We start from the raw sequence: 57,030 nt of genomic DNA, 5'->3' as shown, positions 1-57,030 counted from the left end.
CCATCCCATTACCCGTTTGAATCCGGAGGGATTGTTGCACAGGGTCCAACAAATATTATCTCAGGATTCGTAAAAATGACTTGCACCGTTGTCCGTTTATTCAGGAATCACTGAAAAATATAATCGCCTCCGACTCATCTATATCCGAAAGGGAGAAAATCGTGCAGTCTCCGGCGACAAAAGGGACGCTCGCACTGGCGGTTCTTGCAGTCTCATTAATAATGGCCGGTTGCGCGAGCATGGGCGACAACAAAACCCAGTCCACTCGCATCGAAGCGAACGCGCTCGACGCCGGCGCGGCCATCCGCGCGGCCGACCGCGACGCGGGCTGGCCCGCCGCCGACTGGTGGCGCGCGTACCGCGACCCCCAGCTCGATGCATGGATCGCCGCCGCCCAGGCCGGCAACCCGACCCTCGCGGCCGCCGAGGCCCGCGTGCGCGAAGCGCAGGCGATGGCGCGCGTCGCCCGCTCGGCCGAACTGCCGCAGATCAACGGCAACCTGTCGCTGATGCGCCAGCACTGGCCGGACAACGTGTACTACGGCCCGGGGCCGCTCGCGAACGCCGACACCTGGAACAATACCGGCTCGCTCGGCCTGTCGTACCACCTCGATCTGTGGGGCAAGGACAAGAACGCGACCGAGCGGGCGCTCGACACCGCGCATGCGACCGCCGCCGACGCACGGGCGGCCAAGCTCGAACTCGAAGTCAACGTGGTGCGCGCGTATGTCGGCATGTCGATGAACTACGCGCTGCTGGACCTCGCGCACGAGACGTTCGAACGCCAGCGCTCGCTCGCCGATCTCGCACGCAAGCGGCTGCAGGCCGGCCTCGGCACGCAGCTCGACGTGAGCCAGGCGGAATCGACGCTGCCCGACTACGAGCGCCAGATCGACAGTTACGAAGAGGCGATCCAGCTCGCGCGCCACCAGCTCGCCGCACTGGCCGGCAAGGGCCCCGGCGCCGGCGACACCATCAAGCGGCCGCAGCTTGCGCTCGATGCGCCGGCCGGCCTGCCGTCGGCGATGCCGGCCGACCTGCTCGGCCGCCGCCCCGACGTCGTCGCGGCGCGCTGGACGGTCGACGCGCAGGCGCGCGGCATCGACGTCGCGAAGGCGTCGTTCTACCCGAACATCGACCTGCTCGCGACGGTCGGCGGCTTCGGCGTGACCGCGCCGTTCACCGACTTCCTGCGCGCGATGAACGGCGGCTGGACGGCCGGCCCCGCGCTGTCGCTGCCGATCTTCGAAGGCGGCCGGCTGCGGGCGCAGCTCGGCGCCGCGAACGCCGGCTACGACCAGGCGGTCGAGCGCTACAACCAGACGATCGTCGGCGCGCTCAAGGACATCGCCGACCAGGTCGTGCGAATCCGCTCGCTCGATACGCAGAAGAAGGACGCCGCGCGCTCGGTGGCGGCCAACGATCGCAGCTATCAACTGTCGCGTGAAGGCTTCCGCCGCGGGCTGACCGATTACGTGAACGTGCTGGTCGCGCAGCAGCAACTGCTGCGCGCGCAGGAGACGGCCGCCCGCATCGACGCGGAACGCCTCGCCGCGCACGCGCAGCTGATGGCCGCGCTCGGGGGTGGAGTCGAGACGGGCAGCGACGTGCCGAAGGACGAAGCCGCCGCCGCGGTTGCCGCGCCCACCGCCGCGTCGGGCACGAAGCCCGCGGCAGCCGTCGCCCGGCCTGCGGAAGTCGCCACCACCGGCGCGTCCGGCGTGCCGGCCGCACGGTAACGCGGAGCGTCGCCATGTCAGCCTCCTCCCCCGCTTCCACGCCCGCCGGCGGCCCGTTCGCGGCCTGGTATGCCGCATTCGGCGACTGGGCCCGCACCGACGGCGCCGCGTGGCTCTATCTGTTCAAGGCGCTGCTCGCCGCGTTCATCGCGACCGGCGTGTCAATGCGGCTCGACCTGCCCGCGCCGAAAACGGCGATGACGACGGTGTTCATCGTGATGCAGCCGCAAAGCGGCGCGGTGCTCGCGAAAAGCTTCTATCGCGTCGCCGGCACGATCTTCGGATTGATCGCGACGCTCACCTTCGTCGGGCTGTTCCCGCAGCAGCCGCAGCTGTTCCTGCTGGCGGTCGCGCTGTGGGTCGCCCTGTGCACGGCCGGCGCCGCGCGCAACCGCAACTTCCGCAGCTACGGCTTCCTGCTGGCCGGCTACACGACCGCGCTGATCGGGCTGCCCGCGTCGCAACACCCGGACGGTGCGTTCATGAGCGCGATGACGCGCGTGGCCGAAATCATGGTCGGGATCGTGTCGGCCGGCGTGGTCAGCGCCCTCGTGTTTCCGCGGACCACCGGCGAGCAGATGCGCACGACGGTGCGCAAGCGCTTCGGCAGTTTCGTCGACTACGTCGCGGCGGCGCTGTCGGGCCAGCTCGACCGCGCGCATATCGAAACCATCCATACGCGCTTCGTCGCCGACGTGGTCGGGTTCGAAGCCGCGCGCAGCATGGCCGTGTTCGAGGACCCGGACACGCGGATGCGCAGCGGCCGCCTTGCGCGGCTGAACAGCGAGTTCATGAGCGCGTCGAGCCGCTTCCATGCGCTGCACCAGTTGATGAACCGGCTGCATGCGGCCGGCGCGCAGGCCGCGATCGACGCGATCGAGCCGTACTTTCGCGAGATCGCCCCGCTGCTGCTGACGCCGGCCGGCGAACCGGTACGCACGTCGGCCGATGCCGGCCACGCGGCCACGCAACTGCTCGCGTGGCGCGACGCACTGCCGCGCCGCATCCGCGCGACGCGCGCGGCGCTCGAAACGCAACCGGACTTTCCGCTGCTCGACTTCGATACGGCCGCCGAACTGCTGTACCGCTTCATCACCGACCTGCACGAGTACGCGGCCACCTACGCGTCGCTGTCGAGCGCGACGCACGAACGCGAACGCTGGATCGAGCGCTACGAGCCGCGCACCAATGCGACGGCGATGGTGATCGCGGCGATTCGCACCGCGACCGTGATCCTCGTGCTCGGCTGGTTCTGGATCGAGACCGCGTGGCCGAGCGGCGTGACGATGACGCTGACTGCGGCAGCCACTTGCGCGCTCGCGTCGTCGACGCCGCGCCCCACCGCAATGTCCGCGCAGATGGGCATGGGCACGGCGCTCGCCGTCTGCACGGGCTTCCTGCTGACGTTCGGCATCTATCCGCACATCGACGGCTTCCCGCTGCTGTGCGTCGCACTGGCGCCGCTGCTCGCGATCGGCATCTTCATGACGCTGAAGCCGAAGCTCGCCGGCTACGGGATGGGCTACCTGATCTTCTTCAGCTTCCTCGCCGGCCCGGACAACATCACGCACTACGATCCGACCAGCTTCATGAACGATTCGCTCGCGCTCGTGCTGGCGATGCTGGCGTCGGCGATCGCGTTCGCGGTGCTGTTCCCGCCGACCGCGCCGTGGCACAAGAAGCGGCTGTTCGCGGATCTGCGCCACCAGGCCGTCGCAGCCGGCCACGCGCGGCTCGCGGGTTTGCGCACGCGCTTCGAAAGCGGCGCGCGCGACCTGATGTACCAGGCGCACACGCTGTCGGCCGACCAGCCCGACGTGCAGCGCGACGCGCTGCGCTGGATGTTCGCGGTGCTCGAAACCGGCAACGCGACGATCGACCTGCGTCACGAGCTCGCGACGCTGCCGGCCGACCCGCGCTATGCGCCGGCGATGCCGTGGCGGCGCGCGATCGACACGATGCGCACCGCGCTGTCGGCGTTGTTCACCCGGCCGAGCGCCGCGCGTTTCGACGCGACGCTCGCCGCGACCAATGCGGCGATCGACGCGACCCGGCAAACGCTCGATGCGGTCGAGCCGTCGCGCGACGAGCGCCACCGGCTGCAGCGCATCCTGAGCCACCTGCATTTCGTGCGGACCGCGCTGCTCGACCCGGAATCGCCGCTCGAGCCGCTCAACCGCAACCGCCCCGTGCATCCCCAACCAGGAGCCTCGTCATGATGCCGCGTGAAATCGCCATTCTCGATGCCTACATGCCGACGGTGGTGCTGATGTTCGTCCTCGGCGCGATCGCGACCTGGGCTGTCGACCGCCTGCTCGCCTATACGGGCCTCTACCGTCTCGTCTGGCACCCGTCGCTGTTCCGGGCCTGCCTTCTCGTCTGCATTTGCGGCGGACTGAGTCTTGCCGTTTACCGTTGATTCCGAACCATCATGATTCTCAGAAAACTCTTCGGCTTCGTCGCGACCGCCATCATCCTTCTCGTCGCGATCCTGATCGGGCGCTCGCTGTGGGTGCACTACATGGACGATCCGTGGACGCGCGACGGGCGCGTGCGCGCCGAGATCGTCAACGTCGCGCCGGACGTGTCGGGCGCGATCGTCGAGCTGCCCGTGCATGACAACCAGCTCGTGAAGAAAGGCGACCTGATCATGCAGATCGACCCGTCGCACTACCAGATCGCGGTCGAGCAGGCGCAGGCGGCAGTGGCCGCCCGCCGCGCGGAACTGCAGATGCGCCGCGACGACGCGGCCCGCCGCGCGGACCTCGATGCGCTCGTCGTGTCGAAGGAAAACCGCGAAAATGCCGCGCACAGCGCATCGAGCGCCGACGCGCAGTATCAGCAGGCGCTCGCCGCGCTCGACGCCGCGAAGCTCAACCTCGAGCGCACGCGCGTCGTCGCGCCGGTCGACGGCTACATCACGAACCTGCAGACTTTCAAGGGCAACTATGCGGTGGCCGGCCAGGCGAAGCTCGCGATCGTCGACAGCCACTCGTTCTGGGTCTACGGCTACTTCGAGGAAACCAAGCTGCCGCGCGTGAAGATCGGCGCACCGGCCGAAATGCGGCTGATGAGCGGCGGCGTGATGAAGGGCCACGTGGAAAGCATCTCGCGTGGTATCTACGATCGCGACAACCCGCAAAGCCGCGACCTCGTCGCCGACGTGAACCCGACCTTCAACTGGGTGCGCCTCGCGCAGCGCGTGCCGGTACGCATCAAGATCGACGAAGTGCCGGCCGACGTGGTGCTGTCGGCGGGCACGACCTGCACGGTCATCATCGATCCCGACAAGCAGAAGAAGTCGTAATCGCCGGGGCGTGCCGCACGCTCAGTGCGCGATGCGGAAACGCCCGACCAGCGCCTTCAGCGCCTGAGCCTGCTCGTCGAGCGCGTTCGCGGCAGCCGCCGCCTGTTCGACGAGCGCCGCGTTCTGCTGGGTGCCGGCATCCATCTGCGTGACCGCGCGGCCGATCTCGTCGATCCCCGCGCTTTGCTCGTCCGACGCCGCCGAAATCTCGCCGATGATGTCGGTCACGCGCTTGACCGCGCGCACCACGTCGCCCATCGTGCGGCCCGCGTCGTGCGCGAGCGCCGCGCCGTTGGCCACGCGCTCGACCGACGCGCCAATCAGTTCCCGAATCTCCTTGGCCGCGGTTGCCGAGCGCTGCGCGAGCAATCGCACCTCGCCGGCGACCACCGAGAAGCCGCGCCCCTGCTCGCCGGCGCGCGCGGCCTCGACCGCCGCGTTCAACGCGAGAATGTTGGTCTGGAACGCGATCCCCTCGATCGTGCCGATGATGTCGCGAATGTTCTTCGCGCTGTCGTCGATCTCGCTCATCGTCGCGACCACGCGACCGACGACTTCCCCGCCCATCTCCGCGACCGCCGATGCATTGGCCGCGAGCGTGCTCGCCTGTCGCGCGTTCTCGGCGTTCTGCCGCACGGTCGACGTAAGTTGCTCCATGCTGGCGGCGGTGCGCTCGAGGGCGACGGCCTGCTGCTCGGTGCGCCGCGACAGGTCGAGGTTGCCGGTCGAGATTTCGCCGGACGCGGCCGCGATGGCCTCGGCGCTCACCGCGATCTCGCCCACGGTGGCCGCGAGCCCCGTCTGCATCTCGGCCAGCGCGCGCACCATGCTGTCGCGGTCGTGGCGGGCGAGCGTGATCGGCCGCGTCAGGTCGCCGCGCGCGATGTCCGCGGCAATCTCCTTCGCGAGCGCGGGCTCGCCGCCGAGCTGCGACGCGAGGCGCCGCACGACGCGCTCGGCAATCACGACGGCCAGCACGATCAACGCGGCCGTCATCGCCGCAATCATCGCGAACGACGACGAAAAAATGGTGGCGGACGCATCGAGCGTCGCCTTGGACTTCTCGCCGCGCGTCTTCACGAGTTCGGCGACGAGTTTTTCGAGCTTGCCGGTTTCGACCAGCAGCGACACGTCCTGCGTGCCGACCTGCCAGTTCATCTGCGACAGGTCGAGCGGCTGCGCGCGCACCAGCGTGACGAAATCGCGCAGATGCGTGCTCCACGTGCCGACCGCCGTCGAGAAGGCGCGCAGCCGCGCCGAATCGCCGGCATCGGCCGGATCGGCATAGCGCTGCAGCGTGCCGAGCGCCTGGCCGATCGACGCGAGCCCCGCGCTCACCTCGGCGCCGAGTTCGTCGCGCTCCTTCGCGGTGGTCGCGGTCAGCAGCATTTTCTGCGCGCGGCTCGCGCGCAACACCTCGGCCCGCACTTCCGCCGCCGCGCGGCTCGCGACGTGGCCCTGCTCGTAGACCGACGCGATCGACGCGTTCAGCCGGCTGATCTGCCACAGCGAGAACACGCCGATCGCGAGCGTGCCGACCAGCAGGATCGCGAACGCGGCGCGCAACGTCGCCTTGACGGTCCACGGCCGGCGCGTACGACGCGCCGCGCGCGTGCGCCGAGCGGCGCGGCCGGCGGCAACGGCGGGTGCGGCGGCGGCCGCACCGGGCTGTGGATGCAAAGATGCTGCTTTCATCGAACTATCCCCGTATGGATCACGCTGCCGGAAAGGTCGGTCCCGGCGGTCCCGCGATGGCAGGCCATGCCGCGCGTCCTGCGCCCGCCCGGCGGGTAGCCGGTGCGGGGCGCGGCGCGCCTGTTGTCATTGGGTCGTTCTACGGCCGCCACCGCCGTTTCTTGAGTCCGGAAAAACACGCACCGGGCCCCGGCGCGGCCCGGCTGAAGGACGGACGCGCCGCCAGCGTTATACCTGTCCAAAAAAGGACGCACCGACCGATCCGTCACACGAATGTCCGATTCGCGATAAAACTTGGCCTGACATTCTCGATACGCCACATTACACTTCTTTGACGCATCAACGAATCGACAACGCGCCGATCCCCAACAGAGCGCGCCAGCCACCTCAACTCGTTCAGCTCACATGGAAACCAGCCTCGACTCCGGAGCCGCCGGCGCAGCCGCCGCCCAGCCGTCCGCACCGCCCGTCGCCCGCACCATCTACCCGGTGCTCGGCGCGATCAGCTTCTCGCACATGCTCAACGACATGATCCAGTCGTTGATCCTCGCGATCTATCCGATGCTCAAGAGCCAGTTCGCGCTGTCGTTCGCGCAGATCGGCCTGATCACGCTCACTTACCAGATCACCGCGTCGCTGCTGCAGCCGCTCGTGGGCCTCTATACCGACAAGCATCCGAAGCCGTATTCGCTGCCGGTCGGCATGGGCTTCACGCTCGCGGGGCTGCTGCTGATGTCGGTCGCGCCGAATTTCCCGATGCTGCTGGTGGCCGCCGCGCTCGTCGGCTGCGGCTCGTCGGTGTTCCACCCCGAATCGTCGCGGGTCGCGCGGATGGCGTCGGGCGGCCGGCACGGGCTCGCGCAGTCGGTATTCCAGGTAGGCGGCAATGCAGGCTCCGCGCTCGGGCCGCTGCTCGCCGCGCTCGTGATCATTCCGCACGGCCAGCACAGCATCGCGTGGTTCTCGGCGGCCGCGCTCGTCGCGATGATCGTGCTCACGCAGATCGGCCACTGGTACAAGAAACATCCGTCGATGAAGAAGAAGGCCGCCTCGGCCGGCCACCCGACGCTGTCGCGCGGCCGCGTGATGGCCGCGATCGGCGTGCTGGTGCTGCTCGTGTTCTCGAAGTACTTCTACCTCGCGAGCATCAACAGCTATTTCACGTTCTACCTGATCGACAAGTTCCACCTGTCGGTGCAGGCCGCGCAGATCCACCTGTTCGTGTTCCTCGCGGCGGTGGCGGCCGGCACGCTGATCGGCGGGCCCGTCGGCGACCGGATCGGCCGCAAGTACGTGATCTGGGTGTCGATCCTCGGCGTCGCGCCGTTCACGATGCTGCTGCCGTACGCGAACCTGTTCTGGACGAGCGTGCTGACCGTGATCATCGGCGTCGTGCTGGCGTCGGCGTTCGCCGCGATCCTCGTCTATGCGACCGAGCTGATGCCCGGCAAGGTCGGGATGGTCGCGGGCCTGTTCTTCGGCTTCGCGTTCGGCCTGGGCGGCGTCGGCGCGGCCGTGCTCGGCCAGCTCGCCGATGCGACGAGCATCCCGTTCGTCTACAAGGTGTGCTCGTTCCTGCCGCTGATCGGCGTGCTGACGGTGTTCCTGCCGAACCTCGAAAGCAGCCGGCGCAAAAAGGCGTGACGAACGACTGGCCGCGGCGTGCGCGCCGCGGCCAGTCAAATGGTTTGGACGGGAAAGTGCGAGACGGCGGCTTCAGGCCGCCGTCGTCGCATGCAGCGTCAGGAAGCGCTTGAGGATGCCGGACGAATAGCTGCTCGCGATCGCCGACAGGAAATGCGAGAACGACTGCGTCGCGTGATCGTCGGCCGTATCGGAGATCGTGCGCACGAGCGCGAACGGCACGTCGTGCTCCGCGCACACCTGCGCGATCGCCGCGCCTTCCATCTCGACCGCGAGCGCGTCCGGCAGCGCGTCGCGCAGCGCAACGACCTCCTGCTCGCTCGACACGAAACGGTCGCCGCTGATGACGAGCCCCGCGTGCAGCGCCGCGCCGGCGAGCCCGAAGCGCTCGGCGAACCGAGCGCCCTCTTCCTCGACGAACAGCGTGCACGCGGCCCGCAAGCGGGCCGTCAGCGCCGCGTCGGTCGCGAAACGCGTGATGCCGAGCAACGGCACCTCGTAGCGCGGAAAGAGCGGCGACGCGTCGAGATCGTGCTGCAGCAGCGTATCGGCCACGACGACGTCGCCAACCCGCACCGTGCGCGACACACCGCCCGCGACACCGGTGAACACCACGCCCGACACGCCGAACACGTGGATTAGCGCGCTGACGGTCGCGGCCGCCGCGACCTTGCCGATCCGCGCGAGCGTGACGACGCAGGCCGCGCCGTGCACGGTGCCGACGTGATAGTCGCGGCGGCCGAGCGTGACCGTCTTCATCGCGCCGTCGGCGCGCATCGCGGCGATCAGGTCGCCGAGTTCCTCGGGCAGCGCGGCCAGAATGCCGAGCGGACGGGCGGCAGGCGTCACGGCGAGGTCGACGTCCATCATTCCACCGCCTGCAGTTTCGCGACCGCGAGCGCGAGCCATTTCTCGCCGTGGCGCTTGAACTTCACCTGCGCCTTCGCATCGGTGCCGTTGCCTTCGAGCGCGGTGACGGTGCCTTCGCCGAACTTGGTGTGGAACACCTGCTGGCCGACCCGGAAGCCGGCGTCGGCCGCGCGCTGCTTGTCCGCGAACGCGGGCAGCGGCGCGGACACGGCCGCATCGACGATCTGCTCGCGGCTGCCGCCGCCCGGCCGCGCGAACCAGTCACGCCCGTAGCCGGCATTGTCCGAACGCCCGCCCCAGCGCGACCCGGCCTCGACCTTCGGCGTGAGCCACTTCAGCACGTGCTCCGGCAGTTCGTCGAAGAAGCGCGAGCGCACGTTGTAGCGAGTCTGGCCGTGCAGCATCCGGCTCTGCGCGAACGACAGGTAGAGCCGCTCCTTCGCACGCGTGATCGCGACGTACATCAGCCGGCGCTCTTCCTCCAGGCCATCCGATTCGAGCACGCTGTTCTCGTGCGGGAACAGCCCCTCCTCGAGCCCCGTGATGAACACGGCCGAGAACTCGAGCCCCTTCGCCGCGTGCACCGTCATCAGCTGCACGGCGTCCTGGCCGGCCTGCGCCTGGTTGTCGCCGGCCTCCAGCGACGCGTGCGACAGGAAGCCCGCGAGCGGCGTCATCGTGTCGGGGTTCTGTGCGGGGTCGGCAGGCGACGCCGGGTCGAGCACGTCGACCGCCGGATCGTCGGTTGCGGTGCCGAGCTCGGGCGCCGCGATCGCACCCGCGCGCAGCGGGATCGAGCGGGCCGGCGTGTCGAGCCCGTAGCCTTCCTCGGCGATGAACGCGGTGGCCGCGTTCACGAGCTCCTGCAGGTTTTCGAGGCGATCCTGGCCTTCGCGCTCGCCCTGGTAGAAATCGGCGAGGCCGCTCGCACGCACGATGTGCTCGACGGTGTCGGGCAGGTTCATGTGCTGCGTGTCGGCACGCATCTTCGCGATCAGGTTCGCGAACCCGCCGAGGCTCGTGCCGGCCTTGCCGGTCACGTACGGAATCGCGGCGGCCATCGAGCAGCCGTACAGGCGCGCGGCGTCGGCCAGTTGCTCGACCGAGCGCGCACCGATGCCGCGGGTCGGGAAGTTCACGACGCGCGCGAATGCCGTGTCGTCGTTCGGGTTGTCGATCAGGCGCAGGTACGCGAGCGCGTGCTTCACTTCCTGTCGCTCGAAAAAGCGCAGGCCGCCGTACACGCGGTATGGAATGCCCGACGACATCAGCGTGTGCTCGATCGAGCGCGACTGCGCGTTGCTGCGGTACAGGACGGCCACTTCGCTGCGCGCCATCCCGGTATTGATCAGCGAACGGATCTCCTCGACGATCCAGCCGGCTTCCTGCGAATCGGTGCTGGCTTCGTACACGCGCACCGGCTCGCCGTGGCCGGCATCGGTACGCAGGTTCTTGCCGAGGCGGTGCGCGTTGTTCGAGATCAGCTGGTTCGCCGCGTCGAGGATGTTGCCGTGCGAACGGTAGTTCTGCTCGAGCTTGATCAGGTTGCGCACGCGGAATTCGTCTTCGAAGTCGCGCATGTTGCCGACGTTCGCGCCGCGGAACGCATAGATCGACTGGTCGTCGTCGCCGACCGCGAAGATCGCGTTCTCGCCGCCCGCGAGCATCTTGAGCCACGCGTACTGCAGCTTGTTGGTGTCCTGGAACTCGTCGACGAGGATGTGCCGGAAGCGCGCCTGGTAGTGCGCGCGCAGCGGCGCGTTGTACGCGAGCAGCTCATAGCAGCGCAGCAGCAGCTCGGGGAAATCGACGACGCCTTCGCGCTGGCACTGCTGGTCGTACGCCTGGTACAGCTCGACGAACTTGCGGTTGAAGTTGTCGGTCGCGTCGACCTTGTCCGGGCGCAGCCCCTGCTCCTTCGCGTTGTTGATGAAGTACTGGACGTTCTTCGGCGGATACTTTTCGTCGTCGACGTTCGCCGCCTTCATCAGCCGCTTGATCGCGGACAGCTGGTCGGCCGTGTCGAGGATCTGGAAGGTCTGCGGCAAGCCGGCGTCGCGCCAGTGCGTGCGCAGCATCCGGTTGCACAGGCCGTGGAACGTGCCGATCCACATCCCGCGCGTATCGATCGGCATCATCGCCGACAGGCGCGCCATCATCTCGCGCGCGGCCTTGTTCGTGAAGGTGACGGCGAGCACGGTGGGCGGCGATGCATAGCCCTGCTGGATCAGCCACGCGATGCGCGTGATCAGCACGCGGGTCTTGCCGCTGCCCGCCCCTGCGAGGATCAGCGCCGGTTCGTTCGGCAACGTGACGGCGGCGAGTTGTTCGGGGTTCAGATTGGCGAGCAGATCGGGCATGGAGCGGCAGCTGACGGGCGAGAAAAATGCGGACCCGACATTATAAGTCGGCCGCGCGATGCCGTTTCCGATCCGTTCGGTCGCACGCTGCCTGCATGTTGGGAGCAGATTGCGGACACGTTGCGGCCGCGTCCCGACGGGCCCGCGCCGGCAAGGCGATGGCTGGCCGATGGGCATCCATTTATAATTGTCAGATTCGGCATCCAATTCACGCATTTTTCGGCAGATTTCCAACATGAGCGACAACACGCTTGCGAAGAGCTTCGAGCCCCATACCATCGAGTCCCAATGGGGGCCGGAGTGGGAAAAACGCGGCTATGCCGCCCCGGCATTCGATCCGGCCCGCCCCGATTTCGCGATCCAGTTGCCGCCGCCGAACGTGACGGGCACGCTGCACATGGGCCACGCGTTCAACCAGACGATCATGGACGGCCTCGCCCGCTATCACCGGATGCTCGGCGAGAACACGCTGTGGGTGCCCGGCACCGACCACGCGGGGATCGCCACCCAGATCGTGGTCGAGCGCCAGCTCGACGCGCAGGGCGTGTCGCGCCACGACCTCGGCCGCGAGAAGTTCGTCGAGCGCGTGTGGGAGTGGAAGCAGCAGTCCGGCTCGACGATCACCGGCCAGGTGCGCCGACTCGGCGCGTCGACCGACTGGTCGCGCGAATACTTCACGATGGACGACAAGATGTCGGCCGCCGTGCGCGACGTGTTCGTCACGCTGTATGAACAGGGCCTGATCTATCGCGGCAAGCGCCTCGTCAACTGGGATCCGGTGCTGATGACCGCCGTGTCGGATCTCGAAGTCGTCAGCGAGGAAGAAAACGGCCACCTGTGGCACATCCGCTATCCGCTCGTCGACGGCTCGGGCTCGCTGACGGTCGCCACCACGCGTCCCGAGACGATGCTCGGCGACGTCGCGCTGATGGTTCACCCGGAAGACGAGCGCTACGTGCACCTGATCGGCAAGCTCGTCACGCTGCCGCTGACGGGCCGCGAGATCCCGGTGATCGCCGACGACTACGTCGACCGCGAGTTCGGCACGGGCGTCGTGAAGGTCACGCCCGCGCACGATTTCAACGACTACCAGGTCGGCCTGCGCCACAAGCTCGCGCCGATCGAGATCCTGACGCTCGACGCGAAGATCAACGACAACGGCCCCGAGCAGTATCGCGGCCTCGACCGCTTCGACGCGCGCAAGGCGATCGTGGCCGACCTCGACGCGCAGGGCTTCCTCGACTCGGTGAAGCCGCACAAGCTGATGGTGCCGCGCGGCGACCGCACGGGCGTCGTGATCGAACCGATGCTGACCGACCAGTGGTTCGTCGCGATGACGAAGCCGGCGCCGGAAGGCACGTTCAACCCGGGCAAGTCGATCACCGAAACGTCGCTCGACGTCGTGCGCAGCGGCCAGATCAAGTTCGTGCCGGAAAACTGGACGACCACCTACTACCAGTGGCTCGAGAACATCCAGGACTGGTGCATCTCGCGCCAGCTGTGGTGGGGTCACCAGATTCCCGCATGGTACGGCGAGAACGGCGAGGTGTTCGTCGCGCGCGACGAGGAAGAAGCGCGTGCGCAGGCCGCGGCGAAGGGTTATGCAGGCGCGCTCAAGCGCGACGAGGACGTGCTCGACACGTGGTTCTCGTCGGCGCTCGTGCCGTTCTCGTCGCTCGGCTGGCCCAACGAAACGCCTGAGCTGCAGCACTTCCTGCCGTCGTCGGTGCTCGTCACCGGCTTCGACATCATCTTCTTCTGGGTCGCCCGGATGGTGATGATGACGACGCACTTCACCGGCAAGGTGCCGTTCCATACCGTCTACGTGCACGGCCTCGTGCGCGACGCGGAAGGCCAGAAGATGTCGAAGAGCAAGGGCAACACGCTCGACCCGATCGACATCGTCGACGGCATCGACCTCGACACGCTGGTCGCGAAGCGCACGACGGGGCTGATGAACCCGAAACAGGCCGCGACCATCGAGAAGAAGACGCGCAAGGAATTCCCGGACGGCATCCCCGCGTTCGGCACCGACGCGCTGCGCTTCACGATGGCGTCGATGGCGACGCTCGGCCGCAACGTGAACTTCGACCTCGCGCGCTGCGAAGGCTATCGCAACTTCTGCAACAAGCTGTGGAACGCGACGCGCTTCGTGCTGATGAACTGCGAAGGCCACGACTGCGGCAACGACAAGCCGGAGGTGTGCGGCGCGGGCGACTGCGGCCCCGGCGGCTACCTCGACTTCTCGGCGGCCGACCGCTGGATCGTGTCGCTCTTGCAGCGCACCGAAGCCGACATCGCGAAGGGCTTCGCCGATTACCGTTTCGACAACATCGCGAGCAGCATCTACAAGTTCGTGTGGGACGAGTACTGCGACTGGTATCTCGAACTCGCGAAGGTGCAGATCCAGAACGGCACGCCGGAACAGCAGCGCGCCACCCGCCGCACGCTGCTGCGCGTGCTGGAAACGGTGCTGCGCCTCGCCCACCCGGTCATCCCGTTCATCACCGAAGCGCTCTGGCAGAAGGTCGCGCCGCTCGCCGGCCGCTATCCGCAAGGCAAGGCCGACGGGGAGGCGTCGCTGATGACGCAGCCGTACCCGGTCGCAAACCTGCAGAAGCTCGACGAGGCATCCGAGCAGTGGGCGGCAGACCTGAAGGCGATCGTCGACGCGTGCCGCAACCTGCGCGGCGAGATGAACCTGTCGCCCGCGACCAAGGTGCCGCTGCTGGCGGCCGGCGACGCCGAGCGCCTGCGCTCGTTCGCGCCGTACGTCCAGGCACTCGCGCGCCTGTCGGAAGTGCAGATCCTCGCGGACGAAGCCGCGCTCGACCAGCAAGCGCACGGCGCGCCGATCGCGATCGTCGGCCCGAACAAGCTGGTGCTGAAGGTGGAAATCGACGTCGCGGCCGAGCGCGAGCGCCTGTCGAAGGAAATCACGCGCCTGACCGGCGAGATCGCGAAGTGCAACGCGAAGCTCGGCAACGAGGCTTTCGTTGCGAAAGCACCGCCGGCCGTGGTCGAACAGGAGCAGAAACGTGTCGCGGAATTCCAGAGCACGCTCGAAAAACTGCGTGCGCAGCTCGATCGGTTGCCTGCGTAACAAACGGTAAGGTCATTTGCGTTCACTATAATGCGAACGTGAACATAGACCGTCTGACAAGTCGATTACAGGAATAAAGGTTCGATCATGTTGAAAGTCACCAAGGCGGTATTCCCCGTTGCCGGTCTCGGCACGCGGTTCCTCCCGGCAACGAAGGCGAGCCCGAAGGAAATGCTGCCGGTCGTCGACAAGCCGCTGATCCAGTACGCGGTCGAGGAAGCGATCGCGGCCGGCATTACCGAGATGATCTTCGTCACCGGGCGCAGCAAGCGCGCGATCGAGGACCACTTCGACAAGTCGTACGAGGTCGAGGCCGAACTCGAGGCGCGCGGCAAGGAAAAGCTGCTCGAACTCGTGCGCAGCATCAAGCCGAGCCATGTCGACTGCTTCTACGTGCGCCAGCCGGAAGCGCTCGGCCTAGGCCACGCGGTGCTGTGCGCGGAAAAGCTCGTCGCCGACAACCCGTTCGCGGTGATCCTCGCGGACGACCTGCTCGACGGCAACCCGCCGGTGATGAAGCAGATGGTCGACGTGTTCGACCACTATCACAGCTCGGTGATCGGCGTCGAAGAGATCCCGCCGTCGGAGACGAAGTCGTACGGGATCGTCGACGGCAAGGAATGGGAAGAGTCGATCGTCAAGATGTCGGCGATCGTCGAGAAGCCGGCGCCGGAAGTCGCGCCGTCGAACCTCGGCGTGGTCGGCCGCTACGTGCTGAAGCCGCGGATCTTCGATCACCTGCGTGCGCTGAAGCCGGGCGCGGGCGGCGAACTGCAGCTCACCGATGCGATCCAGGCGCTGCTCGCCGACGAGCAGGTGCTGGCCTACAAGTACCAGGGCACGCGCTACGACTGCGGCAGCAAGCTCGGCTACCTAAAGGCGACGGTCGAATTCGCGCTGCGCCACCCGGAAGTCGGTGCGGAATTCGAGACGTACCTGCGCACCCGCGACGGCGCTCAACCGACCGTCTGAACGCGGCAAGGGCGCGCTCCCGCGCGCCCGCCCTCACCTCACGGCCGCCGCTTCAGCGCGCGTCGGCCGGCTTCACCGAGACGACGCCCGGCATGCCGCCCGCGTCGTCTTTTTTCGTCTTGACCAGCCAGCCGTTGCCGTCGCCGAACGGCACCTTCGCCAGCGCGCTCTTCACGAGCGCCGGCGCAGCCTGCTGCGTACCGGGATCGCGATCGCGCAGCGACGCCGACACGCGATAGACGTCGGCGCCCGATTTCGCATCGACGAAGCGCAGCGTCAGCACGTGACGGTACACGCGGCCCATGAACGGCAGCGCGAACGGCGCCGGCCCGTCGACCGTCACGCACGCGCTGCTCGCCGCGCCGCACCGCTCGGCGCTCGCCGCGACCGCCGCCGGCTGTGTCGCGTACGCGATCGACAGCCGGTAACGCGCGTCCTTGAGCGGCTGCGCATCGAAGCCGCGGCGCGCGAGCTCGTCGCGCACGAGCGTCTCGATCTGCCGGTACTCGGCGTCGTCCGCCTGCGCGGCCGTCCGTGCGAAGTCGTAGCCGTGCACACCGGGTGCAAACGCATTCGGCTGCCCGACCGCACTCACGCCGCTCGTCACGCCGGCGCAACCCGTCAACAGCGACGCCGCCAGCGCGGTCGCTGCCCATTGCTTTCTCATGACTTTCCCCAAATGCCTGCCGTCGCGCCCGGCCCTGTCAGGCGGACGGCTCGTCGATCGCGGGCAGCGACACCGTCACCGCGGTGCCGACACCCACTTCGCTGTCGACCGACACGCTGCCCCCATGGCGCGTGACGACCGTCTTCACGAACGCCATGCCGAGCCCGGAACCCGAGATTTCGGGCCGCTCGCCGGCATGGAATCGCTTGAAACGCTCGAACAGATGCCGCTGATCTTCCGGCGCAATGCCGTACCCCTGATCGCGAATCGTACAGAACATCCGCTTCGATGCGTGCTCGACCGTCAGCGTACACGTGATCACCGTGTCGGACGGACTGTATTTGACCGCATTGTTCAGCAGGTTCACGAAGGCGCGCGTGATCAGCGAGCGGTCCGCGCGCACCCAGCACATGTCGGTGCCCACGCCGGTCTCCACGCGAATGTGCTTCGCCTGCGCCTGCGGCCACACCTCGTCGCTCGCGTCGATCAGCACGTCGACGAGGCTCGTCACCTCGAGCTGGTACGCCTGCGACTCGGCGCGCGCCAGTTGCACGAACTCGTCGGCGAGCGACAGCGCGCGGTGCGCATAGCGCTCGATTCGCGCGAGCAGCCCGCGCATCGCGTCGCTTTCGACGCGGTCGCGCTCGATCTCGACCAGCGCGAGGATCGACGACTGCGGCGAACGCATGTCGTGCGACAGCAGGTGCAGCGCTTCCTCGCGCTGCCGCTCGGCCGCGTGCAGCTCGGTCACGTCGACGAGGCCGGCAATCCAGCCGGTCACGCGCCCTTGCGCGTTGGTACATGCCGCGTAGCGTAGCAGATGGTCGAGCCCGTCGCGATCGCGCACCTCGATGCCGCGCGCCATCGCGTCGTGCTCGGCCTCGAGCGTCGGATCGAGCACGGCCGGCCAGTGCTCGCGGATCGCCGCATCGTGCTCGGCGTTGCCGTCGACGGTCTTCATGAACGTCAGCTCGCCGAGCGCGGTGCGCAGCGGCCGCCCTTCCGGCAGCGGCAGCGCGAGCCGCGACCCGTAGCGTTTCGCCGCATGGTTCGCGATCAGCACGGTGCCGGCGAGGTCGGTCACGAAGATCGGCTCGGGCATGCTGTCGAGGCTGTCCCACACGAAGCGCTTCATGTCCTGCACACGCTGCGCGGCCTGCGCCATCAGCGCCATCTGCCGCTCCAGCACGTCGCCGCCGACGCTGCGCGTGCGCGGCGCCTCGGGCAGCAGGTGCGGCTCGTCGGCGAGCTTCTGCAGCTCGCGGCGCAGGTACGACATCGTCATTTCCAGCCGCCGCCAGTTCCAGATCGGGTAGACGGCGATCAGCCCGAAGATCGCGGGCGCCGGCGTCAGCCAGATGCGCGCCTCGAACAGCAGCGCCAGGCTCGCGACGACGGCGAGCGCGGCCAGGCTCAGCGTCAGCAGCAACGCACGCCACGGCGACAGCATCAGGAAGCCGCCCAGCAACACGGCGAGCGGCAGCAGCGACGCGACGAACAACCCCGCGCGCGACGCGGGCGAGATCGCACTGCCGGTCGCCAGCATGTCGAGCACGTTGGCATGGATATACACGCCGGCGAGCGGGCCGAACTCGCCGGACACCGGCGTCGCGAAGCGATCGTACAGCCCGGACGCCGTCACGCCGACGACGACGATCTTGCCGCGCAGCGCGTCGGGTTTCACGCGCCCTTCGAGCACGTCGTCGAACGACAGCGTCGGATACGCGGGCGTATTGCGGCTGAACGGAATCAGGTAGCGGCCCTCGCCCGCCGCATCACGCGACAGGTCGTGCGCGTCCGCGCCGGGCACGCCGCCGACCGGGTGCAGCCGGCCGGCCTGGATCGCGCGATAGACGGGTACCATCAGTTGCGGCCAGCGCACGCGGCCGTCGCTTTCGAACAGCGCGACGCTGCGCACGATGCCGTCGCGATCGACCTCGAGATTGATATGGCCTAGCCCCGTCGCGCGCGCGGCGAGCGCGGCGACCGGCGGATCGACGGAGCGCGTGCCGTCCGCCTGCTCGGGGCTCAACAGCACGGGCAGGAAGGTCGGCACGCGGCTCATCGCGTCCGCGAACGCGCGATCCTCCGGCGACGGTTCGGTAAACAGCACGTCGTAGACGACCGCGGCCGGCTGCGCGCGCGCGAGCGTGTCGAGCAGCCGCGCATGCACGTCGCGCGGCCACGGCCAGCGACCGAGCGCGGATACGCTCTGGTTGTCGATGTCGACGACGACCACGTCGGGCGACAGCGGCAGACTGCGCAGCATCAGCAGCCGGTCGTAGATCAGCCCGTCGACGCTCGACGACAGGCGACCGAGCGCACACGCGAGAATCACCGCGATTCCGAGGCAGCCGATCGCGATCCATTCGATCAGGAAGCGGCGGCCGAGGTGCCGCCGCGGAGAAACGGAGTCGGGTTTCATGCGCCGCGGATCAGCGCGACAACGTGAACGCGCTGACCGGACTGGTCTTCTCGTAGAACTTGCCGCCTTCGAATTCCTCGACGGTCACGGCCCAGAAATAGTCGCCCGGCGGCAGGTGCGCGACGGTGATCTGGCGCGCGTGCAGGCCGACCTGGTCGACGACCGGCGCGCTCAGGTCCTTCGAGCGCGACAGCACGAACCGGTAACGCGCATTCTTGCCCGAGCCGTTCGGCGACCAGCGGAACTCGTAACCGCCCGCGCCCTGCGACGCGCTCGCGTCGAGCCCCATCACGCGGCGTTCGAACGCATAGGTCCGCGGCAGCCCCTCGAGGCCGTTCGCATCGATCGCGGCGATCCGCACGAAGTAGTTGCCGTTCGGCACGTCGCGGAACACCGCGCGCGGCGAATCGGTGCGCGTTTCGCGGAACAGGTCGAGCAGCCCCGCATCGTGCGCGAGCTGCACGCGATACGCATGCGCCTGCGCGAGCGGCGTGACGTCGAATGCGACGTCGGGCTCGTCCTGCACCTTGTCGGGATGCGCGAGCGCGGGGGCGCCCAGCAGCTGGACGGGCGCGCCGACCGCGCCGGACGACGTCGCGACGCTGCCGAAATTCGCATGCACGAGCGTCGCGTCGGCCGACTGCCGGCCGCCCGCGACGCCGACGGTGCCGTCGAGCACTTCGACACGCGTCGTCGCAGTGCCGGCCGCGTCGTAGTTCACGCGAAAGCGCGTGCCACGCACGCCGGCCACGACCGACGGCGAGCGGATCTGGAAGCGGTCGTCGCGTTTCTTCAGGTGGGTGACTTCGCTGTCGACCGAGCCGCGCGTGAGTTCGAACTCGCGATCGAGCGTGCCGGTCAGCACCGTGCGGCGCAGCGATTTCAGGTCGAGCTGGCTGTCGGGCGGCAGGCTCATGTGCGTGCCGTCGGCCAGCTCGATCGTCACGAAGCCGTTCGGGCCGGTGCGCACGCGATCGCCTTCGGCGAGCGTCGCATCGTTCGCGAGCGGCGCGAAAGCCGCGTCGGACGCGCGCTCGGCCGTGCCCTGCACCGCGATCACGCGCGCGGTGAGCTTTTCCTTGCGCAGGCGCGCGACCGGCAGCTTCAGCGCGATGCCGGGCTGCAGGCGCTTCGGCGCCGGCACGCCGTTGATCTGCTGGAGCAGTTGCCAGTCGTCCGCGCCCTGCAGGTAGCGCGCGGCGACGTCGTACAACGTGTCGCCGGCCTGCGTGCGATAGACGACCGTCTTGCCCGCGGCGGCGGGCGGCTGCGCCGCGGCCTGCTGCGCGGCGAACGCCAACGCGACCGCGCAGGCCGCGCGCAGCGCCGCCGTGCGCAGGTTCGCCGTGCGCTGCGTGATTCGCGTCGTCACTCCGGTTCCCCCTGGCCGACCCGTTCGAGCCGGTAGCCGTACCCGTAGATCGGCGCGAGACGGTAGCCGTTCTCGGGCCGCAGGCCGAGCTTGGTGCGCAGCATCGAAATGTGCGTATCCATCGTGCGCGACGGAATGTCGGTCGCCTGCTTCCACACGAGGTCGAGAATGTGCGCGCGCGACAGCGGCCGGTCCAGATGCTGGAACAGCAGCAGCGCGAGCTCGAATTCCTTTTGCGTGAGGCTCACGGCCTTGTCGCCGACGTACGCCTGCTTCAGGTTCACGTCGAAACGGAACTGATCGAATTCGCGGACGGTCGCCTCGGCGTTGACCGGATAGGCGCGGCGCAGCAGCGAACCGATGCGCGCGCGCAGGATCGGGCCCGACACCGGCTTGACCACGTAATCGTCGGCGCCGGCATTGAGGATCTGCGTGATCCCCGCCTCGTCGTCGCGGCTCGTCATGAAGATGATCGGCAGGCTGTGCTCGGTCTGGTTGGCGCGCACCCACTTGAGCACTTCCTCGCCGGACATGTCGGGCACGTTCCAGTCGAGCACCAGCAGATCGAACGTCTCGCGCTGCAGGCGCTTCTTCAGGGCCTTGCCTTCCTTGAACGCATAGCACGTATGGCCAACGGCCGTCAGCGTTTGACTGACGAAATCCGTCTGGGCCGGATCGTCATCCAGTACAGCAATTCTCATAGCACCCCGCAAATCGAAGTCGGTTCGTCCATTCGGCTCCCGCGCCTGCCCCGGGCCGCGCAGCGTGCGCGCGGCGCCGGATACCGGCCGGCAAGCCGTCGTTCGCCGCTCGCGCCACCTGCGCAAACCGGCGAGCCCGGCTAAATATCTCAAAAACGGGGCACGGACGAACCGGCGATTTCATCATAGTAGTATGAAATTCGCCAAGAAATTGCGCGGACTATCGCCCTTTCTTCGAATAATCCTTTCTGTTGCGCAACCGGACGCCTAATCGGCGCCCGCGATGCCGGCCACCGGCTCGGCAAAATCGTCGGTCGGCATGCGTGGCGACGGCGGCTCCGACAGTGGCGGTTGCGCCAGCATCCGCTGCAGCTGGTCGCGCACGCGCTCCCACGCATTGGCCGCGTAGTCGGGCTGGCCCGCCGCCCATGCCTGCGCCAGATCGAACACGCGTTCGATCGTTGCGCCACAGTAGGTCGGGCCCGAGCCGTCGTCCCGCGCGGCGTCGCGCAGCCGTTCGTCGAGCCACTCGGCCAGCCACGGCATCTCGGCCGCGGCCGAATCCGCATATGCCTCCAGCGCGGCACGCGCGTGGCGGTCCTGCTGCGGATCGAGCTCGATCCGGCTCAATTCCGAGGTGCGCACGGGCGCGATGCTTTCCGCTCCGGACGGACTTCGAAGGGTCCCTGGTCTGAAGGACATGTCCTCTCCCCGTTGTACGACGGTAGCGTCAGGCATGGCCCCCGAGCCCGCCGTGCGACGTACCGTGGCCGGCGCCTCCGCTGGGAGCGGACGACCGGCCGGGTCAGTATACGCAGCCGGTCACGCAATGAGGTTTAAGAATTGTCAGAGAGGGACGCCCGGTTAGGGACGCCCGGCCAACGGGCGACCGGCTTGGGGCGGTCGGCCAGGCGCGACTGCCGAGGCGCGGCCGGCCGGGAGCCCGGCACCGCGGAACGTGCGATGCGTGCCTTCAGCGGCGACGCATCAGGAACACGAAGGTCTTGTCCTGCGTCGTCGATTCGACGATCTCGTTGCCCGTCTGCTTCGCGAACGCGGCGAAATCGCGCTGCGAGCCCGGATCGGTCGCGAGCACCTTGAGGATCTGCCCGCTCTCCATATCGGCAAGCGCTTTCTTGGCACGCAGGATCGGCAACGGGCAATTGAGCCCGCGCGCGTCCACTTCCTTGTGAATCTGCATCGGCTGTCGACCTTCGAATGACGCGCCACACACGGCGCGGGAGGAAGCCGCGATTTTACCGCAGCGCCGCCGCGCCTGCCCGGCCACCCGCGGCCCCGCGCCCGCCGGCAGCCGGCAGCCGACTCACGCGCCGGAGAAGCCGCCCGCGAGCCGCTCGCGCAAGTGGCGCACCAGCGCGCGCACCGCGCTCGGCACGACCGGGCTGTACGGACGAATCGCGAAAATGTGATCGCCGAACGCGCCCGACGGCCGCCAGCCGTCGAGCAGCGCGACGAGCCGGCCGGCGTCGAGATCGCGCCGCGCGCTGAAATCGGGCAGCAGCGCGATGCCGAGCCCGCCGAGCGCGGCCTCGCGCATCGCCTCGCTGTTGTTCGCCGCGAAACTGCCGCGCACCGGCACGCTCACGCGCTGGCGCCGGCGGCCGTCCGGCTCGAAGCTCCATGCCGCCGGCTCGTTGTCGCGCAGGTAGCACAGGCAGCTGTGATCGACGAGTTCGCTCGGATGGCGCGGCGCGCCGCGCGCGTCGAGATAGTCGCGGCTCGCGACCAGCAGCGAACGCGTGTCGCACAGCTTCCACGCGACGTGGGTCTGCGGCGCGGTGGTCGTATGGCGGATCGCGAGGTCGAAGCCCTCCTGCGTCAGCGAATGCAGGCGGTCCGACAGGTCGAGCTCGATCTGCACGCCCGGATGCTGGCGCAGGAAATCGGGCAGGTGCGGCACGACCTGCTGGCGCCCGAGCGCGACCGGCACCGTGACGCGCAGCAGCCCGCGCGGCTCGCCGGCGAGATCCTTCACCCGCGCGAAATGCTGGCCGATCGACTCGAACGCGTCGCGCGTGCTGTCGACCAGCGTCTGGCCCGCGTCGGTGAGCCGCACGCTGCGCGTGGTGCGGCGCACGAGCGGCACGCCGGCCGCCTTTTCGAGATCGGCGATGCGCTGGCTCATCGCGGCCTTGCTGATGCCGAGCCGCTGCGCGGCAGCCGTGAAACTGCCCGCGGCGGCCAGCACCGTCAGCGAATGGATATGCGGCCAGAGCGCCTGGACATTTTGCTGATTCATCCACTGATTATTCAGAATTCTGAACAGTGAATCAAGTTTCGCGGCCTTCTCCCGCCCTGCCGGTTTCCCTAGACTAGGCGTTGTTGCCCCTCATCCCCAGGAGACACGCATGACCATGGTTCCCGCCTATACGTCCGACGCCGACGTCGGCCATTACCTCGACGGCGCGCCCGTCGCCGGCCGCAGCGGCCGCTTCCAGGACGTCTTCAATCCGGCGCTCGGTCGCGCGGTGCGGCGCGTCGCGCTGGCCGGCAATGACGAAGTCGAACGGGCCGTCGCGTCGGCCCACGCGGCGTTCCCGGCCTGGGCCGACACGCCGCCGATCCGCCGCGCGCGTGTGCTGCACCGCTTCCTGCAGCTGATGAACGAGCACCGCGACACGCTGGCGGCGATCATCACGGCCGAGCACGGCAAGGTGTTCTCGGATGCACAGGGCGAAGTCGCGCGCGGCATCGACATCATCGAATTCGCGTGCGGCGTGCCGCAACTGCTGAAGGGCGACTTCACCGACCAGGTCAGCACCGGCATCGACAACTGGACGATGCGCCAGCCGCTCGGCGTCGTCGCGGGCATCACGCCGTTCAACTTCCCGTGCATGGTGCCGTGCTGGATGTTCCCGGTCGCGCTCGCGACGGGCAACACGTTCGTGCTGAAGCCGAGCGAGCGCGACCCGTCGGCCGCGCTGTTCATCGCCGACCTGCTCACGCAGGCCGGCCTGCCCGCCGGCGTGTTCAACGTCGTGCAGGGCGGCAAGGGCGCGGTCGATGCCCTCCTCGATCACCCGGACGTGCAGGCCGTCAGCTTCGTCGGCTCGACGCCGATCGCGGCCTACGTGCAGCAGCGCGCGGTGCAGTCGGGCAAGCGCGTGCAGGCGCTCGGCGGCGCGAAGAACCACCTCGTCGTGATGCCCGACGCGAACATCGACCAGGCGGTCGATGCGCTGATCGGCGCCGCGTACGGCTCGGCCGGCGAGCGCTGCATGGCGATCAGCATCGCGGTGCTGGTGGGCGACGTGGCCGACAGGATCGTGCCGGCCGTGGCCGAACGCGCGCGCAAGCTGGTGATCGGCGACGGGATGTCGCCGGAAGTCGAGATGGGGCCGATCGTCACCGGCGAAGCGCTCAAGCGCATCGAAGGCTATATCGAGCAAGGCGTGAACGAAGGCGCGCAACTGGTGGTCGACGGCCGCGGGCTGCGCGTGCCGGGCCGCGAGGCCGGCTTCTTCACGGGCGGCACGCTGTTCGACCACGTGAGCCCCGACATGCGGATCTACAAGGAAGAGATCTTCGGGCCGGTGCTCGGCTGCGTGCGCGTGAAGGATTTCGGCGAGGCGGTCGACCTGATCAACGCGCACGAGTTCGGCAACGGCGTGTCGTGCTTCACGAGCGATGGCGGGATCGCGCGCGAATTCGCGCGGCGCATCCAGGTCGGCATGGTCGGCATCAACGTGCCGATTCCGGTGCCGATGGCGTGGCACGGCTTCGGCGGCTGGAAGAAGAGCCTGTTCGGCGACATGCACGCGTACGGCGAGGAAGGCGTGCGCTTCTACACGCGCCAGAAGTCGGTGATGCAGCGCTGGTCGTCGAGCATCGGCAAGGGCGCCGAGTTCGCGATGCCGACCGCGAAGTAAGCCGCCCGGTGCGCTCTCCGCCGATCCGTTCGGCGGGCGGCGCACCGGCAGTCGGGATCAACCGGCCTTCGTGCCGTGCGCGCCGTCGGCGGTCGGCAGGTACGACAGCTCCAGCCGGTACGCGAGCGCGACGAACAGGCTCTGCGCAAGGCCCATCGTGGCCGTCAGCGCGCGAAAGCCGAACGTCGCGCTGTCCTGCACCATCAGCGTCACTTCCGCCTCCCGCGCGAGCGGGCTCATCCGGCTGTCGGTGATCGCGATCAAGCGTGCGCCGCGCTGCGCGGCCTGCTGCGCGACCTGCACGGTCTCGTCCGCATACGGCATGAACGAGATCGCGATCATCACGTCGCCCTTGCGCACCGAGCGGATCTGGCCGAGATGCATGCTGCCGAGCGCGTCGAACAGCCCGATGCGCTTGTCGGTGTGCTGCAGCGCATAGTCGAGATACACGGCGATCGGAAACGCACGCCGCGACCCGGCGATCCAGATCGCCTGCGTATCGGCGAGCAGGTCGACGGCCTGTGCAAGCGCCTGCGAGTCGAGCGTCTGCCGCAACTGCTGCATCCCGGCAATGCTGCCCTTGATGAATTCGTCGGCGATCTGTTCGGGCTGCAGGCTCGACGAGCCGGCCTCGATCACGTCGCGCAGCCGCAGGTTGTACGCGCGCCCCGGCGCGATCTGCTGCGCGAGCCCCTCGCGGAACAGCCGCTGCATCTCGGAGAAGCCGGAGAAGCCGAAGTGCTTCGCGAACCGCACGACGGCCGACGGCTGGACGCCGCAGGCTTCCGCGAGCGACTGGATGCCTTCCAGCCCAAGCTGGTCCCGATGCGTTTCCACGTGGCGCGCGATCACCTTCAGGCGATTGCTGAGGCCGTCGTACTCCTGCGTCAGGTGCTGCAGGAACGCCTCGACGGTGGCGGGAGGTTTCTCGGATGAGCTCATCGGATAGCGCGAAGTTGACGGCCCCGATGCGCGCGCGGCTGGCCGGCGCGGCCCGGGGCTCGACTGGATACATGCATGAAGGGCGAATTTAATCACGTTTGCGGCACGACCCGCGCCGCCGGCTCGCTCCCACGCGCTCGGTCATCACTTGCACACGCTCCACGGCAAGACTGGAAACGATTGTCCAACGCGCTCGCGGCGTCGTAAAGATCAGGGTGTGTACCAAGGCCGGCTGCCGCGGCGAAGCGTGGTGCAGCCGACCTGCCTCCGTTCAACGATAGTCGACCCACACGCTGCCCGCATCGGCCGAACGCACGCAATTCTCGACCCAGCGCACGCCCTCGACGCCCGCGTGAACGTCCGGAATACGGATGGCCTTCACCGCCGCGGCGTCGCCGCGATCGGCCGCATCCATCGCGAGTGCGAAGCGCGCGTACAGGTTCGACCATGCCTCGAACAGCCCTTCCGGATGCCCGGCGCCGATGCGGTCTTCGCGCGTGGCGTTCGGATGCAGGTACGGCATCCCGCGATCGAGCACCTGCGCGGGCTGCCCCTGGATTTCGTAGCGCAACTGGTTCGGGTGTTCATCCCACCATTCGACGCTCGCCTTCGAGCCGATCACGCGCACCTTCTGCCCGTGCATCGAACCGGCGTTCACCGCGCTCGACCACACGTAGCCGATCGCGCCGGTGTCGTACTCCATGATCGTGAACGCGTTGTCCTCGAGCGGCGCGCGGCTCTTCACGAAGCTCTGCCGTGAACACATCAGCCGGCGGATCTTCAGTTCCGGCGCCATCACCTCGGAGATGTACAGCGGATGCGTGCCGATGTCGCCGAGCACGTAGCTCGGGCCCGCGAACTTCGGATCGACGCGCCAGCGCGCGGCCGCGCTCGCGGCCTCGACGCCTTCGCTGTGAAAGCCGTGCGCGAACTGCATCTGCACGATGCGGATCTCGCCGAGGTCGCCGCGCGCGATCATCTCGCGCGCCTGCTCGATCATCTGGTGTCCGGAATAGCCGTACGCGACGCCGACGATCCGGTTTTTCTCGACCGACAGGCGCTGCAGCGCCTCGGCCTCCTCGGTCGTGAAGCACAGCGGCTTCTCGCAGACCACGTGCAGCCCGGCGTTCAGCGCGGCACGGCAGATCTCGAAGTGCGTGTTGTTCGGCGTCGCGATCGACACCGCGCGGATGCCGTCCGGACGACGCGTCTCGGCGTCGAACATCGTCGCGTAGTCGGCATAGCAGCGCTCGGCCGCGACGCCGAGCTTCACGCCGAACTGACGGCCGCGCTCGGGATCGATATCGAATGCGCCGGCGACCAGCTGGAAGCTGCCGTCGCGCAGCGCGGCCGACCGGTGGCTGTAGCCGATCTGGCTGCCGAGCCCGCCGCCGACCATGCCCCAGCGAATCGAATGGCCAAGCAGAATCTGTCCGTCAATCATGATGGTGGTGTTCCTGGTGCGTGTTCAGGGGATCATGCAAAACCGGCCGACGCGAGAAACGCGCGGCTCGCGGCGACGTCGCGCAGGCTCGTGCCGGCGTTACGCGGGTCGCGCTCCTGTTCGATCGTGATGTAGCCGGCGTAGCCGATGTCGTCGAGCGCGCGGCGGATCGCCGGGTAGTCGAGCACGCCGGTGCCGATCGGGCACATCACGCCGCGCGCGCAGGCCGCGAAAAACGCGATGTGCTCGCCCATCACCGCGTCGTACACGGCTGCGTCGATATCCTTGAAATGCACGTAGTCGAGCCGCGCCGCATGGCGGCGCAACCACGTTTCCGGGTCCATGCCCGAGTAATGCAGGTGGCCGGTGTCGAGACACAGGCCCGCCGTCTCGGCCGGAATGTCGGCGACGATCCGGTCGATCTCGTCCGCGAACTCGATATAGCCGCCCGCATGCGGATGGATCACCGCGCGCACGCCGAACTCGTCGCGCGCGATGGTGGCGATCTGCCGGATATGGTCGACCATCCGCGCCCAGCGCGCGTCGGACAGCCGCGGCGCGCGATCGCCGTGGCCGGCCGCGTAGTCGCGTTCCTCGTGGCCCCAGTCCATCACGACCAGGTACGGCGCCGCGTAGCGCTGGCCGTCCTGCGTCGGCAGCTTCGGCAACCGCGTGATCAGCGCGCAGATGTCGCGCGTCTGGCGCAGCAGGTTCGGCAGGTTCTCCGGCGACACGAGATCGTCGAAGATCGTACCGGCCGTGATGCTCAGGCGCTGGCGTTCCAGCTCGGCGCTCACCACGTCGAGATCGAGCGGGATGTAGCCGTACGGCCCGAGTTCGATGCCCGAGTAGCCGGCCTGCGCAGCCTCGGCAAGCACGTGCCGCCACGGCGGCAGGTGCGGGTTCTTCACGTCGTCGACGCCCCAGCAACACGGCGCGCAGCCAATCTTCATCGTCATGTCGGTCTCTCCGGCAGGTCAGCGACCGGTCAACCGCGATAGAACGCGGGACGCTCGGCCATCGCGATCGCCTCGACCGCGCCGCTCTGCTGGGCCCGCACGCACGCGTCGGCCGCGACCGCCGCCGCGTAGCCGTCCCACGCGGACGGCCCGGTCAGCGCGCCCTGCCGCACGCCGTCGATGAACGCCTGCAGCTCGACGTCGTACGACGCGATGAAGCGCTCCTTCCAGTCGGTCATGATCTCGACCGATTGCCGCGCCGCATGCTTGAGCCCGACGGCCGGCGGATCGGGCAGCTTCGCGATGCCCTGCTCGCCGACGACCTCGCACTGGATGTCGTAGCCGTACTGGCAGTTCACGAAGATCTCGACGTCGATGCGCACGCCGCTGGCGGTTTCGAGCAGCACGATCTGCGGATCGGCGAGATGCGCGGATGCATGGCGCGTCTTCTTCGGATAGACGACCTGCGCGCTCGCATAGTCCTCGCCGAGCAGCCAGCGCAGCACGTCGAGCTCGTGGATCAGCGTGTCGGTGATCGCCATGTCGGTCGTGTAGCGCTCGCCGACCGACTGGTTGCGGTGCGCGCAATGCAGCATCAGCGGCGCGCCGATCTGGCCGCTGTCGATCACGCGCTTGAGCGCGCGATAGCCTTCGTCGTACGGCCGCATGAAGCCGACCTGCACGAGCCGCTTGCCGTGCGCGACTTCGGCTTCGACGATCCGCATGCAGCCGTCGGCCGTGACGGCCAGCGGCTTCTCGCAGAACACCGGCTTGCCGTGCGCGATCGCGTCGAGCACGAACGCTTCGTGCGTCGGCCCCCACGACGTGACGAGCACGGCCTGCACGTCGGCGGCCGCGACCACTTCGTGGCCGTCGCCGTAGATCTCGGCGTCGAGCCCGTACTTCGTCACCGCGTCGCGCGCCTGCTGCGGATCGATGTCGTTGACGGCCACGACGCGCGCGCCGGACAGCGTGCAGGTCAGTCTGCGAATGTGGTCCTGGCCGATCGCGCCGCAGCCGATCACGCCGATTTGCAAGGTCATGCAGTTCTCTCCAGTCGTTCGTTCATCAGCGGCGCGGCCCGTGCCGCGCCGGTCAGCAATCGGTCATCAGTCAGCGCGCGGTGCGATCGAAATGGCGATCGACGTAGCGCTGGATCGCGTCGCGCATGTAGCGCGACGACGCTTCCGCGCGGTCTTCCCACGCGAACACGCACGACGACATCACGCCATCGAAGCCGGCGGCGCCGAGTGCGCGGAAAAACACGTCCCAGTCGATCTCGCCCTGCCCGATGTCGAGATGCTGGTGCACACGGATCTGGTTCGAGCCGGGCGGGTTCACGATGTAGCGCAGCTGGCTGCTCTTGCGGTGGTCGAACGTGTCGGCCACGCGCACGTGCGCGAGGATCGGCGCGGCCTGCGCGATCATCGCGGCCATGTCGTCGCCGTAGTAGAACGTGTGCGGCGCGATATATGACAGCTTCAACGACGGCGAATCGAGATTCGTGACGATGTCGATCGCCGGCTGCAGCTGCTCGATCCAGTCCTCCGGATGCGGCTCGACCGACAGCACGATACGTTCGCGCTCGAGGATCGGCAGCAGTTCATCCATCGAGCGGAACCACGCGGCCTCGCACAGCTCCTTCGGGTTCGCGCCCGGCCGCTCGCCGACCGAGCGCTCGGGCGACGCGCCGCGCCCGAACTCCGACACCATCAGCGGGCACTCCATCTCGACTGCCACCTCGATCGCCTTCTTCCAGCAGCGCACCGCCCATTGCCGCTCGTCGTCGAACGGGCTCGCCCAGCGGTACATCGGCTGCAGCGACGCGAGGCCCACGCCGCTCGCGCGCAGCGCCTGGCGGAACGCGGCCATGCGCTCGCGGGTCGCGCGCGGCATCACCCACCAGTCGAGAAAGTCGCTGCGCGGCGACAGCTCGATCTGGTCGTAGCCGAGCTCGGCCACCGCGTGCGGCAGGCGATCGAGCGGCAGGTGGCGAATCATGTAGGGGTCCAGTGCGATCTTCATCTTCTTCCTGGGCAGTTTCGTGGTTTCGACAGGGTTGGAGTCGATCAACGACGCGACTTCTTGTTGCGGTACTGATCGGCGATCACGGCCGCGACGATGATCGCGCCCTTCACCATCTCCTGGTAGTACGCGTCGATGCGGATGAACGTGAAGCCCGACGTCATCACGCCGAGGATCAGCACGCCGATCACGGTGCCCGTCACGCGGCCGAGGCCGCCCGACAGCGACGTGCCGCCGATCACGACGGCCGCGATCGCATCGAGCTCGTACATCACGCCCATGCCCGACTGGCCGGAGATCGCACGCGCGGCCGTCACGGTGCCGGCGATGCCGCTCAGGAGGCCCGCGATCGCGTAGACGAAGATCAGGTGCCGCGTGACGTTGATGCCCGACACGACGGCCGCATGGCGGTTCGCGCCGATCGCGTAGGTGTACTTGCCGAAGCGCGTGTAGCGCAGCACGATGTGGAAGATCGCGGCCACCACCAGGAAGATGATCACCGGATTCGCCCCTGCGCCGATCGCCGCGAACGGGTCGGTCAGCATCGACACCGGCATCCCGTTGGTGAACCACTTCGCGAAGCCGCGCGCGGCGACCATCGTGCCGAGTGTCGCGATGAACGGCGGGATGCCCGTCAGCGCGATCAGCGTGCCGTTCAGGAGGCCCACCAGCAGCCCGACGCATACGCCGGCCAGCACCGGCCAGATGACCGGCAGGTCGGTGAGGTGCGGAAACACCGCGCGCGGGAAGTCGGACACCTGCGCGAGGCTCGCCGACACGACGGCGGCCGCCGCGACGACCGAGCCCGACGACAGGTCGATCCCGCTGGTGATGATCACGAGGTTCACGCCGACCGCGATGATGCCGATCACGGCCATCTGCAGCACGATGATCTCGAGCCGCTCGGCATTGAACAGGAAGCTCTGGCCGACGACGATCCAGCCGACGACCTCGAAGAACAGGCTGATGCCGACCAGCACCAGGAAGATGCTCAGTTCGGGCGGCCACTTCGCATGCCGCGACTTGAGTGTCATGGTCTGCGCATCCGCGACCGGGTTCAGGTTGCCCATTTCAGTTGTCTCCAATCTTGTTGCGGCTCAGCGCGACGCGAGATCCATGATGCGGACCTGGTCGGCGTCCTTGCGATCGACGATGCCGGTCATGCGCCCTTCGTGCATCACCATCACGCGATCGCTCATCCCCAGCACTTCCGGCATTTCCGACGAGATCATCAGCACCGCGACGCCCTTGCCGGCCAGCGCGCTGACGAGCCGGTGAATCTCGGCCTTCGCGCCGACGTCGATGCCGCGCGTCGGTTCGTCGAGGATCAGGATGCGCGGCTGCGTGAGCAGCCACCGGCCGATCAGCACCTTCTGCTGGTTGCCGCCCGACAGGTTCTGGATTTCCTCGTGCAGCCCGGGCGACTTCACGCGCAGCATCCGGCTCATTTCCTCGCAGTCGCGCTTCAACTGCGCCTGCTGCACGAAGTTGAACTTCACGTAGCGGCGGCTCAGCACTGCCGCTTCCATGTTCGCGAGCAGGTCGAGATTCAGGAAGCAGCCGGAATCCTTGCGGTCCTCGGTGAGGAACGCCATCCCGTGCTTCATCGCCTGCGCGGGCGTCGCAATACGCACCGGCTTGCCGTCGATGCGGATCTCGCCCGAGGTGGCCGGCACGACGCCGAACAGCGCCTCCGCGACGTTCGAGCGCCCCGAGCCGACGAGGCCCGCAACGCCGAGGATCTCGCCCGCGCGCAGTTCGAAGCTCACGTCGCGGAACACGCCGTCGACGCAGAGATCCTTCACCGACAGCACGACGTCGCCGATCGGCACGTCTTCCTTCGGGAACATCTGCGTGATCTCGCGCCCGACCATCATGCGGATGATGTCGTCGCGCGTGACGTCGCTCGATGCATGCGTGCCGATGTACTTGCCGTCGCGAAACACCGAGAACTCGTCGGCGATCTCGAACAGCTCGTTCATCTTGTGGGTGATGTAGACGATGCCCTTGCCCTGCTCGCGCAGCTGGCGAATGATCCGGAACAGGTGCGTGACTTCCTTGTCGGTCAGCGCGGAGGTCGGCTCGTCCATGATCAGCACGTCCGAGTCGAACGACACGGCCTTCGCGATCTCGACCATCTGGCGGCTCGCGACGGTCAGCGTGCGCACGTCGGTTTCCGGATCGATGTCGATCGACAGCCGCTCGAACAGCGCGGCCGTGCGGCGGCGCAGCTCGGCGTGATCGATCAGGCCGAAGCGGTTCTTCGGTTCGCGGCGAATCCAGATGTTCTCCGCGACCGTCATGTACGGCATCAGGTTGAGTTCCTGATGGATCATCGCGATGCCGCGGTCGAGCGCATCGAGCGGGCCGTTCAGCACGACCGGTTCGCCGTTGATCAGGATTTCGCCCTGGTCGGGCGTGTAGACGCCCGCGATGATCTTCATCAGCGTGGACTTGCCGGCGCCGTTCTCGCCCATCAGCGCATGCACGGTGCCGCGGCGCACGCGGAACTGCACGCCGTCGAGCGCGACGACGCCGGGGAAGGACTTGCCGACGCCGCGCACCTCGAGCACGCAGTCGGCCATGGGCGCACCGGACGAACCGGGCGCGGCGGACGACGCGGCCGGCGCGCTTTCGCTGGCCATCGAGCGCGCGATCCTGGCTGTAAACATGGACGTTCCTCGAAAATCGCGCGCGAACCCGGCTGCGCCGGGCCCGCGCAGTTCAGCGGAAAAACCGGTCAGTGCTTCGCGTACTGGTTCATGTTCTCCGGCGTCACGAGTTCGAACGGCACGTTCACGTAGCGATCGACCGGCTGCTTCTTCGCGAGCTTGAGCGCCGCGGCCACCGCCTGCGCGCCCTGCCCGGTCGCGTTCTGGTAGACCGACACCTTCAGCTCGCCGGCCTTCATCGCGGCCAGCCCGTCCGGCGTCGCGTCGATACCGGCGACGACCGTCTTCGGCGTGAGCTTGCGCGCGGCCTTCAGCGCGTTGATCGCGCCGATCGCCATTTCGTCGTTGTTCGACACGATCGCGTCGAACTTGGTCCCGGAGCTCAGCCAGTTCATCGTGATGTCCTGGCCCTGCGTGCGGCTCCACTTGCCTTCGCGCTTGTCGACGATCTTCATGCCCGCGCATTCCTTCGTCGCGATCACGTCCTCGATGTCCTTGGTGCGGGCACGCGCCGATTCGTTGGACAGCTCGCCCATCAGCACCAGGAGGTCGCCCTTGCCGCCGAGCAGCTTGCACACCTGGCGCGCCTGCAGCGTGCCCGACTGCTTTTCGTCGGAGGCGACGACCGCGACGCCGGCCGGCAGCTTGTCGAAGTCGACCGGCTTGCGGTTCACGTAGATGAGCGGGATCTTCGCCGCGGTCACCATCTTCGTGATCTTCGGCGTCGCGTCGGTATCGACCGGATTCACGATGATCGCGTCGACCTTCTGCGCGATCATGTTCTGGACCTGGCTCAACTGCTTGCCGACGTCATTGCCGCCGTCCTCGATCTGCACCGTCGCGCCGTCCTTCTTCGCCGAATCGGCGATGCTGTTGCGCAGGATGGTCAGAAACGTGTCGTCGAACGATGCCATCGTCACGCCGATCTTCTCGGCATGCGCGAGCGGCGCAGCCAGGATCGCGGCGGCCGCGACGGCCATCAGCTTGGTCTTCATGATCAATCTGTCTCCTCATCTCCGGGGGCGGAAGACGGCGCGTTGCGCGCCGCCGGGCCGAGTCCGATCTGGTCCGATCGGGACTGAAGCATCCGGATGAAACTGTAGATCACTTCCTCGAAAATTTGGAAATTTATTTCTACGTGATTTCACCTAGGGAACTGTATTTCCAAAAAGTCTAGACTCCGTTCCGTAGCCCGACTCCCGGTGGCAGGCAGCCTCGTGTCGTGCGGCATAGGCCGCGGACAGTCGCCACTGGATCGGTCCCCTAATCTGCCGGCAGCGCCGAACGCCGGCCGCGAGCGTGACACGTGATATGAGCCTGCTGAACTTTCCGAGTGACCGCCCCATCGATCTCGCCTGCCTCGGCCGCGTGGCCGTGGATCTCTATGCGCAGCAGTACGGCAGCCGCCTCGAGGATGCGCGCAGCTTCCAGATGTATCTCGGCGGCTCGTCGGGCAACGTCGCGTTCGGCGTCGCGCGGCTCGGGTTGAAGACCGCGATGATTTCGCGCGTCGGCGACGAGCAGATGGGCCGCTTCCTGCGCGAGACGCTCGAGCGCGAAGGCTGCGACACGAGCCAGTTGCAGACCGACCGCGAGCGCCTCACCGCGCTGGTGCTGCTCGGGCTGAAGGATCGCGATACGTTCCCGCTGCTGTTCGTGCGCGAGAACTGCGCGGACATGGCCGTGCGCGCCGACGAGATCAGCGAGGATTTCATCGCCGGTTGCCGCGCACTGGCGATCACCGGCACGCATCTGTCGACGCCGGGCACGCGCGAGGCGTCGCTGACTGCGCTCGGCTATGCGCGCCGCCACGGCGCGGTCCGCATCCTCGACATCGACTACCGGCCGGTGCTGTGGGGGTTGACCGCGCGCGGCGCCGGCGAAAACCGCTACGTGCCCGACGCGCAGGTGACGCGGCAACTGCAGCAGGTACTCGGCGAATTCGACCTGCTGGTCGGCACCGAGGAGGAATTCCTGATCGCGGGCGGTGTGCCGCATGACCTGATCGGGTCGTTGCAGGCGGTGCGCGCGATCACGAATGCGACGCTGGTCGTCAAGCGCGGCGCGCTCGGCTGCTGCGTGATCGAAGGCGACATTCCGGCCGGCATCGACGCTGCGCCGACCTTTCTCGGCGAGCGCGTCGAAGTGCTCAACGTGCTCGGCGCGGGCGATGCGTTCCTGTCCGGCCTGCTGTCGGGGCTGCTGCGCGGGCGCGACTGGGCCGAATCGACGCGCATCGCGAACGCGTGCGGCGCGATCGTCGTGTCGCGCCATGCGTGCTCGGCCGCAATGCCGACGCCGGCCGAACTCGCGCACTGGTTCGACGGCAGCCGCAATCCGCAGGTCGACGCCGACCGCACGCTCGCGCACCTGCATCGCGTGACGGTGCCACGCCGCGAATGGGACGACCTGTGCGTGATGGCGTTCGACCATCGCAGCCAGTTCTACGAGCTGGCGGTGCAGGCCGGCGCGGACGAAGCGCGGATCAAGACGCTGAAGCGCCTGCTGGTGCGTGCGGTCGAACAGGTCGAGCGCGATCGCGGCATCGCCGGCCACGTCGGCGTGCTGATCGACGGTGGCGCGTACGGCAGCGACGCGCTCGCGTCGGCCACCGGGCGCGGCTGGTGGGTCGGCCGCCCGGTCGAGCTGCCCGGCTCGCGGCCGCTGCGCTTCGACGACACGCGCTCGGTCGGCTCGTCGCTCACGCACTGGCCGACCGAACAGGTCGTGAAGTGCCTCGTCCACTATCACCCCGACGACCCTGTCGACCTGCGCGTCGAGCAGGAGCAGCGCGTGCTGGAACTGTGGGAAGCCACGCGCGCGAGCGGCAACGAGCTGCTGCTGGAAATGATTCCGCCGCGCGCGGTCACGCCGGCCGGCACCGAAGACGACGCGGTGCTGCGCACGATCGCGCGCTTCTACAACCTCGGCGTGAAGCCCGAATGGTGGAAGCTCACGCCGCTCACCGCCGACGGCTGGGCGCGGCTCGCCGCGCTGATCGCCGAGCGCGACCCGCATTGCCGCGGCGCGGTGATCCTCGGGCTGAACCAGCCGCTGCAATACCTCGTCGACAGCTTCCGCTCGGCGACCAACCCGATCGTCAAGGGCTTCATGGTCGGGCGCACGCTGTGGGCCGATGCGTCGCTGAACTGGTTCGCGGGCCGGATCGACGATCAGGCGCTGATCGACGAAGTGGCCGGCAACTTCACGCAACTGGTCGACGCGTGGCTGGGCCGACGTACCGCCGCGCGCGCCGCCGCGGCCTGATGCCCGTGTTCGTGACGATCACCCGACTTCTCTCTATCGACCGACGATGACCACCACCGTAAGACTGACCGTCAGCCAGGCGCTCGTGCGCTACCTGGCCGCCCTGCGCGCCGAAGTCGTCCAGCCCGACGGCCGCACCGAGATCCTGCCGTACTGCGGCGGCGTGTTCGCGATCTTCGGCCACGGCAACGTGGCCGGGCTCGGCGAAGCGCTCCATGCGGAGAAAGACCGGCTGCCGACGTTTCGCGCACACAACGAGCAAGGGATGGCCAACGCGGCCATCGCGTTCGCGAAGGCGAATTTCCGCCAGCGGATGATGGCCGCGACGTCGAGCATCGGCCCCGGCGCCACCAACATGCTGACCTCCGCCGCGCTCGCGCACGTCGGTCGCCTGCCGCTGCTGCTGCTGCCCGGCGACGTGTTCGTGTCGCGGCTGCCCGACCCCGTGTTGCAGCAGGTCGAGGATTTCGAACAGGGCGACGTCAGCGCGAACGACTGCTTCCGGCCCGTCACGCGCTACTTCGACCGCATCACGTCGCCCGAGCAATTGCTCGTTGCGCTGCCGCGCGCGATCCAGGTAATGACCGATCCCGCGCAATGCGGGCCCGTGTGTCTCGCGCTGCCGCAGGACGTGCAGACCTTCGCGTACGACTGGCCCGAGGATTTCTTCGCGCCGCCGCTGATCCGGATGCGCCGGCCGCCGGCCGACGCGCTCGAACTCGCCGATGCGCTCGACGTGCTGAAGGCCGCGAAGAAGCCGCTGATCGTCGCCGGCGGCGGCGTGCTGTACAGCCAGGCGTGGGATGCGCTGCGCACGTTCGCCGACACGCATGGCGTGCCGGTCGCCGAATCGCAGGCCGGCAAGGGCAGCCTTGCGTGGGATCACCCGCTGAACCTCGGCTCGATCGGCGTGACGGGCTCGCCCGCCGCGAACCGCGCGGCCGCGCAGGCCGACGTCGTGTTCGCGGTCGGCACGCGGCTGCAGGATTTCACGACCGGCTCGCACGCGCTCTACGGCGACGCGACGCTACTGAGCCTGAACGTGCAGCCGTTCGACGCGGGCAAGAAGCGCGGCCGCCAACTGGTGGCCGATGCGCGCACCGGCCTCGGGCAACTGTCGGCCGCGCTGGCCGGCTGGCGCGCCGATCCGGCGTGGACCGCCGCGAACCGCGACCAGGCTGCCGCGTGGAACGCGCGCGTGACGGACCTGACCACCCGGATTCCGAAGGACACGCTGCCGTACGACGCGGAAGTGATCGGCGCGGTGCGCGACTCCGCAGCCGACGCGGGGCGCGACAGCGCGCGCGACGATCTCGTCGTCTGCGCGGCCGGCACGCTGCCGGCCGAACTGCACAAACTGTGGCGCAGCGGCGTGCCGGGCAACTACCACATGGACTATGCGTACTCGTGCATGGGCTACGAGGTCGCGGGCGGCCTCGGCGCGAAGCTCGCGCGGCCCGAGCGCGAAGTGATCGTGATCGTCGGCGACGGCTCGTACATGATGCTCAACGCCGAACTCGCGACCTCCGTGATGCTCGGCCGCAAGATCATCGTCGTGATCCTCGACAACCGCGGCTACGGCTGCATCGAGCGGCTGCAACTCAATTGCGGCGGCGCGAGCTTCAACAACATGCTCGACGACTGCGTGCCCGAAGGCGGCGAACGCTCGACGATCGACTTCGCGATGCATGCACGCTCGATGGGCGCCGAGGCCGTGCACGTGCGCGACGTCGGCGAGCTGCGCCACGAAATGAAGCGCGCGCGTGCGGCGACGACCAGCCAGGTGCTCGTGATCGACACCACGCACCAGCGCACGACCGACGACGGCGGCGCGTGGTGGGAAGTCGCGGTGCCGCAGGTGTCCGAACGCGCCGGCGTCGTGGACGCACACCGCGCGTATCTCGACGCGAAAAACCGCCAGCGGCGCTGATCCGCTCACCTTTTCCATCGGCCGCGCCGAGACAACACCATTCGAACCAGGAAACCCGTCATGAGCTGGAACGTCCGCATCGGTATCAATCCTCTGTCGTGGATGAACGACGACCTGCCGTCGCTCGGCGGCGAGACGCCGCTGGAAACGGCACTCAAGGAAGGCGCTGAAATCGGCTATGCGGGCTTCGAGCTCGGCAACAAGTTCCCGAAGACGGGCCCCGAACTGAAAGCGAAGCTCGCCGAATTCGGGCTCGTGTGCGTGTCGGGCTGGTATTCGGGCTTCCTCGCGGAGCTCGCGCCGGGCATGACCGATGCCGATGCGGTCGCCGCCGAAATCGAGCGCTGCCGCGCGCACATGACGAAGCTGCAGTACAACGACGTGAAAGTCGTCGTGTACGGCGAATGCGCGGGCACGATCCAGGGCAACATCGACACGCCGGTCGCGAAGCGGCCGCGTTTCGTCGACGACGAAGCCTGGCGGCGCTATGCGGCGCGCCTCGATGCATTCGGCGCGCACCTTGTCGACACGTACGGGATCAAGCTCGCCTACCATCACCACATGGGCGCGTACGTCGAGTCGCCGGACGACGTCGACCGGCTGATGGCGCTGACCGATCCGGCGAAGGTGTTCCTGCTGTTCGACACGGGCCACGCATATTTCGGCGGCGCGGCCGACCCGGTCGCGCTGCTGAAGAAGCACGTGTCGCGCGTCGCGCACGTGCATTGCAAGGACGTGCGGCCGCAGGTCGTCAACCAGGCGCGCAACGACGGCTGGAGCTTCCTGAACGGCGTGATCAACGGCACCTTCACGGTGCCGGGCGACGGCGCGCTCGACTACGACGCGACGCTGCGCACGCTGAAGGATGCCGGCTACGAAGGCTGGCTCGTCGTCGAGGCCGAGCAGGACCCGGCCGTCGCGCCGAGCTATGCGTATGCGAAGAAAGGCTACGAGTCGCTGCGCGCGATCGTCGACCGGTTGAGCGCGTAAGCCGGCACGAAGGCGCGTAAGCGCTCGAGCCCTACCCTATTGCGGAGACCCATTTCATGACGATTTCTCCCCTGCTGATCAAGGCATCCGCCGACCGCGAGATCTGTAACGTCACGCCCGAATCGGCCGGCTGGAAGCACGTCGGCTTTCGCGCGCTGCGCCTGAAGGCTGGCGATACCGAAACGGTCGACACCGGCACGCGCGAACTGTGCGTCGTCGTGCTGACCGGCACGGTGCGCGCCGAAGTCGACGGCGAAACCTACGATGCACTCGGCAAGCGCGACAGCGTGTTCGAGGACGTATCGCCGGACGCGCTGTACGTACCGGGCGGCAAGCGCGTCACGCTGGTCGCGACGCGCGATGCGGAAGTCGCGCTGTGCACCGCGCCGTACGCGAGCGGCGACAAGCGCGTGCTGCGCCTCGACGGCGAGCGGATGCGCCGCTCGGTGCGCGGGCAAGGCACCAACACGCGCTACGTGTGTGACATCCTGATGGGCGACAATCCGGCCGCCGACCGGCTGCTCGTCGTCGAAGTCGTCACGCCGGCCAGCCATTCGAGCAGCTATCCACCGCACAAGCACGACCGCGACGCGGCGCCCGACGAGACGTCGCTCGAGGAAACCTATTACCACCGGATCGATCCGCCGCAGGGTTTCGCGTTCCAGCGCGTGTACACCGACGATCGCAGCCTCGACGAGGCCTGCGCGGTCGAGAACCATGACGTCGTGATGGTGCCGCGCGGCTATCACCCGGTGGTCGCGCCTCACGGCTACAACCTGTACTACCTGAACGTGATGGCGGGCCCGAGCCGCGCGTGGGCGTTCAAGAACGATCCCGCGCACGAATGGATGCTCGATGCGGCGCCGAAACGTTGAAGTGCTGAAGAAGTGCTGACGTGCTGAAACGCCGAAGCACTGAATGGAACACGGGCCCGCGCGCGGCCCGCGACGATGCGACGCCCGGCACGCGCGGACCGCGCCGGCAACGCTACGGAGCCTCCATGGTGACGCCCCCCTTTCGCCTCGCACCCCACGCCTTCGACGACGACGCGTCGAACCCGGCGCTGCCGCACTTCAATGCGGCCGTCGCGCGTCGAATGGGCGAAATCGCAGTCAACCTCGCGTCGCGACGCGGGCTACCGATCGCGGTCGGCATCGTCGGCGGGCATGCACCGCTGTTCTACTGCGCGCTCGACGGCAGCGGCGCGCATGACGGCGATGCGATCCGCCGCCGGCAGAACACGGTGCTGCGTTTCGGCCAGAGTTCGCTCGCGGTCGGCGCATGCTTTCGACGCGCCGGCTGGTCGCTGCGCTCGCAAGGCCTGTCGGACGACGACTATGCGCTCGACGGCGGCGGCGTGCCGTTGCGGCTCGCCGGCGCCGGCATCGTCGGCGCGATGACGATCGCGGGGCTCGGTTCCGAAGCCAATCACGCGCTCGTCGTCGAATGCCTGCGCTGGCACGTCGGCGCGAACGCGCTGGCGATGAGCGCGTAGCGGCGCGAACGGCGCACACGCACCGTTCGCATGGACTGCGCGGATGCTCAGCGCAGCCCGCCGCTCGCGACGAGACGCTCGCCGGTCAGCCAGCGTGCATCGTCCGACGCGAGAAACACGGCGACCGACGCGATGTCGTTCGGCTCGCCGAGCCGGCCGAGCGGCGTCTGGCTACGCACCTGTGCGTCCATATCGGAACCGATGATGCCCGCGCTGTGCGTGCCTTCGGTCACGACCATCCCCGGGTTGATCGCGTTCACGCGGATCTTGCGCGGGCCGAGTTCGAGCGCGAGCACGCCGGTGATCGCGTCGACCGCGCCCTTCGTGCCGCTGTACACGGCGCTGGCCGGCGGCGTGATGCTGGTCACCACCGAGCTGATGTTGATGATGCTCGCGCCTTCGCCGAGATGCTTGACCGCGGCCTGCGTGGTCAGCAACACGCCGAACACGTTCGTGTCGAACTGCCGGCGGTAGTGTTCCTCGGTGATCGCTTCGATCGGTGCGAATTCGTACACGCCGGAGTTGTTGACGAGCACGTCGAGACGGCCATACGTGTCGATCGCGGTATCGACGATGCGCTGCGCATCGGCGGCCTTCGACACGTCGCCGCCGACCGCGACCGCGCGGCCGCCCGCTTCGGTGATCGCGCTCACGACCGCGTCCGCACCCGCCTTGCTGCTCGCGTAGTTGACGACGACCGCCGCGCCTTCGTCGGCCAGTGCCTTCGCGATTGCCGCGCCGATGCCCTTGGATGCGCCCGTGACGATCGCGACCTTGCCTGTCAGCTTGCTCATGATTTCATTCCTCAGTCCGAAGACGTTCGATGGATGGTGCCGGTTGCCGCGACGATGCGTTGACGCGTCGACGCGTTGTGATGGCGACCGGCCTGACTGGCAATGTACGTTGCGGCACCGCAGCGATAAAGCGGCTCGATGCGAATTGACTGGCGGAGTTTGCCGAACAATCGACCGGGCGCGGTCAGCCGGCGCTCAACCACGCATCGGCGACCTCGCCGCCCAGCCCGTCGAGCGCGCCGTCGTAGACGATCCGTCCGCGCCCCATCACCGCGACGCGCCGCGCGAGCCGCGGCGCGAGCTGCAGACGCTGCTCGATCAGCACGATCGCGACGCCATCGGCCTGCAGCGCGGCGAGGCATGCGCCGACTTCGTCGACCGCGAGCGGCGCAAGCCCCTCGGCCGGCTCGTCGACGATCAGCACGCGCGGGCGGCCGGCGAGTGCGCGCACCAGCGCGAGCACCTGCTGCTCGCCGCCCGACAGCCGCCCGGCTTTCACGTCCGCGCGCGCGGCCAGCAGCGGAAAACGCTCGAACAGACGATCGAGCGCCGTGCGTTCGGCGGCGCCGCTCGCGCCGCGCAAACCGAGCCGCAGGTTGTCGCGCACGCTCAGCAGCGGAAACACGTCGCGGCTTTCAGCCACGTAAGCAACGCCGCGCCGCGCGATCTCGAACGTGCGCGCACCCGCGCATTCGGCGCCGGCGATGCGCACCGAGCCGGCCGTGCGTACGAGCCCCATCACGGCCTTCGCGAGTGTCGAGCGTCCCGAGCCGTTGCGGCCGAGCAGCGCGAGCGTCTCGCCCGGCGCGAGCGCGAGATCGACGCCGTCGAGCACGGGCTGCCTCCCGTACCACGCGCGCAGCCCGCGAATGTCGAGCACGGCGTTCATGCCGCGCCCTCGCCCAGGTACGCGGCACGCACGCTCGGATCGGCGCGGATCGCATCGGGCGCGCCGGTCGCGACCACCGCGCCGCGCACGAGCACCGTGATGCGTTCGGCGAAACCGAACACCGCGTCCATGTCGTGCTCGATCATCAGCACCGTGCGGCCCTGCGTCGTCGCACGGATCAGCGCGATCATCCGCGCCGCCTGCGCGCGGCTCATGCCGGCCGTCGGCTCGTCGAGCAGCAGCGTACGTGCACCGCTCGCGAGCGCGATCCCGAGATCGAGCGCGCGTTGCTCCGCGTAGCTCAATTCACCGGCCGGCGTGTCGCGCCGCGCGTCGAGGCCGATGTCGTACAGCACGCGCGCGGCCGCGAGATCGATCGACGCCGATTCGCGCAGCCGGGTCCACCAGCGCCGCCGCTCGGCCGGCGCATGCAGCGCCGCGCAGCGCAGGTTGTCGAATACGCTGAGGCGCGCGAATGCGCTCGTCTGCTGGAAACTGCGGCCGATGCCGAGGCGGCTCGCGACGACCGGCCCGCGCCCACGCAGCTCGACGCCGTGCAGCATGACGCGCCCGCGCGTCGGACGCGTCGCCCCGGCGATCACGCCGAACAGCGTCGACTTGCCCGCGCCGTTCGGCCCGATCAGCGCGTGGCGCTCACCGGCCGCGATGCTCAGATCGACGCCGTCGAGCACGGTCTGCGCGCCTAAGCGCTGCACCACGCCGTGCAGCGCGATCGCGTTGCCGTTCATCGTGCGTCCTCCTGCGTGGCGACCGCCGCGCCGTGCCCGAGCCGCGCGCGCCAGCCCCACAGCAGCGTGCCGATGCCGGCCGCCGAAGCCGCGACGGCCCAGCCGACCGGCGTATCGGCGTCGATGCCCCATGCGCCGAACGCGAGGCCCGTGCCGTCGTCCTGCGCGAAGCGCCACGCATACCCAAGCTCGGCCGCGCAGACGATCGCGACGCCCCAGAACACGCACGCACCGATCGCGCACAGCACCCGCCAGCGCTCGATCGCCGGTACATCGCGCCGCAATGCATGCGCGAGCGCCCGCGCGATGCCGGCGATCCCGCCCGGCGCGGCCACGACGACCGCGACGAACAACACGCCCAGATACAGCGCCCACGCACGCGACACGCCCGCGACGCCGATACTCAGCGCGGTCAGCACGGCCGCGCCGGCCGCCGGCCCGAAGAACGCACCGGTGCCGCCGATCACCGCGGCGATCAGCACGGTCGCCGAGCGCGCCATCGACACGCTGTCGGGCGTCGCGAGTTCGACGTCGATCAGCGTCAGCGTGCCGGCGACGCCGGCGAAGAACGATGCGCAGGTGACCATCGCGAGCCGCACGCGGCGCGGATCGGTGCCGAGCGCCGCGACGCGCGCCGGGTTGTCGCGCACCGCGTTCGCGAGCCGCGCGAGCGGCGTGCGCGTCAGCACATGCATGGCCGCCGCCGACACGACGCACCACGCGGCGATCACCGCATACGCGTGGGCCGGCGCGCCGAAATACCCGTTGCCCCACGGCGCGCCGCTCGCCCGGTCGATCGGCACGCCGCCGATCCCGCCGAACCACGCGGGCACGCTCCACGCGGCCGCCGCGACGCATTCGCCGAGCCCGAGCGTGATCATCGCGAACGCGGTGCCGGAGCGGCGCGTCGCCAGCAGCCCGGCGACGAACCCGAAGCCCGCGCCGGCCATGCCGCCGACGAGCGGCAACAGCGGCAGCGGGCCGCCGATGTGGTTGAACCAGTGGGCGGCCGCGAACGCGCCGAGGCCTGCGAACGCCGCGTGCCCGAACGACAGCAGCCCGGTCGTGCCGAGCTGCAGGTTGTAAGACAGCGCGAGCACGACGAGTGCGGCCGTCTGCGCGAGATAGCCGAGCACCGCGCCATGCGGCCACAGCCACGCGGGCAGCGCGACGCACGCGGCAAACAGCGCCCAGCGCACGCATCCGGCCAGTGCACGGCTACGCATCGACACGCTCGCCGAACAATCCGCGCGGCCGCGCGACCAGCACCGCGACGAGCAGCAGGTACGGCACCAGCGGCGCCAGTTGCGCGATCGACACCGCTGCCACGCTGTCGGGCAGCGCGATGCCCGTCCATCGCGCGAGGTCGCGCAGCGACGTGTCGCTCGCGGCCGCGAAAGTCTGCGCGAAGCCGACCGCGAGCGACGCGACGAACGCACCGCCGAGCGAGCCGAGCCCGCCGATCACGACCACCGCGAACACGACCGACCCGACCGTCTCGGCGAGCGCCGGTTCGATCACCGCGAGCGGCGCGCCGATCACGCCGGCCAGCGCCGCGAGCGCGGTGCCCGCGCCGAACAGCGCCGTCATCACGCGCGGCACGTCGTAGCCGAGCGCCTCGACCGCCGCGCGATGCGTAAGCGCCGCGCGCACGACGAGCCCGATGCGCGACGCACGCAGCAGCACGCCGAGCGCGACCAGCATCGTCGTGGACATCGCCATCATGAACAGCCGGTAGCGCGGCAAAGCGAGACCGAACACGGTCACGGGCGCGCCGTCGAACAGCGGCGGCACCGGCGCCGGCAGCGGCGCGAGGCCCCACACGAGTTTCGCGCCCTCGCCGATCAGGTATGCAAGACCGAAGGTCAGCAGCAGTTCGCTCGTATGGCCGCGCGCCTGCACGCGGCGCAGCAGCGCGCGTTCGCAGCCGGCGCCGAGCAGCCCGACCGCCAGCGGCGCGAGCACGAGCGCGGGCCAGAAGCCCGCCCAGGCCGCGATGCTGTAGCCGACGTACGCACCGAGCATGTAGAAACTCGCATGCGCGAAGTTGAGCACACCCTGCACGCTGAAGATCAGCGTGAGGCCGGCCGACAGCATGAACAGCAGCAAGCCGTAGCTGAGGCCGTTGAAGGCCTGGAGCGCGAACGCGTGCACCGCGTCCGGTCAGGCGGCGAGCGGTTCGAGCGCGGCGCGCAGCGCGTCGGGCAGCGGCACCGGGCGGCGCGTGCCGCGATCGACGTATACGTGCACGAAATGCCCCTGCGCGGCGGGCGACGCATCGCCTTGCGCGAACAGCCCGACTTCGTAGCGCACGCTCGACGTGCCGAGCTTCACGACGCGCAGCCCCGCGTCGACCGATTGCGGGAACACGAGCGGCGCGAAGTAGTTGCACTGCGTCTCGACGACGAGCCCGATCGTCTGCCCGTGCTCGACGTCGAGCACGCCCGCGCGGATCAGGTACTCGTTCACGACGGTGTCGAAGTAGCTGTAGTAGACGACGTTGTTCACGTGCCCGTAGACGTCGTTGTCCATCCAGCGGGTCGTGATCGGCAGGAAGTGGCGATAGGCGTCGCGCGGACGCGGCTGCGGCTTGTCGGACATGGCGATGGCGCTCAGGACGATGGAAGCGATGAGGATGGTGAAGACGATGGGAACGACGCGCGGCGGCCGAAGCACGCGGCGCGCCGGCAGGCAACGCGGCGCCGCGTCGCGATCGCGCGCGGCACGGCGGACGACACGCCGCGGGCAGGCCGGCGCGTCACTGCCCCGGCCGGTCGACGAATTCGAAATCGAGGCCGCGCGCGCGCATCCAGTCGGCGAGCGCGACTCCTGTGCCGGCACGCCACGGGCGCAGCAGCGGCGGATCGACGAGCTTGTATTCGAGCAGTTCCGGCGACAGCGACACCGTGCCCGACGCCCGCACGTGGTACGCGATGATCAGTTCGTTCTTGCGGATGAATTCGTACACACCGACGAGCGACACGTGCTCGGCCTTCAGCGCGGTTTCCTCGAACACCTCGCGGGCGATGCCGTCCTCGGGCGTCTCGCCGTTTTCGAGGAAGCCGGTGATCAGCGCGAACATCCCTTCGGGCCACGCGGCGTTGCGCGCGAGCAGGATCTTGCCGTCGAGTTCAACGATCGCGGCGACGACCGGCAGCGGGTTATTCCAGTGCACGTAGCCGCAGGTGTCGTCGGGGCAGGCCTGGCGGACGCGGCCGCCTTCATGGTCGGGATCGGAACGCTCGGTCAGCGGGCTCGCGCAGCGCGGGCAAAAGCGGTAGTCGGCGGTGGTCATCGATGGGGATCTGGCGAGCGCCGGGCATCGGCCTGCAGGCCGCGTCGGACACCCGCTCGGCGCGGGAAAGGCTTCATTCTAGCGAGTTTGCCCGCGCCCGAGACGATCCGGCCCCACCGGCGTCAGGGCAACCTGCGCCTGTGTGCGGCGGTCGCCGCGAAGCCGGCGGCGCCGAGCAGCAGCGCGGCCACCGCGACCCACAGCGCGGGTGTGAACGACCCGAAGCGCGCGGCCAGCGGCGCCGCGACGAGCGGCCCGAGGATCTGCCCGACGCCGTACGACGCGGTCGCATAGCCCATCAGCCCGGCTGCGCGCTCGCCGTGCAGACGCCTTGCCTCGCGCATCGCGAACAGCGTGATCGCGGTGAACGGCAGGCCGAGCAGCGCGCTGCCGATCGAGAAACCGGCCGCGTTCGGCCACACGATCCCGGCCGCGATGCCGAGCGCCTGCGTCGCGCAGCCGGCCGCCAGCAGCAGCCGGTTGTCCCAGTGCCCGGGCAGCCGCGCGGCGGTGATCGCGCCGACGATCAGCGCGGCGCCGAACATCGGCCAGAACAGGTCAGGCCACGGCGAGGCGGCCGGCAGCGCGGCGCGCGCGATCACCGGCAGGAACGTCGCGGTGATGATGTAGCCGAAGCCCGGTGCGCCGTAGAGCACGACGAGCCACGCGGCGTCCGCGCGATGGCGTCGCGTGTCGGCCCGCGCCGTCGGGGTGGCGGGCGCGACGGTGGCCGCATGCGGCGCGGCGGCCGGCGGTGTTGTGGCCTGCGCGCGTGTCGGGGTCGGAGTCCGTTCGGGAGCCGGCGCCGTACCGAACGTGCGCCAGATCGCAACCGACAGGAGGGCCGACAACGCCGCGAAACCGAGCCAGCCCACCGCCGCGCGCTGGCCGGCCAGCGCACTGCCAATCAGCCCCGTCACCACGATGCCGACGCCCGGCCCCGCGTAGATCACCCCGCTCCATTCGGGCGCAGCCAGCTCGGCCAGACGCCGCAACCCCCATTGCGACACGAACACGAACGTCCATGCACTGACGACGCCTGCGACGAAGCGCACGACGAGCCACACCAGCAACAGGTGGCCGACGCCCATCGCGGCGGTCAGCAGCACGGTCGCGACGAGCCCGAAGCGCACCATTCGCGCCGGCGCAACGCGCAGCGCCGCGCAACTGACCGCGCCGACGAAGTAGCCCGCGTAATTCGCCGACGCAAGCCAGCTGCCACCTTTCAGCCCGATCGAGCCGTCCGCGAGCATCAGCGGCAACAGCGGCGTGAACGCGAAACGGCCGACGCCGAGCACGACGGCCAGGCCGACCATGCAGGCGAGCGCGGCCGCGCGGGCACGGCGGTCGGCCTGGTCGGACGAAAGCACGCGGGCGGCGGCGGTCAGGGCATCGAAGCGGGACATGGCGGCATGGACCGGCGCGTCGCGCGCCGGCCGGATCGGAAATCGGAATGGGTCCATCCTAGCTTGACCAACCATTCTCGAAAAATGAATAATTCAGAATCGACTCATCCCTCGGAGAGAATCATGGACCTGGCGGCGCTGGCGATTTTCCGGGCGGTCGTGCGCGAAAACGGTGTGACGCGCGCGGCGGCCAAGCTCAATCGCGTGCAGTCGAACGTCACGACGCGCATCAAGCAGCTGGAGGAGGAACTCGGCGCGGCGCTGTTCGTGCGCGACGGCCGCCGGCTCGTACTGACCCCGGCCGGGCAGACGCTGCTGCCGTATGCGGAGCGCCTGCTCGCGCTCGCCGACGAGGCGCGCGACGCGGTGCGCGAGGACACACCGCGCGGCCGGCTGCGGCTCGGCACGATGGAAAGCACGGCCGCGAGCCGGCTGCCGACCCTCCTCGCGCGCTACCACCATGCGTGGCCCGACGTGTCGCTCGAACTGCTGACGGGCACGACGGGCTGCCTGATCGACCGCGTGCGCGACTTCGAGATCGACGCCGCGCTGTTCGCGCGGCCGCCCGAACCGGACACGCTGCCCGACACGTTCGAGACAATGCCGATCTTCCGCGAGGATCTCGTGCTGCTCACGCCGCGCGGCCATCCGCCGGTGCGCACGCCGCGCGACGTGATCCTGCCGACGCTGATCGCGTTCGAGCGCGGCTGCGCGTATCGCAAGTACGTCGAACGGTGGTACGCGGCGCACGGCGTGAAGCCGGCCCGGGTGCTCGAACTCGGCTCGTATCACGCGATCGTCGCGTGCGTCGCGGCCGGCGCGGGCGTCGCGGTCGCGCCACGTTCGGTGCTCGATCTGCAACCGGAGACCGGCAACATCGCCGCGCACACGATTCCCGAACTCGAAGGCATCGACACGCTGCTCGGGTGGCGGCGCGGCTATGCGTCGGCGGCGCTCGCCGCGCTGCGCGATGCGCTCACCGACGCCGCGCGGCAGCCTGGGGACATGACGACGCCAACGGTGACCGTGCCGGCCTGACCCGTATGCGCGCGCCGCCGCATCGATCGACGCGCATGGACTGCACAAACGAAACGACCCGACCGGCGCCTGCCGATCGGGTCGTTTTTCGATTCACGCGATGCCGTCAGGGCGACGGCATCGCATCGGTCGTGCAACGCTCAGGGATCAGAGCCGTTCTTCGACCCAGCCCTTCACGCCGGCCAGCGCGCCCGGCAGGTTCGCCGGCTCGGTGCCGCCCGCCTGCGCCATGTCCGGACGGCCGCCGCCCTTGCCGCCCACTTGCTGCGCGACGAAGTTCACGAGCTCGCCGGCCTTGACCTTCTTGCTCGCGTCCGGCGTGACGCCCGCGATCAGGCTGACCTTGCCGCCTTCGACGGCCGCCAGCACGATCGCCGCGCTCTTCAGCTTGTCCTTCAGCTTGTCGACCGTTTCGCGCAGCGTCTTCGCATCGGCGCCGTCGAGCGTCGCGGCCAGCACGTACACGCCCGCCACTTCGACGGCCTGCTGCGCGAGCTCGTCGCCCTGGCTCGACGCGAGCTTCGACTTCAGCGCGCCCAGTTCCTTCTCGAGCGACTTCACCTGCTCCTGCACCTGCGCGATGCGCTGCGTGAGTTCCGACGGCTGCGCCTTCAGCGCGGCCGCGGCTTCGTTCACGCGTGCGTCGAGCTCCTGCACGTAGCGCACCGCGTTGTCGCCGGTGATCGCCTCGACGCGGCGGATGCCGGCCGCGACGCCGCCTTCGACGACGATCTTGAACAGGCCGATGTCGCCGGTGCGGTGCACGTGCGTGCCGCCGCACAGTTCGCGCGAGAAGCCGAGGTCGAGCACGCGCACTTCATCGCCGTACTTCTCGCCGAACAGCGCCATCGCGCCGCCCTTCACCGCTTCGTCGTACGGCATCACGCGCACGATGCCCGGCGCGTTGGCGAGGATCTCGTTGTTGACGATTTGCTCGACGCGACGGATTTCGTCGTCGGTCATCGGTGCGTTGTGCGCGAAGTCGAAGCGGGTCTTGTCCGCGTCGACGAGCGAACCCTTCTGCTGCACGTGCGCGCCGAGCACTTCGCGCAGCGCCTTGTGCATCAGGTGGGTGGCCGAGTGGTTGCGCTGCGTGCGGGCGCGGCGGTGCGCGTCGATTTCCGCGCGCAGCACGTCGCCGACCTTCAGCGTGCCCTGCTCCAGCGTGCCGTGATGGCCGATCACGTCGGCCTGCACCTTCAGCGTGTCGGCCACCGCGAAGCGCGTCGCGGCGTTCGCGAGCACGCCCTGGTCGCCGACCTGGCCGCCCGATTCCGCATAGAACGGGGTGTGGTCGAGCACGACGACCGCGTCCTGGCCGGCCTTCACCTCGTTGACGGCCGAGCCGTCGACGTACAGCGCGACGACCTTCGCGTCGTCGAACGCGATTTCCTCGTAACCGTGGAAGGTGGTCTTCGCGCCCGAGTATTCGAGGCCCTGCGTCGCCTTGAACTTGCCGGCCGCGCGCGCCTGCTCGCGCTGACGCGCCATCGCGTCGTCGAAGGCCGGCTCGTCGACCGTCATCCCGCGCTCGCGGCACACGTCGGCCGTCAGGTCCAGCGGAAAGCCATACGTGTCGTGCAGCTTGAACGCGAGTTCGCCGTCGAGCACCTTGCCGCCCTTCGCCTCGACCTCCGCCAGCGCGGCTTCGAGGATCGACATCCCGTGCTCGATCGTTTCGAAGAAGCGCTCTTCTTCCTGGCGCAGCACGTCGGTCACGCGCTGTTCGGCTTCCTTCAGCTCCGGATAGGCGGTGCCCATCTCGGCGACGAGGTCGGCCACCAGCTTGTGGAAAAACGCGCCCTTGCGGCCGAGCTTGTAACCGTGGCGGATCGCGCGGCGCACGATCCGGCGCAGCACGTAGCCGCGGCCTTCGTTGCCGGGGATCACGCCGTCGACGATCAGGAACGAGCACGCACGGATGTGATCGGCGATCACCTTCAGTGAGTTGTTCGTGAGGTCGCTGATCTCGGTCACGCGCGCGGCGGCCTTGATCAGGTTCTGGAACAGGTCGATCTCGTAGTTGCTGTGCACGTGCTGCAGCACCGCGGCGAGACGCTCGAGGCCCATGCCGGTGTCGACCGACTGCTTCGGCAGGCGCGTCATGTTGCCCTGCGCGTCGCGGTTGAACTGCATGAACACGAGGTTCCAGATCTCGATGTAGCGGTCGCCGTCTTCTTCAGGCGACCCCGGCGGGCCGCCCCACACGTCCGGGCCGTGGTCGTAGAAGATTTCGGTACACGGGCCGCACGGGCCGGTGTCGCCCATCGTCCAGAAGTTGTCGGATGCGTAACGCGCGCCCTTGTTGTCGCCGATCCGGATGATCCGCTCGGTCGGCACGCCGACTTCCTTCGCCCAGATGTCGTAGGCCTCGTCGTCTTCCTGGTAGACGGTCACCCACAGCTTGTCCTTCGGCAGCTGGTAGACCGTGGTCAGCAGCTCCCACGCGAACTTGATCGCGTCGTGCTTGAAGTAGTCGCCGAACGAGAAGTTGCCGAGCATCTCGAAGAACGTGTGGTGGCGCGCCGTGTAGCCGACGTTCTCGAGGTCGTTGTGCTTGCCGCCCGCGCGCACGCTGCGCTGCGCCGTCGTGGCGCGCGAGTACGGGCGCGGGTCCGTGCCGAGGAAGACGTCCTTGAACTGGACCATGCCCGAGTTCGTGAACATCAGCGTGGGGTCGTTACCGGGCACGAGGCTCGACGAGCGGACGATCGTGTGGCCCTTCGATTCGAAGAATTTGAGGAATTTCTCGCGGATTTCGGCAGCTTTCATGGCGTGCGGGGACAGTCTGGCAAAGACGGCTTCAAACGCCGCCGCCCCAGGCGGGGCGCGCGGCGGCATGGATTCGGAAACGATCGATTATACGGGATCGGGGCCGGCTTCCGGGCAAAGCGCCGGCAAGGCGGCTCGGCCATCCGGACGAGCCGCCTGGGCCACCCGCGCGGCCGATTCGCCTTAAGATGCTCGGCATGCCAATCGGCCTTGCCCGACAACGCAGGCCCGCCATGAAAGGAGACGATTCGACGATGGGTGCCCTGAGCCATATCCGCGTGCTGGACCTGACCCGCGTGCTCGCGGGCCCGTGGTGCGCGCAGACCCTTGCCGATTTCGGCGCGGACGTGATCAAGGTCGAGCGCCCGGGCGCCGGCGACGACACGCGCCACTGGGGGCCGCCGTACCTGAAGGACGCGGACGGCGCGGATACCGCCGAGGCCGCGTACTACCTCGCGGCGAACCGCAACAAGCGCTCGGTGACGATCGACATCGCGACGCCCGAGGGGCAGCAGATCGTGCGCGAGCTCGCCGCGCAGAGCGACGTCGTGCTCGAAAACTACAAGGTCGGCCAGTTGAGGAAATACGGGCTCGACTATGAAGCGCTGCGCGCGGTGAAGCCCGATCTCGTCTACTGCTCGGTCACCGGCTTCGGCCAGACCGGCCCGTACGCGCACCGCGCGGGCTACGACTTCATCGTGCAGGGGATCGGCGGCTTCATGAGCATCACCGGCGAACGCGACGGCGAGCCGGGCGGCGGCCCGCAGAAGGCCGGCGTCGCGATCGCCGATCTCGCGACCGGCCTCTATTCGACGATCGCCGTGCTCGCCGCGCTCGCGCACCGCGACCGCACGGGCGAAGGCCAGTACATCGACATGGCGCTGCTCGACGTGCAGGTCGCGCTGCTCGCGAACATGAACACCAACTTCCTCGCGAGCGGCAAGCCGCCGGTGCGCTGGGGCAACGCGCATCCGAACATCGTGCCGTACCAGACGTTCCAGACGCGCGACGGCTGGATCATCGTCGCGGTCGGCAACGACGGGCAGTTCCGCAAGTTCGTCGAGGCCGGCGGGCGGCCCGAGCTGGCCGACGACGAGCGCTTCGCGACGAACCCGTCGCGCGTGCGTCACCGCGACACGCTGGTGCCGATCCTCGCGGAGATGGTGAAGGCGCGCGGCAAGGCCGACTGGATCGGCGCGCTCGAAGCGGCCGGCGTGCCGTGCGGGCCGATCAACGATCTCGACGAGGTGTTCGACAACGAGCAGGTGGTCGCGCGCGGGATGCAGGTGTCGCTGCCGCACCCGTGCGGCGCGGACGTGAAGCTCGTGCGCAACCCGATCCGGATGAGCGCGACGCCGCCGGACGCGCGCACGGCCCCGCCGCTACTCGGCGCGCAGACGGAAGACGTGCTGCGCGACATGCTCGGCTACGACGACGTGCGGATCGCCGCGTTGAAGGCGAAACAGGCGATCTGACGCGATTCGGGTGACGGCATCGCGGCGGCTGCGAGCGCACGTGGCGTGCAACGACGGGATTACACGGCCGCGCCCCGCGCACGACAGCAGGCTGACTAACGCCCGAGTGCGTCGAGCCAGCCGCGCGCTTGCGGCCAGTCGCCGAGCCCGCTGTCCGCGTTGATGTGGCCGCGCGGGCCGAGGTCATGGAACGTGCTGCCCCACGCGTTCGCGCAGCCGCGTGCGAACGCGAGCGAACCGTACGGATCGTCGCTGCTCGCGACGACACAGGTGGGAAACGGCAGCCGCTCGTGGGGCACCGGGCCGAAGCCGTGTGCCTCTGCCGGAAACACCGGCCCGGCGGGATCGGGCAACGCGACGAGCAGCGCACCGCGCACTTTCGCGAGCGCGGCCGGGCGTGCATAGCGGGTCGCCCACCAGGCGGTGGTCAGCGTGCCGAGGCTGTGGCCGGCGATCAGCACGGGCCCGCGCGCGGCTTCGACCGCCCGGTCGAGCGCGAGACACCAGCCATTACGGAATGCGCGGTGCCAGTCAGGCATCGCGACCCGCGAGAAGCGCGCATCCGCGCGCTCCCAGCGGCTTTGCCAGTGGAGCGGGCCCGAATTGGCATAGCCCGGCAGGACGAAAACGACGGGGTCGGTCATGGAAGGATTCGTCGACGAATGGAATCGTGTTGTAGCGTCGACGCAGTGTCGCACACCCGCCTCTCCCTGATGGTGCCTGTCAAAATCCGGGGGATGTGCGTGACCTTCGAGCGGGTCGTGACGCGCTCAGGCAGGCGTCACGACCGGCCGGCATGCAGTGGCGCCCGCGTCGCGGGCGCCAGCCGGCGTGGCAGATCAGCGTACGCCGGCGCCGACCAGGCCGCCTGCCGCCGCGCCGGCCACCGTGCCGATCGGGCCGCCCGTGATCAGGTAGCCGAGCGCGCCGCCCGCGGCCGCCCCAATACCGGCGTTACGCTGCGTATGTGTCATCGCGCATGCGCCGAGTTGCGACAGGGCCGCGACGATTACCGCGGTACGAACGAGAAAAGTGGTCTTCTTCATCATGATTATTGGCTTCCTCCCGCCAGGCAAAAATTGCGAATGGCGGCATTGAATCGGTAAAGCGATCATAGGAAAACCCGAACGGTGCCGGCAATCCGATTTACGTCGTGTTACAGCCGACACACACTCGATATATTGCGAAACACCTCGCGAACCGACGGCAGCCGACCGGCAGGCCGCGCGGGACGGACCCCGGTCAGGTAGAATTACAGGATTAAACCGGCGCGACGCGCCGACACAACCCTGACGCCAACCGCATGAGCACCGAACGCAACGACGCCCCCGCGGCTTCCAATTTCATCCGCAACATCATCGACGACGACAACCGCACCGGCAAATGGGGCGGCCGCGTCGAAACGCGCTTCCCGCCCGAGCCGAACGGCTATCTGCACATCGGTCACGCGAAGAGCATCTGCCTGAACTTCAGCGTCGCGCGCGACTACGGCGGCGTGTGCCACCTGCGCTTCGACGACACGAACCCGGAAAAGGAAAGCGTCGAATACGTCGACTCGATCGTCGACGCGGTGCGCTGGCTCGGCTTCGACTGGCGCAAGGACGCGGTCGATCATCAGTATTTCGCGAGCGACTACTACGACAAGCTGTACGAATTCGCCGAGCTGCTGATCCAGCGCGGCAAGGCGTACGTCGACAGCCAGAGCGCCGACGAAATGCGCGCGAACCGCGGTTCGCTGACCGAAGGCGGCAAGCCGTCGCCGTTCCGTGATCGCACGCCGGCAGAAAACCTCGACCTGTTCCGCCGCATGAAGGCCGGCGAGTTCAAGGAAGGCGAGCACGTGCTGCGCGCGAAGATCGACATGGCGTCGCCGAACATGAACATGCGCGACCCGGTGATCTACCGGATCCGCTACGCGCACCATTACCGCACCGGCGACGCATGGTGCGTGTATCCGATGTACGACTACACGCACTGCATCTCGGATGCGCTCGAAGGCATCACGCATTCGCTGTGCACGCTCGAATTCGAGGATCACCGCCCGCTGTACGACTGGGTGCTGAACGAACTCGCGGAAGCCGGCGTGTTCACGCGCCCGCTGCCGCAACAGATCGAATTCTCGCGGCTGAACCTCACGTACGCGATCACCAGCAAGCGCAAGCTGCTGCAGCTCGTCACCGAAGGCCATGTCGACGGCTGGGACGACCCGCGGATGCCGACGATCGTCGGCGTGCGCCGCCGCGGCTTCACGCCGGAAAGCATTCACCTGTTCTGCGAACGGATCGGTGTGACGAAGATCGATTCGTGGATCGACATGAGCATCTTCGAAGGCGCGCTGCGCGACGACCTCGACGACAAGGCCGCGCGTACGGTCGCGGTGCTCGATCCGCTGAAGCTCGTGATCGACAACTATCCGGAAGACCTCGAGGAAGCCTGCACGGCGCCCGTGCATCCGCACCATCCGGACCGCGGCGTGCGCACGTTCCCGATCTCGCGCGAGCTGTGGATCGAGCGCGAGGACTTCGTCGAGAATCCGCCGAAGGGTTATTTCCGGCTGTTCCCGGGCAACAAGGTGCGCCTGCGCTACGGCTACGTGATCGAGTGCACGGGCTTCGACAAGGACGCCGACGGCAACGTGACGGCCGTGCACTGCAACTACTTCCCGGACAGCAAGTCGGGCACCGAAGGCGCGAACACGTACAAGGTCAAGGGCAACATCCACTGGGTCAGCGCGAAGCACGCGCAGCCGGCCGAAGTGCGGATCTACGACCGCCTGTTCAAGGAGCCGCACCCGGACGCGGGCGGCGCGAACTTCCTCGAGGCGCTGAACCCCGATTCGAAGAAGATCGTGCAGGCGTACGTCGAGCCGGGCAACGGCGACGTCGCGCCGGAAACGCGCCTGCAGTTCGAGCGCCACGGCTACTTTGTTGCAGACCGTGTCGATTCGAAGCCGGGCAAGCCGGTGTTCAACCGGATCGTCGGGCTGCGCGACAGCTGGGGCAAGCCGGCCTGACGGCCTGCTGCACGCGGCGGCGTGCGGCTTCGCAAGCCGCCCCGCTGCCTGCCCATGAAAAAAACCGGCTCGAGGGCCGGTTTTTTTATCGGCGTGCGCCGAAGGACGGATGGCCGCAGCGACAGCCGCGGCGCTCATTCACGCGCCCGACAACCGCCGATGCAGCTCCGCCAGCGACAGCTTCGTGCGAAACAGCCGCGCGAGACTGCGGCTCGCATAGGCGTCGATGTCGCCCGGCACGGTCCAGCGATACGCATCCATCTCGGGAATCATCGAGCCGTCGCGACGGCTCGGAAACAGCGACGTACACGTACACCGCGCGGGATCGATCTCGCCTTCGGCCACCTGCACCGCGAACAGGTGCAGGTCCTTGTCGTGCCGGTACGCGAAGCGGCCGAGATCGAGCAAGCGCGCCGGCGCGAACTCGATGCCGGTTTCCTCGAGCAGTTCGCGCAGCGCGGCGTCGGCCGGCGTCTCGCCCGGTTCGCCCTGCCCCTTCGGGATGTCCCAGTGCGTGGTGTCCGTCGCGTGCGCGAGGAACACGCGGCCGGCCGTATCGAGGATCACGACGCCGCACGACACCGTGCGCGGCGCGCCGCCCCGCTTCATCATGCGCGTGCTCAGCGCTTCTGCAGCTGCCACTTGCCCGCGGCCGTCTTGCAGTAGACGGGCTTGAGCGTCATCGTCTGACCCTTCGCGGTGATTTCGGTCGCGATTTCGCGGCAGGTCTTGCCGTCCGTCTCGGTCGTGCTCGGCGTGAGCTTCGCGTCGATCTGCGTGCCGCGGCCGTTGCTCTGCCACGTCGTGGTTTCGCCGTCCTTGCCTTCGTCGCGCGCCTGCACGACCGCCTTGGAGAGCGACGCGCGGTCGGTCTTGCTGAAATAGCTGATCGGCGTGTCGTTCAGGAAGTTCAGGTTGTTCTGCGCATGGGCGGGCAGCATCGCGGCTGCGCACGCGGCGCCGGCCAGCACACGCGTGACGATGGAAAGGGATGCACGCATCGACATGTTTTTCTCCTTGGATGTTCGATCGAACGGCGTGGCGCATGCCGGAGGGCCGGCCCCCGGTCCGCCGGCATGCGCCACGCCCGTCAGCGAGCGAGCATAGCATGCGTGCTACCGTGAATGCCT

General features: G+C 68.5%; 48 protein-coding genes (1 of these 48 only partly in view). 16 read left to right on the top strand and 32 right to left on the bottom strand.

Features of this window, described 5'->3' with window-relative positions; all coding sequences use genetic code 11:
- On the bottom strand, positions 1–4 hold the beginning of the coding sequence (locus AP428_RS04450) for a LysR family transcriptional regulator (RefSeq protein WP_054927659.1). The gene continues 938 nt to the left of window position 1, outside the view; 4 of the gene's 942 nt are visible here — the first part of the coding sequence; the start codon lies at positions 2–4; the stop codon falls past the left edge of the window.
- Positions 5–161: 157 nt separating this feature from the next.
- Between AP428_RS04450 and AP428_RS04445 the strand changes: the two genes are divergently transcribed.
- The 4 genes from AP428_RS04445 to AP428_RS04430 are packed head-to-tail and all read left to right on the top strand — an operon-like array spanning position 162 to position 5,046.
- On the top strand, positions 162–1,739 hold the full coding sequence (locus AP428_RS04445; protein ID WP_077180235.1) for an efflux transporter outer membrane subunit: 1,578 nt from the start codon (positions 162–164) through the stop codon (positions 1,737–1,739).
- Positions 1,740–1,753: 14 nt separating this feature from the next.
- Complete coding sequence (locus AP428_RS04440) at positions 1,754–3,958, top strand: FUSC family protein (protein WP_006476211.1); 2,205 nt, start codon at positions 1,754–1,756, stop codon at positions 3,956–3,958.
- On the top strand, positions 3,955–4,158 hold the full coding sequence (locus tag AP428_RS04435) for a DUF1656 domain-containing protein (protein WP_006476212.1): 204 nt from the start codon (positions 3,955–3,957) through the stop codon (positions 4,156–4,158). Before AP428_RS04440 ends, AP428_RS04435 begins: the two co-directional genes overlap by 4 nt.
- 12 nt (positions 4,159–4,170) lie before the next feature.
- Positions 4,171–5,046 carry an HlyD family secretion protein gene (locus AP428_RS04430; protein ID WP_011545225.1) on the top strand — a complete coding sequence of 292 codons (876 nt, stop codon included), beginning with the start codon at positions 4,171–4,173 and terminating at the stop codon, positions 5,044–5,046.
- 21 nt (positions 5,047–5,067) lie between these two features.
- Here AP428_RS04430 and AP428_RS04425 read toward each other — a convergent pair whose 3' ends face one another.
- Positions 5,068–6,741, bottom strand: a complete 1,674-nt coding sequence (locus tag AP428_RS04425; RefSeq protein ID WP_054927657.1) for a methyl-accepting chemotaxis protein — start codon at positions 6,739–6,741, stop codon at positions 5,068–5,070.
- 405 nt (positions 6,742–7,146) lie between these two features.
- Here AP428_RS04425 and AP428_RS04420 point away from each other — a divergent pair, with 405 nt between their 5' ends.
- The gene (locus tag AP428_RS04420; RefSeq protein ID WP_053524010.1) at positions 7,147–8,385 is read left to right on the top strand and encodes an MFS transporter; all 1,239 of its coding nucleotides are present in this window, start codon (positions 7,147–7,149) and stop codon (positions 8,383–8,385) included.
- 72 nt (positions 8,386–8,457) lie between these two features.
- Here the strand turns inward: AP428_RS04420 and AP428_RS04415 are convergent, their stop codons facing one another.
- A complete protein-coding gene (locus AP428_RS04415) occupies positions 8,458–9,252 on the bottom strand; it encodes a 5'-methylthioadenosine/adenosylhomocysteine nucleosidase (protein ID WP_011545222.1) in 795 nt (264 codons plus the stop codon).
- Entirely contained in the window at positions 9,252–11,615 is a 2,364-nt protein-coding gene (locus tag AP428_RS04410; RefSeq protein ID WP_054927656.1) for a UvrD-helicase domain-containing protein, read from the bottom strand. The genes AP428_RS04415 and AP428_RS04410 overlap by 1 nt, the downstream gene beginning before the upstream one ends.
- A 235-nt stretch (positions 11,616–11,850) precedes the next feature.
- On the opposite strand from AP428_RS04410, the gene AP428_RS04405 reads away from it, so the two are divergent.
- Together AP428_RS04405 and galU are read left to right on the top strand one after the other, a co-directional pair.
- Positions 11,851–14,718: a valine--tRNA ligase gene (locus tag AP428_RS04405; RefSeq protein ID WP_054927655.1), complete on the top strand. Its 2,868-nt coding sequence runs from the start codon at positions 11,851–11,853 to the stop codon at positions 14,716–14,718.
- An 87-nt stretch (positions 14,719–14,805) separates the two neighbouring features.
- On the top strand, positions 14,806–15,690 hold the full coding sequence (galU, locus tag AP428_RS04400) for a UTP--glucose-1-phosphate uridylyltransferase GalU (RefSeq protein WP_006476218.1): 885 nt from the start codon (positions 14,806–14,808) through the stop codon (positions 15,688–15,690).
- A gap of 52 nt (positions 15,691–15,742) precedes the next feature.
- Here galU and AP428_RS04395 read toward each other — a convergent pair whose 3' ends face one another.
- From AP428_RS04395 to AP428_RS04365, 7 genes are all read right to left on the bottom strand, one after another.
- A complete protein-coding gene (locus AP428_RS04395; RefSeq protein WP_054927654.1) occupies positions 15,743–16,357 on the bottom strand; it encodes a DUF4136 domain-containing protein in 615 nt (204 codons plus the stop codon).
- A 37-nt stretch (positions 16,358–16,394) separates the two neighbouring features.
- On the bottom strand, positions 16,395–18,782 hold the full coding sequence (locus tag AP428_RS04390) for a CHASE2 domain-containing protein (protein ID WP_054927653.1): 2,388 nt from the start codon (positions 18,780–18,782) through the stop codon (positions 16,395–16,397).
- A 10-nt stretch (positions 18,783–18,792) separates the two neighbouring features.
- On the bottom strand, positions 18,793–20,154 hold the full coding sequence (locus AP428_RS04385) for a FecR domain-containing protein (RefSeq protein WP_054927652.1): 1,362 nt from the start codon (positions 20,152–20,154) through the stop codon (positions 18,793–18,795).
- Positions 20,151–20,855, bottom strand: a complete 705-nt coding sequence (locus tag AP428_RS04380; protein ID WP_006490421.1) for a response regulator transcription factor — start codon at positions 20,853–20,855, stop codon at positions 20,151–20,153. The genes AP428_RS04385 and AP428_RS04380 overlap by 4 nt, the downstream gene beginning before the upstream one ends.
- Positions 20,856–21,122: 267 nt before the next feature.
- Positions 21,123–21,557, bottom strand: coding sequence for a hypothetical protein (locus tag AP428_RS04375; protein ID WP_027807871.1), 435 nt, complete (start codon positions 21,555–21,557; stop codon positions 21,123–21,125).
- 271 nt (positions 21,558–21,828) lie between these two features.
- Positions 21,829–22,056 carry a sulfurtransferase TusA family protein gene (locus AP428_RS04370; RefSeq protein ID WP_006402122.1) on the bottom strand — a complete coding sequence of 76 codons (228 nt, stop codon included), beginning with the start codon at positions 22,054–22,056 and terminating at the stop codon, positions 21,829–21,831.
- A gap of 123 nt (positions 22,057–22,179) precedes the next feature.
- Positions 22,180–23,115, bottom strand: coding sequence for a LysR family transcriptional regulator (locus tag AP428_RS04365; RefSeq protein WP_011545214.1), 936 nt, complete (start codon positions 23,113–23,115; stop codon positions 22,180–22,182).
- 109 nt (positions 23,116–23,224) lie between these two features.
- On the opposite strand from AP428_RS04365, the gene AP428_RS04360 reads away from it, so the two are divergent.
- Entirely contained in the window at positions 23,225–24,745 is a 1,521-nt protein-coding gene (locus AP428_RS04360) for a CoA-acylating methylmalonate-semialdehyde dehydrogenase (protein ID WP_054927651.1), read from the top strand.
- A gap of 57 nt (positions 24,746–24,802) precedes the next feature.
- On the opposite strand, the gene AP428_RS04355 is transcribed toward AP428_RS04360, so the two are convergent.
- The 8 genes from AP428_RS04355 to AP428_RS04320 form a co-directional block, all read right to left on the bottom strand.
- Positions 24,803–25,687 (bottom strand): MurR/RpiR family transcriptional regulator, encoded by an 885-nt coding sequence (locus AP428_RS04355; protein WP_027807874.1) that lies wholly within the window; start codon positions 25,685–25,687, stop codon positions 24,803–24,805.
- Positions 25,688–25,958: 271 nt separating this feature from the next.
- Entirely contained in the window at positions 25,959–27,131 is a 1,173-nt protein-coding gene (locus tag AP428_RS04350) for a Gfo/Idh/MocA family protein (RefSeq protein WP_054927650.1), read from the bottom strand.
- A gap of 32 nt (positions 27,132–27,163) precedes the next feature.
- Positions 27,164–28,090, bottom strand: a complete 927-nt coding sequence (locus tag AP428_RS04345) for a TIM barrel protein (RefSeq protein WP_054927649.1) — start codon at positions 28,088–28,090, stop codon at positions 27,164–27,166.
- A 29-nt stretch (positions 28,091–28,119) separates the two neighbouring features.
- Positions 28,120–29,133, bottom strand: coding sequence for a Gfo/Idh/MocA family protein (locus tag AP428_RS04340; RefSeq protein ID WP_054927648.1), 1,014 nt, complete (start codon positions 29,131–29,133; stop codon positions 28,120–28,122).
- A 70-nt stretch (positions 29,134–29,203) separates the two neighbouring features.
- Positions 29,204–30,115, bottom strand: coding sequence for a sugar phosphate isomerase/epimerase family protein (locus AP428_RS04335; RefSeq protein ID WP_053523979.1), 912 nt, complete (start codon positions 30,113–30,115; stop codon positions 29,204–29,206).
- Between the two features lie 44 nt (positions 30,116–30,159).
- Complete coding sequence (locus tag AP428_RS04330; RefSeq protein ID WP_054927647.1) at positions 30,160–31,185, bottom strand: ABC transporter permease; 1,026 nt, start codon at positions 31,183–31,185, stop codon at positions 30,160–30,162.
- A 27-nt stretch (positions 31,186–31,212) separates the two neighbouring features.
- Entirely contained in the window at positions 31,213–32,787 is a 1,575-nt protein-coding gene (locus AP428_RS04325) for a sugar ABC transporter ATP-binding protein (protein WP_054927646.1), read from the bottom strand.
- A 68-nt stretch (positions 32,788–32,855) separates the two neighbouring features.
- Complete coding sequence (locus AP428_RS04320) at positions 32,856–33,782, bottom strand: sugar ABC transporter substrate-binding protein (protein WP_011545206.1); 927 nt, start codon at positions 33,780–33,782, stop codon at positions 32,856–32,858.
- A 316-nt stretch (positions 33,783–34,098) separates the two neighbouring features.
- Here AP428_RS04320 and iolC point away from each other — a divergent pair, with 316 nt between their 5' ends.
- The 5 genes from iolC (at position 34,099) to AP428_RS04295 (ending at position 40,469) form a co-directional block, all read left to right on the top strand.
- Positions 34,099–36,054, top strand: coding sequence for a 5-dehydro-2-deoxygluconokinase (gene iolC, locus AP428_RS04315; protein WP_054927645.1), 1,956 nt, complete (start codon positions 34,099–34,101; stop codon positions 36,052–36,054).
- A 46-nt stretch (positions 36,055–36,100) separates the two neighbouring features.
- A complete protein-coding gene (gene iolD / locus AP428_RS04310; protein ID WP_054927644.1) occupies positions 36,101–37,984 on the top strand; it encodes a 3D-(3,5/4)-trihydroxycyclohexane-1,2-dione acylhydrolase (decyclizing) in 1,884 nt (627 codons plus the stop codon).
- Positions 37,985–38,044: 60 nt separating this feature from the next.
- Entirely contained in the window at positions 38,045–38,974 is a 930-nt protein-coding gene (gene iolE, locus AP428_RS04305) for a myo-inosose-2 dehydratase (RefSeq protein WP_054927643.1), read from the top strand.
- Between the two features lie 56 nt (positions 38,975–39,030).
- Entirely contained in the window at positions 39,031–39,849 is an 819-nt protein-coding gene (gene iolB, locus AP428_RS04300) for a 5-deoxy-glucuronate isomerase (RefSeq protein ID WP_054927642.1), read from the top strand.
- A gap of 125 nt (positions 39,850–39,974) precedes the next feature.
- Positions 39,975–40,469 (top strand): heme-degrading domain-containing protein, encoded by a 495-nt coding sequence (locus tag AP428_RS04295; RefSeq protein ID WP_054927641.1) that lies wholly within the window; start codon positions 39,975–39,977, stop codon positions 40,467–40,469.
- A 47-nt stretch (positions 40,470–40,516) separates the two neighbouring features.
- Here AP428_RS04295 and AP428_RS04290 read toward each other — a convergent pair whose 3' ends face one another.
- From AP428_RS04290 to AP428_RS04255, 8 genes are all read right to left on the bottom strand, one after another.
- Positions 40,517–41,263, bottom strand: coding sequence for a glucose 1-dehydrogenase (locus tag AP428_RS04290; RefSeq protein WP_027807887.1), 747 nt, complete (start codon positions 41,261–41,263; stop codon positions 40,517–40,519).
- A 184-nt stretch (positions 41,264–41,447) separates the two neighbouring features.
- Positions 41,448–42,152, bottom strand: coding sequence for an ABC transporter ATP-binding protein (locus AP428_RS04285; RefSeq protein WP_054927640.1), 705 nt, complete (start codon positions 42,150–42,152; stop codon positions 41,448–41,450).
- Positions 42,149–42,901 (bottom strand): ABC transporter ATP-binding protein, encoded by a 753-nt coding sequence (locus AP428_RS04280; RefSeq protein WP_054927639.1) that lies wholly within the window; start codon positions 42,899–42,901, stop codon positions 42,149–42,151. The genes AP428_RS04285 and AP428_RS04280 overlap by 4 nt, the downstream gene beginning before the upstream one ends.
- A complete protein-coding gene (locus AP428_RS04275) occupies positions 42,898–44,127 on the bottom strand; it encodes a branched-chain amino acid ABC transporter permease (RefSeq protein ID WP_054927638.1) in 1,230 nt (409 codons plus the stop codon). The genes AP428_RS04280 and AP428_RS04275 overlap by 4 nt, the downstream gene beginning before the upstream one ends.
- Positions 44,120–45,055, bottom strand: a complete 936-nt coding sequence (locus AP428_RS04270; RefSeq protein WP_053523989.1) for a branched-chain amino acid ABC transporter permease — start codon at positions 45,053–45,055, stop codon at positions 44,120–44,122. Before AP428_RS04270 ends, AP428_RS04275 begins: the two co-directional genes overlap by 8 nt.
- Before the next feature lie 9 nt (positions 45,056–45,064).
- The gene (locus tag AP428_RS04265; RefSeq protein ID WP_027787751.1) at positions 45,065–45,502 is read right to left on the bottom strand and encodes a thioesterase family protein; all 438 of its coding nucleotides are present in this window, start codon (positions 45,500–45,502) and stop codon (positions 45,065–45,067) included.
- Between the two features lie 157 nt (positions 45,503–45,659).
- Complete coding sequence (locus tag AP428_RS04260; RefSeq protein ID WP_027814093.1) at positions 45,660–46,196, bottom strand: NUDIX domain-containing protein; 537 nt, start codon at positions 46,194–46,196, stop codon at positions 45,660–45,662.
- Between the two features lie 122 nt (positions 46,197–46,318).
- A complete protein-coding gene (locus AP428_RS04255) occupies positions 46,319–47,602 on the bottom strand; it encodes a YbfB/YjiJ family MFS transporter (protein WP_054927663.1) in 1,284 nt (427 codons plus the stop codon).
- Between the two features lie 123 nt (positions 47,603–47,725).
- Here AP428_RS04255 and AP428_RS04250 point away from each other — a divergent pair, with 123 nt between their 5' ends.
- Positions 47,726–48,640 (top strand): LysR family transcriptional regulator, encoded by a 915-nt coding sequence (locus AP428_RS04250; protein ID WP_054927637.1) that lies wholly within the window; start codon positions 47,726–47,728, stop codon positions 48,638–48,640.
- Positions 48,641–48,787: 147 nt separating this feature from the next.
- On the opposite strand, the gene alaS is transcribed toward AP428_RS04250, so the two are convergent.
- Positions 48,788–51,412 carry an alanine--tRNA ligase gene (alaS, locus tag AP428_RS04245; protein WP_054927636.1) on the bottom strand — a complete coding sequence of 875 codons (2,625 nt, stop codon included), beginning with the start codon at positions 51,410–51,412 and terminating at the stop codon, positions 48,788–48,790.
- 254 nt (positions 51,413–51,666) lie between these two features.
- On the opposite strand from alaS, the gene AP428_RS04240 reads away from it, so the two are divergent.
- Positions 51,667–52,887 (top strand): CaiB/BaiF CoA-transferase family protein, encoded by a 1,221-nt coding sequence (locus AP428_RS04240; RefSeq protein ID WP_054927635.1) that lies wholly within the window; start codon positions 51,667–51,669, stop codon positions 52,885–52,887.
- 95 nt (positions 52,888–52,982) lie between these two features.
- Here the strand turns inward: AP428_RS04240 and AP428_RS04235 are convergent, their stop codons facing one another.
- Positions 52,983–53,531: an alpha/beta hydrolase gene (locus AP428_RS04235; protein WP_054927634.1), complete on the bottom strand. Its 549-nt coding sequence runs from the start codon at positions 53,529–53,531 to the stop codon at positions 52,983–52,985.
- A 195-nt stretch (positions 53,532–53,726) separates the two neighbouring features.
- Positions 53,727–53,936 carry an ornithine acetyltransferase gene (locus AP428_RS04230; protein WP_006476248.1) on the bottom strand — a complete coding sequence of 70 codons (210 nt, stop codon included), beginning with the start codon at positions 53,934–53,936 and terminating at the stop codon, positions 53,727–53,729.
- Positions 53,937–54,190: 254 nt separating this feature from the next.
- Here AP428_RS04230 and AP428_RS04225 point away from each other — a divergent pair, with 254 nt between their 5' ends.
- Complete coding sequence (locus tag AP428_RS04225) at positions 54,191–55,900, top strand: glutamine--tRNA ligase/YqeY domain fusion protein (RefSeq protein WP_054927633.1); 1,710 nt, start codon at positions 54,191–54,193, stop codon at positions 55,898–55,900.
- 138 nt (positions 55,901–56,038) lie between these two features.
- Here the strand turns inward: AP428_RS04225 and AP428_RS04220 are convergent, their stop codons facing one another.
- Complete coding sequence (locus tag AP428_RS04220; RefSeq protein ID WP_054927662.1) at positions 56,039–56,509, bottom strand: NUDIX hydrolase; 471 nt, start codon at positions 56,507–56,509, stop codon at positions 56,039–56,041.
- Between the two features lie 11 nt (positions 56,510–56,520).
- Positions 56,521–56,907, bottom strand: coding sequence for a hypothetical protein (locus AP428_RS04215; RefSeq protein WP_053523994.1), 387 nt, complete (start codon positions 56,905–56,907; stop codon positions 56,521–56,523).
- Positions 56,908–57,030: the final 123 nt, after the last annotated feature.

It is taken from the genome of Burkholderia sp. E168m22 (genome assembly GCF_001319805.1).
Classification (GTDB): Bacteria; Pseudomonadota; Gammaproteobacteria; order Burkholderiales; family Burkholderiaceae; genus Burkholderia; species Burkholderia orbicola.
The sequence above is the reverse complement of the archived record's forward strand: the minus strand, read 5'-3'. Positions and strand labels throughout refer to the sequence as shown.

What these genes read in the sequence shown, in the direction of transcription:
- AP428_RS04215 (WP_053523994.1), bottom strand. Translation starts at nt 56,907, where the DNA reads ATGTCGATGCGTGCATCCCTTTCCATCGTCACGCGTGTGCTGGCCGGC.
- iolD (WP_054927644.1), top strand. Translation starts at nt 36,101, where the DNA reads ATGACCACCACCGTAAGACTGACCGTCAGCCAGGCGCTCGTGCGCTAC.
- AP428_RS04375 (WP_027807871.1), bottom strand. Translation starts at nt 21,557, where the DNA reads ATGTCCTTCAGACCAGGGACCCTTCGAAGTCCGTCCGGAGCGGAAAGC.
- AP428_RS04235 (WP_054927634.1), bottom strand. Translation starts at nt 53,531, where the DNA reads ATGACCGACCCCGTCGTTTTCGTCCTGCCGGGCTATGCCAATTCGGGC.
- AP428_RS04225 (WP_054927633.1), top strand. Translation starts at nt 54,191, where the DNA reads ATGAGCACCGAACGCAACGACGCCCCCGCGGCTTCCAATTTCATCCGC.
- AP428_RS04360 (WP_054927651.1), top strand. Translation starts at nt 23,225, where the DNA reads ATGACCATGGTTCCCGCCTATACGTCCGACGCCGACGTCGGCCATTAC.
- AP428_RS04260 (WP_027814093.1), bottom strand. Translation starts at nt 46,196, where the DNA reads ATGACCACCGCCGACTACCGCTTTTGCCCGCGCTGCGCGAGCCCGCTG.
- AP428_RS04390 (WP_054927653.1), bottom strand. Translation starts at nt 18,782, where the DNA reads ATGAAACCCGACTCCGTTTCTCCGCGGCGGCACCTCGGCCGCCGCTTC.
- AP428_RS04265 (WP_027787751.1), bottom strand. Translation starts at nt 45,502, where the DNA reads ATGTCCGACAAGCCGCAGCCGCGTCCGCGCGACGCCTATCGCCACTTC.
- AP428_RS04240 (WP_054927635.1), top strand. Translation starts at nt 51,667, where the DNA reads ATGGGTGCCCTGAGCCATATCCGCGTGCTGGACCTGACCCGCGTGCTC.
- AP428_RS04295 (WP_054927641.1), top strand. Translation starts at nt 39,975, where the DNA reads ATGGTGACGCCCCCCTTTCGCCTCGCACCCCACGCCTTCGACGACGAC.
- AP428_RS04250 (WP_054927637.1), top strand. Translation starts at nt 47,726, where the DNA reads ATGGACCTGGCGGCGCTGGCGATTTTCCGGGCGGTCGTGCGCGAAAAC.
- AP428_RS04415 (WP_011545222.1), bottom strand. Translation starts at nt 9,252, where the DNA reads ATGGACGTCGACCTCGCCGTGACGCCTGCCGCCCGTCCGCTCGGCATT.
- AP428_RS04380 (WP_006490421.1), bottom strand. Translation starts at nt 20,855, where the DNA reads ATGAGAATTGCTGTACTGGATGACGATCCGGCCCAGACGGATTTCGTC.
- AP428_RS04290 (WP_027807887.1), bottom strand. Translation starts at nt 41,263, where the DNA reads ATGAGCAAGCTGACAGGCAAGGTCGCGATCGTCACGGGCGCATCCAAG.
- AP428_RS04320 (WP_011545206.1), bottom strand. Translation starts at nt 33,782, where the DNA reads ATGAAGACCAAGCTGATGGCCGTCGCGGCCGCCGCGATCCTGGCTGCG.
- AP428_RS04355 (WP_027807874.1), bottom strand. Translation starts at nt 25,687, where the DNA reads ATGAGCTCATCCGAGAAACCTCCCGCCACCGTCGAGGCGTTCCTGCAG.
- AP428_RS04280 (WP_054927639.1), bottom strand. Translation starts at nt 42,901, where the DNA reads ATGAACGGCAACGCGATCGCGCTGCACGGCGTGGTGCAGCGCTTAGGC.
- galU (WP_006476218.1), top strand. Translation starts at nt 14,806, where the DNA reads ATGTTGAAAGTCACCAAGGCGGTATTCCCCGTTGCCGGTCTCGGCACG.
- alaS (WP_054927636.1), bottom strand. Translation starts at nt 51,412, where the DNA reads ATGAAAGCTGCCGAAATCCGCGAGAAATTCCTCAAATTCTTCGAATCG.
- AP428_RS04220 (WP_054927662.1), bottom strand. Translation starts at nt 56,509, where the DNA reads ATGAAGCGGGGCGGCGCGCCGCGCACGGTGTCGTGCGGCGTCGTGATC.
- AP428_RS04430 (WP_011545225.1), top strand. Translation starts at nt 4,171, where the DNA reads ATGATTCTCAGAAAACTCTTCGGCTTCGTCGCGACCGCCATCATCCTT.
- iolE (WP_054927643.1), top strand. Translation starts at nt 38,045, where the DNA reads ATGAGCTGGAACGTCCGCATCGGTATCAATCCTCTGTCGTGGATGAAC.
- AP428_RS04325 (WP_054927646.1), bottom strand. Translation starts at nt 32,787, where the DNA reads ATGTTTACAGCCAGGATCGCGCGCTCGATGGCCAGCGAAAGCGCGCCG.
- AP428_RS04335 (WP_053523979.1), bottom strand. Translation starts at nt 30,115, where the DNA reads ATGAAGATCGCACTGGACCCCTACATGATTCGCCACCTGCCGCTCGAT.
- iolC (WP_054927645.1), top strand. Translation starts at nt 34,099, where the DNA reads ATGAGCCTGCTGAACTTTCCGAGTGACCGCCCCATCGATCTCGCCTGC.
- AP428_RS04285 (WP_054927640.1), bottom strand. Translation starts at nt 42,152, where the DNA reads ATGAACGCCGTGCTCGACATTCGCGGGCTGCGCGCGTGGTACGGGAGG.
- AP428_RS04345 (WP_054927649.1), bottom strand. Translation starts at nt 28,090, where the DNA reads ATGACGATGAAGATTGGCTGCGCGCCGTGTTGCTGGGGCGTCGACGAC.
- AP428_RS04435 (WP_006476212.1), top strand. Translation starts at nt 3,955, where the DNA reads ATGATGCCGCGTGAAATCGCCATTCTCGATGCCTACATGCCGACGGTG.
- AP428_RS04440 (WP_006476211.1), top strand. Translation starts at nt 1,754, where the DNA reads ATGTCAGCCTCCTCCCCCGCTTCCACGCCCGCCGGCGGCCCGTTCGCG.
- AP428_RS04395 (WP_054927654.1), bottom strand. Translation starts at nt 16,357, where the DNA reads ATGAGAAAGCAATGGGCAGCGACCGCGCTGGCGGCGTCGCTGTTGACG.
- AP428_RS04350 (WP_054927650.1), bottom strand. Translation starts at nt 27,131, where the DNA reads ATGATTGACGGACAGATTCTGCTTGGCCATTCGATTCGCTGGGGCATG.
- AP428_RS04365 (WP_011545214.1), bottom strand. Translation starts at nt 23,115, where the DNA reads ATGAATCAGCAAAATGTCCAGGCGCTCTGGCCGCATATCCATTCGCTG.
- AP428_RS04330 (WP_054927647.1), bottom strand. Translation starts at nt 31,185, where the DNA reads ATGGGCAACCTGAACCCGGTCGCGGATGCGCAGACCATGACACTCAAG.
- iolB (WP_054927642.1), top strand. Translation starts at nt 39,031, where the DNA reads ATGACGATTTCTCCCCTGCTGATCAAGGCATCCGCCGACCGCGAGATC.
- AP428_RS04255 (WP_054927663.1), bottom strand. Translation starts at nt 47,602, where the DNA reads ATGTCCCGCTTCGATGCCCTGACCGCCGCCGCCCGCGTGCTTTCGTCC.
- AP428_RS04425 (WP_054927657.1), bottom strand. Translation starts at nt 6,741, where the DNA reads ATGAAAGCAGCATCTTTGCATCCACAGCCCGGTGCGGCCGCCGCCGCA.
- AP428_RS04410 (WP_054927656.1), bottom strand. Translation starts at nt 11,615, where the DNA reads ATGCCCGATCTGCTCGCCAATCTGAACCCCGAACAACTCGCCGCCGTC.
- AP428_RS04275 (WP_054927638.1), bottom strand. Translation starts at nt 44,127, where the DNA reads ATGCGTAGCCGTGCACTGGCCGGATGCGTGCGCTGGGCGCTGTTTGCC.
- AP428_RS04230 (WP_006476248.1), bottom strand. Translation starts at nt 53,936, where the DNA reads ATGATGAAGAAGACCACTTTTCTCGTTCGTACCGCGGTAATCGTCGCG.
- AP428_RS04340 (WP_054927648.1), bottom strand. Translation starts at nt 29,133, where the DNA reads ATGACCTTGCAAATCGGCGTGATCGGCTGCGGCGCGATCGGCCAGGAC.
- AP428_RS04370 (WP_006402122.1), bottom strand. Translation starts at nt 22,056, where the DNA reads ATGCAGATTCACAAGGAAGTGGACGCGCGCGGGCTCAATTGCCCGTTG.
- AP428_RS04420 (WP_053524010.1), top strand. Translation starts at nt 7,147, where the DNA reads ATGGAAACCAGCCTCGACTCCGGAGCCGCCGGCGCAGCCGCCGCCCAG.
- AP428_RS04405 (WP_054927655.1), top strand. Translation starts at nt 11,851, where the DNA reads ATGAGCGACAACACGCTTGCGAAGAGCTTCGAGCCCCATACCATCGAG.